The sequence below is a fragment of the Jannaschia rubra genome (assembly GCF_001403735.1).
GTDB classification, from domain to species: Bacteria; Pseudomonadota; Alphaproteobacteria; order Rhodobacterales; family Rhodobacteraceae; genus Jannaschia; species Jannaschia rubra.
Genome location: NZ_CXPG01000023.1, coordinates 1 through 55,603, shown reverse-complemented (window position 1 = coordinate 55,603; position 55,603 = coordinate 1). Strand labels below are relative to the sequence as shown.

The following is a 55,603-nucleotide window of genomic DNA, read 5'->3' as shown; positions in this document are numbered from 1 at the left end:
CCAGGCGAGGTTGCCGCCCCAGAGCCGCGCCGAACAGGTCCGCTGCACCACATAGAGCGACGTCGCGATCAGGGCGTTGCCCCCGAAGGCGAAGATCACCGCGCTGGTGTGCAGGGGCCGCAGGCGGCCGAAGTTGCCGTAGGGCTGCGCCCAATCGAAGTTGAGCGACGGAAAGGCAAGCTGGAACGCGATGAAGGTTCCCACGAGGAACCCCACGACGCCCCAGAAGGCCGTCGCCACCACGCCGTAGCGGATTGGCCCGTCCATGTAGCCCGTCTCGACCGCCACGCGGCGGGGGCCGCCCATCGGGTCGGTCTGCCGCAGCGTCCACAGCAGCATCACCGTCGCCGCCACCATGATGATGAGAGCGTTCGCCAGGTATGCGGCATCTCTTGCAAAGTTCGCGGCGATGGCCGCGAGCAATGCGACGATGCCGAACGCCGCGATCTTCAGATAGTCCATCCGTCGTCCTCCGAATCGAAAGGCGGGGCCTTCCTTTTGGAGGCTGGACCTAGGGGCCGGGCGAGGGCCGCGCCTTGACATGAATCAAGGTGCCGCGACCCACGCGTGCGGATGTGTCAGGAAATCACGTCGCCGTCGGCGTCGTCGCCCGCTTCGGCCATCAGCGCGGCCAGGTCGTCGCAGAGCACCGTGCGCGCACCCGCCATCGAGATCACCCCGTCCTTGCGCAGCAAGGTCATCTGGCGGCTGACCGTCTCGATCGTGAGGCCCAGGTAGGAGGCCATGGCCTCGCGCGTGATGGGAAGCTCGGCCCGGAGCGGCGTCTTCCCCGTGGCCGCGCGCCGCAGGATGATCGACAGGAGCGTCGCCACCTTTTCCCGCGCGGTCTTGCGCCCCAGAAGCAGCATCCATTCCCGCGCCGCGTCGATCTCGTCGAGCGACATCTCCAGCAGGCGGGTGGACAGATGCGGCGTCTCGGCCAGCAGACGCTCGAAGCCGAGGCGGTCGAACATGCACAGGGTCACGTCGGTGGCCGCGACCACCTCGTAAGGGGCCTGGGCGCGGCCCGGACGTCCGATGAAGTCCGAGGGCATCAGGAGGCCCACCATCTGCACGCGCCCGTCCTCCATCGACCGGGTGAGCGTGGCGCAGCCGGTCACGATCGAGGCCGCGAAGTCGAGTTCCGCCCCCTCCATCACGATGGTCTGGCCGGCGGACCAGCTGCGGTAGCTCTTCATCCCTTCCAGACGCGACAGCTCCGACGGCTCGCAGGTGGCGCAGACGGCACGGTGGCGTATGGGGCAGCCGCGACAGGCCGGCGTCGCAAGGGTGAGGTCGATTGCGGTCATGGCGCCTATCTGTCACTTCGGTTGACATGCATCAAGGCGGACACGCCTGCGCCGACGCAAACCCGTCATCATGACACAGCATGCCTTCCTCGCGGCCCACGGCCTGTTCGATGCCCGCGCCCCGCGATACACGAGCTATCCGCCCGCGCCGCATTTCACCGATGCCGTCGGCCCGCAGCGGATGGAGGACTGGCTGCGCGCCACGCCCGCAGGCACACGCCTGTCGGTCTATGCCCACGTCCCCTTCTGCCGCAGGCTCTGCTGGTTCTGCGCCAGCCGCACGCAGGGCCTGAAGACGGACACGCCGCTCGCCCCCTATGTCGCGGCTCTTCTGTCGGAGGCGCGGATGGTGGCGGACCTTTTGCCGCAGGGCACCCGCGCGGGCCAGGTGACGCTTGGCGGAGGCACCCCCACCATCCTGCCGCCGGACCTGCTGCGCGAGCTTCTTACCGGCCTGCGCGACGGATTTGCGGCGGCCGAGGAGGCCATCGTCTCGGTCGAGGTGGACCCGACGATGCTCGACGACGGGCGGCTCGACGCCATGGCGGAGGCGGGGCTGACCCGCGCGACGCTGGGGCTTCAGGACTTCGACCCGACGGTGCAGGCCGCCATCGGCCGCGTCCAGACCGAAGCCGAGACCCGGACCGCGGTGGAGGGCCTGCGCGCGCGGGGCGTCCGGCGCATCAAGATGGACCTTCTCTACGGCCTGCCGCACCAGTCGCGCGACAGCATGACGCGCACGGTTGATGCCGCGCTCTCCATGGGGCCGGACCGGATCGCGCTCTATGGCTATGCCCATGTGCCCTGGGCGTCGCGGCGGCAGTTGATGATCGACAAGGCGGCGCTGCCCGACGGGCCGACGCGGCTGCGGCTGTTCGACCTGGCGGCGGCGCGGATCGTCGATGCAGGATACATCCGCGTGGGCGTGGACCATTTCGCCCGCCCCGACGATCCGCTGGTGGACGCCGCCGCGCGCGGGGCGCTGCGCCGCACCTTCCAGGGCTATACCGAGGATGCGGCCCCCGTGCTGATCGGGCTCGGCGCCTCGGCCGTGTCGCGTCTGCCGCAGGGGCATGCGCAGAACGCGGCGCGCACCGCAGATTGGGCGGCGCGGATCGCGGCCGGGCGGCTCGCCACCGTCAGGGGCCACGCGATGACCGCCGACGACGACCTGCGGGGCGACCTGATCCAGCAGCTTCTGTGCCATTTCGCGGCCCATCCGCGTGACTTCGGCGACCGGGCGGGGGCGGCGCGCGACCTGCTGACGCGGCTCGCCGCCCGCTGGCCCGCGGCGGTCGAGACGGATGCGGAGGGCGGCGTGACCCTGCGGCCCGAAGCCTGGCCCCTGGTGCGGCTCGTCGCCATGGACCTCGACGCCTATGCCAAGCCCGTCCGGCGGGCCTGCATCGTCGCCTGACCTGCGCGATTGCCGGACGGGGCGGCACCCGCGTAACCTCGGCGCGACATCCCCGCACCGGAGACCGCCCATGACCCGCCCGAACCGCCCGCGCTATGCCGCCCGCCTCAACGCCTTCCGGCAACCGGGCGAGGGGATCGCGGGCATGATCGCCGCGGCGGGGCGCGTGGGCGGGCTCGATGCGGCGGACCTGAACTATCCCGATCATTTCGACGGCCAGACGCCCGAGGCGCTGTCGGGGATGCTGGGGCGGGCGGGGATGGCGCTGAACGGGCTGGCGATGCGGTATTACACCGAACCCGCCTTCTCCATCGGCGCCTTCACCAACCCCGACCGCACCGTGCGGCAGAAGGCCATCGACCTGACCCGGCAGGGCATCGACGCCTGCCGCGCCATGGGGGGCGGGGTGATGACGCTCTGGATGGGGCAGGACGGCTTCGACTATGCCTTCCAGGGCGACTATGCCCGGATGTGGGACGACACCGTCGCGGCGTTGCAGGCGGTGGCCGACCACGATCCGCAGATGGACGTGGCCGTCGAATACAAACCGAACGAGCCGCGCGCCCATGCGCTCATGCCCGATGTGGGCACGACCCTTCTGGGCGTGCGGGAGGCAGACCGGCCGAACCTGGGCGTGACGCTCGACTTCGCGCATGTGCTCTATGCCGACGAGATGCCGGCCCACACGGCGCATCTGATCGCCCGGCACTCGCGCCTGCTGGGCGTGCATCTCAACGACGGCTACGGCAAGCGCGACGACGGGCTGATGGCAGGGACGGTGCATCCCGTGGCCACGGTGGAGCTTTTCGTGGAACTCGGCCGCATCGGATATGATGGCGTGATCTATTTCGACACCTTCCCCGACCACGGCGGCCTCGACCCGGTGGAGGAGGCGCGGACGAACATCGCGCTGGTCGAACGGCTGCGGACGCTGGCGGGGCGGATCGGCGACCTGCCCGACCTTCGTGCCGCCATCGACCGGCAGGACGCGGCCGCGTCGCAGCGCATCGTCGCGCGAGAGGTCTTCGGCGCGTGATCCTCGTCTTCGGCTCGCTCAACTGGGACACGATGGTCCGTGCCCCGCGCCTGCCCGCGCTGGACGAGACGCTGCCGGGGCGGGGGGCCGCCTGGCGGTTCGGCGGCAAGGGCGGCAATCAGGCGGTGGCCGCGGCCCGATGTGGTGCGCGGGTGGCGATGGCGGGCGCCGTGGGCCGCGACGACGCGGGACGGCAGCTTCTGGCGGCGTTGGACCGGGCGGGGGTCGACCGGGTCGGGGTGGCGTGCGTCGCGGGGGCCTCGGGCATGTCGGTCGCCATCGACACCGACGCGGGCTATGGCGCCGTGGTCGTCGCGGGCGCCAACCTGCACGCGCGCGCCACGGACGCGCCCCCCGGCATCCGCGTAGCCCTGATCCAGAACGAGGTGCCGGAAGCGGCGAACCGGGCGTTGGCCCGCATGTTGCCGCGCGACGTCACGCTGATCTGGAACGCGGCCCCCGCGCGAAAGGTGGACGCCGCGCTTCTGGCCCGCGTGGACATCCTGGTCGTCAACCGGGTGGAGGCGGCGCAGATGGGCGAGGCCGCCCGCGCCGTGCCCCTGCTGATCGAGACGCTGGGCGAAGGCGGCTGCCGGATGCGCGACGCGACCGGCAGCCGCCATTTCCCCGCGCCCGCCGTCGCCGTCGCCTCGACCCACGGGGCGGGCGACGCCTTCTGCGGCGCGCTGGCGGCCGCGCTCGATGCGGGGGCGGCGCCGGAGGAGGCGGTGGCGCGGGCGCAGGACCATGCCGCCCGCACCGTCGCCACCCCCCACGACGCCCGCTGAGGGAGGCGCTACTGCGGCAGTTGGGCCGCGATCTCCTCGGTCATGCCGGCGGCCGCTTCCTCCGCGCTCTGCTGGTCGTTGGCGATGGCAGCCATGCGGTCGAGCACGATCTGGCTGATCCGCGCGCCGTTCTGGCCGGGCCAGCCGAACCAGGGATAGGCGCGGTCGGTCTGCTGCGCGCTTGTCTCGAACTGCGGATGATCCTGGTAGAAGTCGCCCAGAACCTCCAGCGCGCCGGTGTTGACGGGCATGTAGCCGGTGTTCTCGACCACCAGCGCCTGTGCCTCCGGGCCGGTGCCGAACAGGAGGTAATCCCAGGCCGCCGCCCGCTTTTCGGGATCGTCGGTCAGGATCACGGCCGCCATCCCGCCCGAGGCCACGCCGCCCTCGTCCACCAGCTTCGGCATCTGCGCCGTGCCCCAGGCGAAGCGGTCTCCGATCTCGCGCTCGAAGCTGCGGACGGCGGCGGTGGAGTTGAAATAGAGGCCCAGCTTGCCCGCATACATCTGCTGGCGCGCGTCGTTGTTGGAGATGGCGGTCTGTCCGCCCTCGTCGTGGAGCCGCTCGAACAGGGCGATGGCCTCGCGGCCCCGGTCCGTGTCGAAGGCGATGGTGCCGTCCTCGGCGATGGGCGCCAGACCGGCGGAAGCGAGCAGGTTCTGCGTCATCCAGTCGTCGTCGCCGGGGGTGTAGTACATCCCCATGATGTCATCGCCCAGGGCGTCGATGTCGGCGGCGAGCGCGATGGTCTCCTCCCAGGTGTCGGGCAGGTCGTCCGGGTCGCCGCCCGCCTGTTCCACCAGTTCGGCATTGTAGAACATCACCGGGGTCGAGGACGTCCAGGGCAGGCCGTATTGCGTGCCGTTCACCTGCGTGAAGGCCAGCACCGCGTCGGTGTATCCTTCGGCGTTCAGGTCGGTGTCGCCGATCATGTCGTCGAGCGGCTGCACCATGTCCCGGGCAACCAGATCGCCCAGAAGGTGCGAGCCGGCCATGAAGACGTCGGGCGGATCGCCGGCGAGGTTCTGGCGGATCACCGACACCAGCCCTTCGTCGTAGTCGGGCGCGGGGGCCTGGAAGTCGATGCTGACGTCCGGGTTCGCGGCGATGAAGCGGTCCGCGATCTCCTGCTGCCATTCGGCGTGGTGGGGCCAGGCGTGATAGACCGTGAGTTCGGTCTGGGCCGTCGCGGGCAGTGCGGCGGCGAGCGCCAGCCCCGTCAGGGGGAACAACGTCTTCATGGGCATATCCTTTCGAGGTTGAAAAATCATGTCGCGCCGATCCCCAGGCCGCGGATCAGGTGGCGCTGGAAGAACGCGAAGCCGATCACCAGCGGCGCCGTCACCATCACCCCCCCGGCCATCAGCGCGCCGGGGTTGCCGGTGCTTTCCCCCGACGACCGGAACGCGGCGAGGCCCAGAGGCGGCGTCATCATGTCGGTGTCGGTGATGACCACCAGCGGCCAGTAGAGGTCGTTCCAATGGGCGATGACGCTGATCGTGGCGAAGGCCGCGACGGCGGGCCAGGCGGCGGGCAGCATCAGCCGCCAGACGATCGCCAGCTCCGAGAAGCCGTCGAGGCGGGCGGCGTCCAGCACCTCGTCGGGGTAGGAGGCGAAGAACTGGCGGAACAGGAAGATGGCGAAGGCCGAGATGACGAAGGGCAGGATCAGCGCCGTATAGGTATTGAGAAGCCCCGCGTAGGCGAGGCCTACGTAAAGCGGGATCGCCGGCACCTGGATCGGGATCATCAGCGCGAGGATCACCGCCCCGAACAGCACGCCCCGCCCCCGGAACGGCAGCTTGGCCAGCGCGTATCCGGCGGGCGCGGCGATCAACACCTGCAAAAGCAGGATCATCCCGCAGACGAAGGCCCCGTTCGCCATGTAGCGCAGAAGGGGCACCTGCGTCAGCGCGAAGGCGTAGTTGTCGCGTGCCGCCGCAAGGCCGGGCCGGGGCAGGAGCGACCCGGACCAGAGCGCGCCCGCGGGCGCGAGGCTGACCGCGATCATGTAGACGAAGGGCAAAAGCACCAGCACCGCCGCCAGCAGCAGGACCGCCGTGCCGAGCGCCCTAGACATAATGCACCCGCCGGTCGAACAACCGCACCTTGAGGATCGACAGTGCCGCCACGAACCCCAGGAACGCCACCGCGATGGCCGCGGCGAGCCCGATGTCGAAATAACGGAAGGCTTCCTCGTAGAGGGTGAACAGCATCATGTCGGTGGCCCCGTTCGGCCCGCCGTTCGTCAGCACCGCGACCGTCTCGAACTCGGAAAACGCGCGGATGAGCGTGATCGTCGTCACGAAGAGCGTGACCGGCCCCAGCAGCGGCCACGTCACCAGCGTGAACCGCCGCCAGCCGCCGTCGGCCCCGTCGATGGCCGCCGCCTCGTAGAGGTCGCGGGGGATCTGGCTCATGCCCGCGATGAAGAGGAGCACGTTGTAGCCCATGAGCTTCCACACTCCGATGGCCGCCAGCGACCAGAGCGCGATGTCGGGATCGGTCAGGAACCGCTGCTTGTCGAAGCCGAGCGCCGCGAGCGCCGTGTTCACCAGCCCGAAACTGGGGTGCAGCATCACCTCCCACGCCGTCGCCATCGCCACCAGCGTCGCCGTCACCGGCAGGAAGAACACCCCGCGCAGAAGGCCCCGCAGGCGGCCCTGCGCCTCGATCAGGACGGCGAGGATCAGGCCCAGCACGATCGACAGCGGCGTGACCACGCCCACATAGAGGAACGTGTTGCCGAGCGCGTTCACGACCCGCGCATCGCCCAGCATCGCGCGGTAGTTGGCAAGGCCCGCGAAGCCGAAATCCGGCATCCCGAAGCGGTAGTCCGTGAGCGAGAGCAGAAGCACCCCGCTCGACGGCAGGAACAAGAGCGCCGCCAGAAGGAACGCCGCCGGCCCCGCCAGCAGGGCTCCCGCCCGGCCGGTGTCGCCGCGGTCGGGGGCCGTCGCCGCGGGGGCGGCCGTGTCGGGGACGGCGGTCACGTCAGGCGACCTGCGCGGCCGGGCCGGCGGACGCCGCCGCATCGGGGTCGGGGTCGGGGTGGGGAAAGACCCAGGCCGCATCCATGTCGAACCGCATCAGCGCGGGCCGCCCCGGCGGCCAGTCGTCGATCCCCTCCGACGCGATCCGCACGACGCAGGGCGTGCCGTCGTCGCGCAGGCGCACGAAAAGGTTGGCGTCGGAGCCCGCATGTTCGGCCCGCTCCACCTCCACCCGCAGGCCGGGGGTGGCGCGGTCCTCCTCGGGGTGAACGGTGGCGTGTTCGGGGCGGAAGGCCACCACGCCGGTCGCGTCGCGCAGCGCCTCGCCCCTGATCCGCGCGACGGGTCGGGCGGGGCCGCGTTCCAGCCGCCGCGCCACGGTGGCGGCGTCGATCCGGTTGAGCCACGGCTGCGACAGGAACCGCGCCACATCCAGATCGACGGGGTTGCGGTAAAGCTCGTCCGGGGTGCCCACCTGCCGCACGCGACCCGCGAACATCACCGCGATGCGGTCGGAAATCGCCATCGCCTCGGCCTGGTCATGGGTGACGAACAGGGTGGTCGCGCCGACCCTCCGTTGCAGCGCATGGAGTTCGGCCCGTGTCGTGTTGCGCAGCGCGGCGTCGAGGTTGGCCAAGGGCTCGTCCAGCAGAAAGAGCTTCGGCTCCCGGATCAGCGCGCGGCCGAGGGCGACCCGCTGCCGCTGCCCGCCCGAGAGTTGCAGCGGCCGCCGGTCGAGCAGCGTCTCGATCTGCAACTGAGCGGCGATGCGGTCGACGCGGCGGGCGATGTCGGCGCGCCGCCGTCGCGCGCGGGGCGACAGGCGGTGCAGGCCGGGCGCGCGGCCCAGGGCCGACAGCTCCTGCATCATCAGCGGCGCGGCGAGGTTCTGGCGGCAGGTCATGTGCGGATAGAGCGCGTAGGACTGGAAGACGAAGGCCACCTCCCGCTCGCTCGGGCGCAGGCCGCGCACGTCGCGGTCGCCGATCAGGATGTGGCCCGCGTCGATCTCCTCCAGCCCCGCGATGCTGCGCAGAAGGGTCGATTTGCCGCAGCCGGACGGGCCGATGATCGACATGAATTCGCCCGGTTCCAGGTCGATGGACACGTCGTCGAGCGCGGCCACATCCCCGAACCTCCGCGTCACGCCCCGGATCGACAGGGCGGCGGCCCGGTCGGCCACGGCATCGCCCGCTCTGACTGTCTCCACCCGAACCCTCCCGCTCGACACCGGCCCCCGGCCGTGATCCTGCTGATCTGCGCCGATTTCGCATCGCGTCAACGGTTCGGCTCACGGGCCGGGGCGGCTGGTTTCGGCAGGAAATGCCCGGCGCATGAAACCCTCCGCCGACCGGGGGGTTTGATGCTGACCGAAAAGGAGAAGGATGCAGAATGACGACCAGACCGAGCGGCGTCAGGCCGAAGACCGTCCTTTCGGCGCTGTTCATCGCCTGGCTCGTGCTCTGGTCGGCGAGCGTGCTGCAGGATCTGTTCCTCGCCCTCACCGGGTTCGACCGGAAGATCTGGCTTCTGGACGTGGATTTCGAGGGGAGCATCTACACCTGGTTCTCGACCCTCCTTCTCGCCTTCGCCGGCGTCCTCGCCTTCGTCCTCGCGTCCTGGCGGGGGGAGGGAAGCCGGGGGTTCGCGCGGCAATGGGCGACGATCGGGGCGATCCTGCTTCTGCTGTCGATGGACGAATCCCTGTCGTTCCACGAACGCCTTTCGGGCATTCTGGGCGGGGTCGTCACCACGACGGGCATCTTCAAGTTCGCCTGGGTCATCCCGGCGCTGGCCCTCGTGGCGATCGTCGCGATCCTGTTCCTGCCGTTCCTGCGTCAGCTGCCCCGGCGGGTCGCCGGCACCATGGTCGCCGCGGGCGCGGTCTTCGTCGCGGGCGCCGTGGGGATGGAGATGGTGGCGGGACAATACGTGACCGGCGAGGAGTCCGAGGAGATCTTCGTCTCGCTTTCCTATCGCCTCATGGCCAACATCGAGGAGGGGCTGGAGGTTCTGGGCGTCCTCCTCGTCATCAAGGCGTTCCTGATGCAGGCGCGGATGCTCTATCCCGATTTCTTCAGGGATTGAGGCGCCTCGGCCGGGCAGCCGCCGGAGCCAGCGGAACGCGCGACGCAATTCCCCCATCGCGCCGGCCTCGTAGCAGCGGCCCTGCGCCACGGTGGTCCGCTCGGGCCGCCAGCCCATCACCATCGCCAGCGACCGCCGCGCGGCATCGTGGCGCCCCAGACAGGCCAGCCGCATGTCCAGCGGCGCCTTTCCGCCGGGGCGACGCCCAGACGCGCGCGCAGGCCGGCGTCAGTTCGACGGTGACCAGGCCCATAGCCCGCCGCAGGGCAGCCGCACGAGCACCATCCGCGTGGAAAAGGCAGTGAGCCGCCGGGATGGTGCCCCCGCACGATGCCGCCATCGGCGGCCCAGAGAGCGTCGTCGAAGGGCTTGAGGGTATGACGGGGGTCATGGGTCTCCATTGCGGGCCCCGCCCGGAAGGGCCGGGGCGCGTGTTGCCCCGGCCCCGCGATCACATCCCCAGAGACGCCTTGTAGAGCGCGATCTGGCTGTCGCGGCCGATCTGGTCGGTGATCTTCTCCCAGGCGGCGGCGATGGCGTCCGCCGTCTCCTGCGCGGAGGCGTATTGCCCGGCGTATCCCTTGGCCAGCTCGTCCTCGGCCACGGAATAATACTGGAAGATGCCGGGGATGCGCGGCTCGATCGCGCCGTTGGGGTGGTTGTAGCTGTCGAGGTTGGCGCCGAGGTAATCCTCGACATAGGCCCGGTCGTATCCCGCCGCGTCCCATTCGTCGTACTGGAAGTGCGAGTTGCGATAGGGCTGGAACCCCGACGGATAGGCCGACGTCCAGAGCGACAGGTCCTTGCCCCCCAGATGCGCGGCGGCCGACCAGGCGGCCTTCTTGCGCTTCTCGTCCGAATCGACCGTGGCCATGACGTAGACGCCCCAGCCGATATAGGCGAGGTTCGGCGCCTCGTTGGCCTGTTCGTCCCACTGGCCCGTGGTCGCGTTCCACACCCGGTCCGACCCCGGCAGGGTGGAGAACGCCGCGACGTCCCCCACGACCGAGGTGTCCGAGGTCCGCGCCCCCGCGCCCACGTCGCCCCACCACGTCAGCGCGCCGCCGGTGCCGGCGAGGAACTGCTGGAAGGCGGTCGTGCCGGGGTCGGCGTTGATCTGGTCGGCGGGATAGGCGCCGGGCGTGGCGATCAGGTCCATCACGTCCTGGATCGCCTTGACGAAGGCGGGGTTGTTCACGCGCGGCTTCATCGTGTCGGGGTCGAACAGCCAGGCGGGGTCGTCGGGATGCTTGGCATAGGCCGTGGCCCGATCCTCCAGGAAATAGAACCCGAAGCCGCCCCATCCCTTGAGCGGATCGAGGAAGCCATGCGCCGGCAGCCCGGTCAGCGGATCGGTCTTGCCGGCGAGGAACTTGGAATGCGCGTTCACCTGGTCCCAGGTGGTCGGCGGCGCCCAGTCGCCTTCGCCGCCCGACGCGGCCCAGGCTTCGGCGAACTCGGGGTTCTCGTAGTAGTCCTTGCGATAGGCGAAGGTATGGCAGTCGCCGTCGATCGACACGCGATAGGTCTTGCCGTCCCATGTGCCCACGGGGGCCTTCAGGTAATCGACATAGTCGTCCATGTCGATGATGTCGGCGACCCACTGGGGCATCTCGGACGCCATGCCCCGGCCAAGCACGTCGCCCTCGAACGGGGCGCCCATCTCGATCATGTCGAAATCGACGGTGCCGGTGGCGATGCTCTGTTGCAGGCGCGCGTTGTAATCGGCCTGCGCGAGGTCGATCCAGCTGATGCGCGCGCCCGTGTAATCCTCCCACGACTTCAGGAAACCGCGGAACAGGAAGTTGTGGGTGTTCTGGTTGTTGAGGCCCATGAACGTGAGCTCCACGCCCGCGAACTCGCCTTCCTCGACGGTGTCGCGCGTGGATTGCAGGCACATCTCGCCCACCTTCTGCCAGTCGGCGTCGGTGGGGCTGCCGGTGCCCACACCGGGGATCTGCAGGATCTGCGCGCGCAGGTCCGACTGGGCAAAGGCCGGGCGCGGCAGAAGCCCGGCTCCGGTCAGCGCGGCCAGACCGCCGGTGGCGGCGGCGCCGCGCAGCATGGACCGGCGGCTGATCTTACCGGCGCGCAGCATATGGGCGAAGATATCGTGTCTCATGGGTCTCGCGTCCCTCCCGTGACGGGGCCCGCTCCGGGGCCTGACCTGATCGGATGCCGCGCCCCGCGTCCTCCCCGCGCGGCCGGCCCTGAGACAGTCACTGGCCCGCCCCCCGCCTGTCAAGGAGGGCGTGACAGGACCGGCAGGCCCCGCTAGCGTCGCCCGTGGGGAAACCGGGGGGACGGATGGCCGAAGTCACGATCAGGGACCTGCGCAAGGCATACGGCGCGGTCGAGGTCATTCACGGGCTGGACATCGACATCGCCGACGGGGAGTTCGTCGTGCTGGTCGGCCCCTCCGGCTGCGGCAAATCCACCCTTCTGCGCATGATCGCGGGGCTGGAGGACGTGACCGGCGGCACCATCGCCATCGGCGACCGCGTGGTGAACCACCTGCCGCCCGCGAAACGCGACATCGCCATGGTGTTCCAGAACTACGCGCTCTACCCCCACAAGACGGTGGCGGCGAACATGGCGTTTTCCCTGCGGATGCGGAACATGCCGCGCGACGAGATCGACGCCCGCGTCGCCCGCGCGGCCGAGGTGCTGGGCCTCACGCCCTATCTCTCTCGCCATCCCCGCGCCCTGTCGGGGGGTCAGCGGCAGCGGGTAGCCATGGGCCGCGCCATCGTGCGCGACCCGCAGGTGTTCTTGTTCGACGAGCCCCTGTCCAACCTCGACGCCAAGCTGCGCGTGCAGATGCGCGCCGAGATCCGCGAATTGCACCAGCGGCTGTCCACGACCACCGTCTACGTCACCCACGACCAGATCGAGGCGATGACCATGGCCGACAAGATCGTCGTCCTGCAGGGCGGGCATATCGAGCAGATCGGCGCGCCGCTGGACCTCTACGACCGGCCGGCGAACACCTTCGTCGCGGGCTTCATCGGCTCGCCCTCGATGAACCTGATGCCGGGGCGGGGGGAGGAGGGCGGCGTCGCCACCGGGGGCGCCGTCCTGCCCGTGCCGGGCGTGGCGCCGGGCCGGCAGGTGACGCTGGGGATGCGTCCGGAACATCTGGTGCTGTCGGACAGCGGCATGGCCGCCACGGTCTCGGTGGTCGAACCCACAGGGTCCGAGACCCACGTCATCGCCCGTCTGGGCGACCGCGACGTCACCGCCGTCACCCGCGACCGCCCCGCCGTCCGGCCCGGCGAAACCATCCACCTGAGCCCGGTTCCCGGCAGCGTCCACATCTTCGACGAGGCCAGCGGCGCGCGGCTCGACATCTGAAAGGGACAGGCCATGCTCAAGGGGATCGACCCCATCCTGAACGCCGAGGTTCTGGGCGCGCTGCGCGCCATGGGCCACGGCGACATGCTGATCCTGGCGGATACCAACTTTCCCTCCGACGCCATCGCGCAGGACACGGTGCTGGGCCATCTGCTGCGGATCGACCGCCCCATGGGCGAGGTGGCGCGCGCGGTCCTGTCGGTCCTGCCGCTCGATACCTTCGTCGAGGATTTCGCGGGCCGGATGCAGGTGGTGGATGCGCCCGACGACGTGCCCGGCGTGCAGGCCGAGGTCCAGCAGGAGATCGCCGCCACGGGCGAGACGCGCGCGATGGTCGGCATCGAACGCTTCGCCTTCTACGACCTCGCCCGCCGGGCCTATGCCGTGATCCAGACGGGCGAGCGGCGGTTCTACGGATGCATCATGCTGCGCAAGGGGGTCATCGGGCCGGATGAGTGACATCGTGATCCTGGGCGTCTTCGTCGCCGACACCGCCTATCGCGCCGACCGCCAGCCGCGCATGGGCGAGACGATCCTGGGGCGGTCGTTCGCCCTCGGCCCCGGCGGGAAGGGCTCGAACCAGGCCGTCGCCGCCGCGCGCGCGGGCGGGCGCGTGACCTTCCTGTCGAAGCTGGGCCGCGACACCTTCGGCGACATGGCGATGGACACCTGGGCCGCCGCGGGCGTCGTCCCCGCCGTCGAACGGGGCGAGACGCCCACCGGCGCCGCCTACATCTTCATCGAGGAGGGGTCGGGCGACAACGCCATCATCATCGCCCCCGGCGCCGCCGCCGAGATCGACGCGGCCTTTATCGACCAGCACGCGGGGCTGATCGGATCGGCACGCGTCTTCGTCACCCAGCTGGAACAACCGATGCAGGCCGCCCTGCGCGCGCTGACCGTCGCGCGGAAGGGGCGCGCGATCACCGTGCTGAACCCCGCGCCGGCGGCCGAACTGCCGGACGGCATGCTGGCGCTCTGCGACTACGTCACCCCCAACGAGACCGAGGCGGAGGCGCTGACCGGCCTGGCCGTGACCGACCTCGACACCGCGCGCCGGGCGGGCCGCGCGCTGCTGGCCCAGGGCGTGCGCCGCGCCGCGATCCTGACGCTCGGCGCGCAGGGGGCGCTGTTCCATTCGGCCGACCGCAGCATCCACGTCCCCGCCTTCGACGCGGGCCCCGTGGTCGAGACGACGGGCGCGGGCGACGCCTTCAACGGCGGGTTCGCCGCCGCCGTGGCGGAGGGGATGGACCCGGAGGAGGCGACCCGTTTCGGCTGCGCCACCGCCGCGATCAGCGTGACGCGGCCCGGCACCGCGCCCTCCATGCCCGACCGGGCCGAGGTGCTGGCCCTGCTCGGCCGGTAGGGTATTCCCTACCTTCGGGCAATTCGGCACATTTTTACTCCGCACGACTCGGCGTTTGTGATAATCTGTAATCAATCGACAGGATACGTGGCGTTTTGCGGATGCGAAACGGACGCCGCGCAGGGGCCGGACTCGAAGACCCGAAACACTGTCGGGAAGAGTCATCAAACTGGAATTGAGGCATTCGGCAGGAACTGTAACCAAGCGATTGGAGTGTTTCGCCATGGCCGACAAGAGAGAAATGACGACGGCGCGGATGGTCCGCGTCCGCAAGAGCGGTCTGCAGATCGACGCGTTGAACGAGGACCTGCAGAACCAGATCTCGCTGCTCGACGACGATGAGCTTGCGGTGCTTGAGTCCGTGAAGGCCAAGCTCAACAAGAACCTACCCGACAACCTGAAGGCCGCGGCCGACGTGGTGGGTGGATTCGTCTGGTAGGACGACCGGCGCACGCCCCTTCCGCGCCCGATTGCGACGGGGCGTGCGCGCGAATGACCGCATGAATTGAAAACGCGAAGGGGCCTGACTCCGGCGGCATTGTCCGCCGGCAATGGGAAGGCTCGTGCCAATTCGGAACGCCGCGAAAGGACGCGCAATGCATCTTGCCGAGATACTGGATATGCGGAACGATATCGGCGGCGGCGTTTCGATCGGATTGACGCGGCGCTGCCCACTCAGTTGCGCCCATTGCTCGACCCGCTCGACGATGGAAAGCGAGGAGGCCCCAGCCGAGATCTTCACCCGCTTCGTCGGCACCTTCCGCCGCGACGACCGACCGGAGATCCTGGCCCTGTCGGGGGGCGAGGCGCTGCTGCGCCCGGACCTCGTGCAAGCGCTTGCATCCACGGCGCGCAAGGTCGGCACGCGCACCAGCGTCCTGTCGGGTCTGTTCTTCGCGCGGGCCGACCGCATCCCGCCGCCGATCCTGCGGGCCGTCGACGCGGTCGACCACTTCTCGACCAGCTTCGACGTCTTCCACGAACCCGAGGTGCCGCGCGACCGTCTGTTCCGCACCCTGGGCGCGATCATGGACCGGGGCGTCGACGTCAGCCTGCACCTGGTGGGGCAGGGGGCCGACGACCCTTGGCTCGGCACCTTCATCGGCGACGTGCGGCGGCGTTTCGGCGACGCCGTGCCCATGGTGGTCAACGCGCTCGCGCCCTTCGGCCGAGCGCGCGACTGGCTGGCGCCCCTCGAAGGCGAGGGCGCCGACACCGCCGCCGCGAACCCCTGCGCCATGGCCGCCTGGCCGGTGGTGGGCTTCGACGGCACCGTGTCGGCCTGCGGCAACGACGACGTCTTCGACCGCAGGCCCCCGCATCTGCTGCTGGGCCACGCCGCGACCGACGGCTGGCCCACGATCCGCGCGCGAACGGAACGCTCCGCCCTCCTGCGGGCGATCCGCCTGTTCGGCCCGCGCGCCACGGCACGTCGGCTGGGGCAGGGGTGCGACGGCTATTGCGCGGCGTGCATGGCGCTCGACGCGAATGCAGCGACGGACCTGTCCGCCCTGATGGACCGCCCGGCCACCCGCGTGCTGGAGCGGGGGGTGCAGGCCCTGCTGCGCGGCGGCGGCGGCGAGGCGTTCCTGCGCCGCCACGGCATCCCGCGCTTTGCGGGGCTGTCGCAACTGGGGCGTCCGGCATGACCCGCGCGGCGTCCCCCAGGCTCGACCACGCGGCGATCGAGCGTGTGCGCGCCCGCCGGGGTCGGTCGATCCTGCTGTTCCTGACGGACCGCTGCCCGGTGGGCTGCGCGCATTGCTCGGTCGACTCGCGCGGGGACAGCCCGACCATCGCCGATTTCGACCTGTTCGGCCGCATCCTCGACTGGATCGCGCGGGAAGATGCCTTCGACGTGGTCGCATTCTCGGGCGGGGAGCCCTTCGTCGAGCGGCGCGGCCTGACGCTGGCGTGCGACCGGCTCGCGGCGGCGGGCAAGCGCATCGTCCTTTTCACCAGCGGCGTCTGGGCCCGGCAGGCCCGCACCCCCGCCTGGACCCGCCGCGTGCTGGAGCAGAGCACGACCGTCTATCTCAGCACCGATGCCTTCCACATGAGCCACGTCACCGGCGACGATTTCGTCCGTGCGGCCCGGCAGGTGGCGACCTCGGGCGCGTGGCTCGTGGTGCAGGGGCTCGACGACGCGACCACGCGGCGGCGCATCGAGGATCTGCTGGCCCGCGCGTTCGGCCCGGAGTGGCCGGCGCGGGCGGAGGTGAACCTGAACGCGCCATTGGCCAACGGGCGGGGTGCGGCGCTGTTCTTTCCGACCGCGCACACGCCGGGCGCCGACTTCGGGCCGTGCACCCTCGTCCGCAATCCGATGGTCCGCTACGACGGCACGGTCGTCGGCTGCTGCAACGAGGACGTGCTGATGGGGCGGGGGCCGGCCCGCCTGCGCCGCCGGGCCGAAACCGCGCAGGGCTTCGCCGAGGCGGCCCGCGCGTTCCACGACGACCCCCTTCTGCGGGTGATCGGCGACAGCGGCTTCGGCGCGCTGACGCGGCATCCCCGCCTGAACGATCTGGGCGACGCATGTTTCGCCAACAACTGCGACCTGTGCTGGAAGGCGCTCGACCGGATGGAGGGCCGAGGCCCGCCGGACCGCCTGATGTCGGCCATGGCCGCCTTGGGACAGGAGACCCCGCAATGACCCGTCGAACCCCGAGCGAACGCCTGATCGCGCGTCTGGATCTGGTGCACCGGGCCTTTTCCGCGCAGGCGCGCAAGCTGTGGACCGGACCGGAGGCGCGGCTGGTCTATCCCGTCTACCTGTCGATGATGCACGGGGTCGTGCGCTCCGCCGTGCCGCTGATGCAGGCGGCGCAGCGGGCGGCGCGGGCCTTGGGGCCGGACGACCCGCTGGGGGTCGAACTCGACGCCTATTTCGCGCACCACATCCCGGAGGAGACGGGCCACGACGTCTGGCTGCTGGAGGATCTGGCCGCCACCGGACACGACCCCGCGGCCGCGCTTGCGCAGGTTCCCCCGCCCGCCGTGGCCGAGATGGTGGGCGCGCAATACTACTGGATCGCGCATGTGCATCCCGTCGCGCTCCTGGGCCACATCGCCGCGATCGAGGCCTATCACCCGCCCGAAGGCTTTGCCCGGCGGCTGGAGGAGCTGACCGGCTGGCCCCGCTCCGCCTTCCGCGCCATCGCCCGGCACGAGGTTCTCGACGTCCACCACCGCCGCGACCTGATCGACCTGATCGACCGCCTGCCGCTGCGGCCGGAGCACGAGAAGGTCATGGCGCTGAGCGGGCTGCACACCGTCGATGCAGGCATGACCATTCTCGAAACCATCCACGCCCGCGCCGTCGGACCCATGGCGGCCGAATGACCCGCCTGACCCGGAGACAGACCCATGACCCAGACTCTCGACGCCCCCCGCACGCGGCCCATCGGCCCCATCGTCACCGCCCTGGCCGATCGCGGCGCCGACCGCGCGGCCCACGGGCGCGGCAGCGTGCTGCGCCACCTGGTGAACACCCATGCCATCCTGAGCGGCTGGAACCAGCCCGAGCGCCTGTGCCTGGCAGGGCTGGCGCATAACGTCTATTCCACCGACGGGCACGAGGCCGCGCTGTTCGACCCCGGCGACCGCGCCCCGCTGCGCGCGCTGCTGGGCGAGCGGGCGGAGCGTCTGGTCCACCTGTTCGGCGGGCTGTCGCGCGTGGCGCTGTTCGAGGCGGTGTCCGAACGACCCGCGCCGACCGCCGTCCTGCGCCTGCCCGACCGGCGCGGGGGGCCGATGCTGCGCCTCGGGCCGCGCGACATCGGGGACCTGCTGGTGCTCTACCTCGCCAACGTGGCCGACCAGGCCTGCCTGCGCGACGGCGGCCCGACGCATTGGCTGGCCCGCGCGTCGGAGCTGCTGGCGCTGGCGGTGCCGCGGGCGGAGGTCGTGCCCCCCGTGCTGGACCGCGGCCGCACCCGCGTGACCGTCCGCGCCGAGGAGGAAGGGCTGGAGGCCTATGACACAGCGCTGCGCGTGATCGCGCGGGACAGGGCCGGCGCGGCCGCCCGGCTCGACACGGCGATGCGTCTGCTGCCCTGCGTGGGGGAGCCTGCGATCCTGCGCGGCCTCCTGCACCTCGCCACGGGCGATCGTTCGGCCGGGCGCGCCGCGATGGCACGGGGGGCGGCGGCACTGCGGGCCTGGGGCACGCCCTGGGACAAGCGTCTGGGCCTGTCGGAATGGCTGCGGCTGGCGGGGTCGGATCACTGGCCGGAGGCGGGGTTCGACGGGGTGACGGCCTCGCCGCGCGACCTGCTGGCCGCCCCCTTGCCCGAGGGCGGCGACATCAGGGTGCCGCCCCGGTTCCGCACCTATGTCGCGCGGCGCAAGGCCGACCCCGGACCGCACGGCCCCGGCGTCGGCATCTACCCGGGGCTGTCCGCCCGGCCCTGGCACGATGCCCCCGCCGTTCCCGTGGCCCGCGCGCTGGAGGAGGCCGCCGGGGCCATCGCCGAGGAGTTCGCCGCCCTGCACCCCGCCGATTTCGCCGACGAGTCCGAGGACATCGCCCGCACCGGCCGCTGGACCGTCCTGTTCCTGCACGGAGAGGACGGCCCGCGCGACGACGTGCGCGCCGCCTGTCCGGTGACGGCCGGCATCCTCGACGCGCATGGGGCCGCGGTGGAGGGGGCGGGCGTGGCCTATTTCTCGCGTCTCGCGCCCGGCACCCGCATCGCGTCGCACCGCGGCGCGACCAACACCCGGCTGCGCCTGCACCTCGGCATCGACATCCCGGCCGAGGGCTGCACGATGACCGTGGCCGGCGAGGCCGGCACCTGGCGGACCGGCCGCTGCACGGTCTTCGACGACAGCTTCTTTCACGACGTCCGCAACGACTCCCCCGACCCGCGCGTCGTCCTGATCGTCGACCTCTGGCACCCCGACCTTTCGCCGCAGGAGGTGGCGCTGCTGCGGTGGCTGGCGGAATAGGGGGCGGGTGTCAGAACGCCACGCCGTCCGCGCCCTTCAGGTGCAGGATCTCGCGCGCCTCGTCCGGGGTCGCCACCGACAGGCCCAGCCCCTCGATGATCTGGCGCGCGGCGCGGACCTGTTCGGAACTGCTTTCGGCCAGACGCCCCGGCCCGGCCCAGAGCGAATCCTCCAGCCCCACGCGGACGTGCCCGCCCATGGCGGCCGACATCGCGGCGATGTTGAGCTGGTTGCGCCCCGCGCCGAGGACGGACCAGCGATACTGGTCCCCGAACAGCCGGTCCGCCGTGCGCTTCATGTGCCACACATCGTCCGGGTGCGCGCCGATCCCGCCCATGAGGCCGAAGACCGTCTGGATGAACAGGGGCGCCTTCACCAGCCCCGCGTCGAGGAAATACTTGAGGTTGTACAGATGCGAAGTGTCGTAGCACTCGAACTCGAACCTCGTGCCGTTCGCGCCCAGGGTCGTCACGATATGCTCGATGTCGCCGAAGGTGTTGCGGAACACGATGTCGCGGTTCGACAGATAGGTCTTTTCCCAGTCGTGCTTCAGATCGTCCGCGAAGCGCCCCAGCATCGGGAACAGGCCGAAGTTCATCGTCCCCATGTTGAGCGACGCAAGCTCCGGCTTCCAGGTGGCGGCGGGGCGGATCCGCTCCTCGATCGACATGGTAGGCGCGCCGCCGGTGGTGATGTTGACGATGCAGGCCGCCTGTTCCTTGATCGTCCGCAGGAACGGCTCGAACGCCTCGGCCGTCTGGTCGGGGCGGCCGTCTTCGGGATCGCGGGCGTGCAGGTGGACGATGGCGGCCCCGGCCTCATGCGCGTCGATGGCGGCGCGGGCGATTTCATCGGGGGTGACGGGCAGATGGGGCGACATCGACGGGGTGTGGATGGCGCCCGTGATCGCGCAGGTGATGATCGTCTTCCGTTGGCTGGCCATGGTCAGTCTCCCGTTGATCTGGTTCGCAGATGGGTGTCGAGCGCCGCCAGCTCGCCGTCCCGCCAAGCCTGTCGCGCGCGGATGGCGGGGGGGTCGGCCAGCGCGGGGAAGGCGGCGGCCACGAGTGCTGCGGCGGCGTCGCTGAAGGCCTCCGCGCCCGCGGCGTCGGCGGCCAGCTTCCCCATGGGCGGGCCATAGCGCAGCATGTAGTCGGCGGCCCCGCCCGGCGCGTTCAGCACGATGGTTTCCATCGGGCCCATGAAGGCCCACCGGCGCCCGAGGCCGTGGCGCACCGTGTCGTCCAGTCCCTCGACGCTGACCACGCCCTCTGACACCAGCCGCAACGCCTCGGCCAGCAGCGCGGCCTGCAGGCGGTTGAGGACGAAGCCGTCGATCTCGCGCGACAGGCGGACGGGCACCTGCCCCGCGTCGCGGTAGATCGCTTCGGCACGGTCCATCGTTTCCGAAGACGTCACGGGCGAGGGGCAGAGTTCGACGACCGGGACGAGGTGCGGGGGGTTCACCGGATGGGCCACGAGGCAGCGCGCGGCCCCGGCGAGGCCGTCGGAGAACAGCGACGGCACCAGCGCTGAGCTGGACGAGGCGAGGATCGTCTCCGGCGCCGCGGCGGCGTCGAGGCGGGCGAACAGGTCCCGCTTCAGGTCGATGCGTTCCGGCCCGCTCTCCTGCACGAGGTCGGCACCGTCGAGCGCCGCTTCCATCGTGGTGGCCGGCGTCACGCGGGCTGCGATGGCGTCGGCGTCGGGGGTTCCGGCTTCGCGCAGCATGGCCGCGATCTCGCCCTCCAGCGCGGCCAATACGGTGGCCTCGGCGTCCCAGGCGGCGACGTCCATGCCGGCACGCGCGAAGACCACGGCCCAGGAGCGTCCGATCAGGCCGGCGCCGACGATTGCGATCCGCGTCATCCCGTTCCCCTCATAGCCAAAGCACCTTGCGGCGCAGGTCGATGTCTTCGGCCAGGTCGCGCGACGGACCCTCGTGGAACACCCGCCCGGTTTCCAGCGCCACCGTCCGGTCCGACAGGCCGAGCGCCAGGTCGAGATTGTGGTCCACGATCACGATGGAGAGCCGTTCGCGCAAGCGGTCGAAGCTGACGAACAACTGCTCGACGATGGCCGGGGCCAGCCCCTCGAACGGCTCGTCCAGCAGGAGAAGGCGCGTGTCGCCGGACAGCGCGCGCGCCACGGCCGCCATCTGCTGCTCGCCCCCCGAAAGCCTGTCGGCGTCGGTGTCCATGCGTTCGGCGAGGCGGGGGAAATAGTCGAGGATCTCCTCCTCCGACCAATGCGTCCCCGCGCCGGTGCGCCGCCGGATGCGCCCGAGTTCGAGGTTCTGGCGCACGGTCATGCCGGCGAACAGGCCGCGCCCCTGGGGGACGTAGCCCACGCCGGCGCGCGCCACCTCGGCGGCCTCCAGCCCGACCAACTCGCGACCGGCCAGGGTGATCGACCCGCCGGTGACGGGCGCGATGCCCAGGATCGCCTTGAGCAGCGTCGACTTTCCGGCGCCGTTGCGGCCCAGAAGGGCCAGGATCTCGCCTTCGCGGATGTCGAAGCTCACGTCCTGCAGGATGTGGCTCTTGCCGTAGTGGACGTTGACGTCCGTCAACTTTGCCAGCACCCCCTCGCGCACCCCGTGGTGGGCCATCGCGGCCACCTCGGTCGTGCCCGAACCGATGTAGATCTCGCGCACCTTGTCGTCGCCGCGCACCGTCTCCACCGGCCCGTCGAGAAGGACGCGGCCTTCGTTCATCACCGTGACATGGTCGGACAGGCGGAACACCCGGTCGATGTCATGCTCCACCAGCAGGACTGGCAGCACGCCCGACACCTGCTTGAGAAGGTTGCCCACCCGTTCACGCTCCGCCGCCGAAAGACCCGCCAGCGGCTCGTCCGCCAGAAGGATGCTCGGCCGCGAGGCCAGCGCCAGCGCGAGGTCGAGGAGCCGCTGCCCGCCGTAGGAAAGCGACGACGCCGGCGCGTCCTCCATCCCCGAAAGGCCCGCCCAGCGGAGCATCTCGCCCGTCTCGTGCCCGATGTCGTCGAACCCGGTCGCCGGACGCCAGGCGTTCATGCGGGCGGCATGGCTCGCCTGAACGGCGAGGCGGACGTTCTCGTGCACGGTCAGGTCGGGGAACAGGCTGGTGATCTGGAACGACCTGCCGATGCCCAGTTGCGCGGCGCGGTGCGGGGCCGCGCCCGCGATGTCCGTCCCGCCCAGCGTCACGGTGCCGTCGTCGGGCGGGATCATTCCGGTCAGCAGGTTGAACGTCGTCGTCTTGCCCGCCCCGTTCGGCCCGATCAGCGCGTGCAAGGTTCGGTCCGCGACCCTGAGGTCGACGCCGTCGACCGCGCGGAAGGCGCCGAAGGACTTGGCGATGCCCCGCGCCTCCAGAACGGCGCCGCCCTGCCCGGCGCCTTCGATCATCGCGGGCAGGGGCAGGGCCTCGGCCTTGCGGTCGGCCATGGCGGCGCCGGTTTCGGGGCCGGGGTTGAAACGCTCCGCCACCTGCTGCCCGATGCCCACCAGCCCCTCGCGCGCGAAGAAGACGAAGGCCATGAAGATAAGGCCGAACCACAAAAGCCAGTTCTCGGTGTAGATCGACAGGTATTCGCGGAACAGGATATAGAACAGCGCGCCCAGCGACGGCCCGAGGAACCCGCGCATCCCCCCGATGACCACCATCGCCAGAAGCTCGCCCGAGAAGGCCACCGACATGGGTTCGGCCGACGTCAGGCGGTTCTTGAACACCAGAAGCGACCCTGCCAGCCCCGTGACCATGGCCGAGGCGACGAAGGCGGCGAGCTTGTAGCGGGTGACGTCGTAGCCGAGGGCAAGGGCCCGGGTCTCGTTCTCGCGGATGGCGACCAGCACCTTGCCCAGCGGCGCGTCGAGGAACCGCCAGAGGACGAAGGCGACGGCCAGCGCGACGAGCGCGACGAGCCAGTAGAAGGTCCAGCCGTCGTTGAGATCGACCGCCCCCCAATCCGGCCGGCGGATGCCGCCCAACCCGTTCTCGCCGCCGGTGAGCGCGGTCCAGCGGAAGGCGACGGAGAACGCCAGCGCCGAAAGCGCCAGCGTCATGAGCGAGAAGTAGACGCCGCTGCGCCGGAGCATCAGGACGCCGAAGCCCGCCGCGACGACGGCCGTGACGGCGAGCGCGGCCAGGATCGGCAGCACGAAGGCCGTGCCCGGCAGCGCCAGCGCCAGCAGCCCCGCCGTATAGGCGCCCAGCCCGAACCAGGCGCCGTGCCCGAAGGAGACGAGGCCCGTGCGCCCGACCAGCAGGTTCAGCCCCGTCGCCGCCAGCGCATAGATCACCACTTCGGCGGCGGACGTGGTCGTCAGCCCGATCAGCGTGAGGGCGAAGGGCAGGAGGGCCAGCGCGACGGTGGCGATGAGAAGGGGATGGATGCGCGTCATGGACCTATTCGAACCGGGTGATGCGTTCGCCCATCAATCCGCGGGGGCGGACCAGAAGGACGACGAACATGAGCAGGTAGATCGAGGCGAGCGACCAGGACGACAGGTCGATGGCCACCATGAAGCCCTTGACCACGCCCACGAGCATCGCGGCGAGGACCACGCCCCAGAAGGACCCCAGCCCGCCGATGACGACCACGACGAAGGCCGCGACCAGAACCTCGATCCCCATGGCGGGATGGACGGGATGGATCGGCGCCATCAGCACGCCCGCCAGCCCCGCGAGCCCGATGCCGATAGCCGCGACCGCAGACAGGTAGGGGCGCAGCGAGATGCCGAGCGTGGCGAGGATGTCGGGGTTCTGGATGCCCGCGCGCACGATGCGCCCGAAGGCGGTGCGGTTCAGGAGCCACCAGAGCGCCGCCACGACGACCACGGCCACCACGATGGTGAAGATGCGGTAGCGCGAATAGATGAACTCCCCCATGAAGACCTGCCCCCGCAGCACGTCGGGGATGTTGAAGGCCAGCGGGGCCGATCCGAAGATCAGGCGCAGCGTCTGCTCCAGCACCATGGCGAGGCCGAAGGTCAAAAGCAGCGAATAGAGCGGATCGATCCGGTAGAAACGCTTGAACAGCAGCCGCTCGACCACGATGCCGAGCGCGCCCACCAGGATCGGCCCGACGATCACGGCGCCGAAGAAGCCGACATGGGGCGCCAGCACGATCGCCATGTAGGCCCCGACCGCGAAGAAGGCGCCGTGGGCCAGGTTGATGATCCCGCCCAGCGAGAAGATCAGCGACAGGCCGAGCGCGATCAGGAGGTAATAGAACCCGTCGAGCAGACCGTTGAGCAGCTGCGACAGGAAAAGTGCCGTTTCCATGCGGGGTCTCGACTATCGGAGGGGCCCGCCGCGGCCGGGCGCGGCGGGCGGTGTCGGGTCAGGCGGCGAAGGTGCAGGTGCCGCCGACGGCGTCCTCGATCAGCACCTCGAGCGGCTGGTCGGCGCCGAGGACGGGGCCGGAGGTGGTGAAGATGTCCCACTCGTTCTCGACCTCCGCCTCGGGCAGCGCGGTGATCGCGTAGATGTCCTGCAAAAGCTGATGAGAGTCGGGGTTGAAGTATCCCGGCCGGCTTTTCATCAGATCGAAGGTCGCGCCGCTCTCAAGGTATTCGATCAGGGCATCCGCATCCGTTCCGCCGATTTCGGTCATGGCTTTCGCCATGATCCTGAGTGCCGTGTAATCCGACCAGGCCTGGTTCTCGGGCGGCTTGCCGTATTTGTCGGCGAAGGCCTTGGCGAAGGCCTGGCTCTCCTCGGTGTCGATGAGGTGGTTCCAGACGCTGGGCCAGGTGCCCGAGAAGTTCTGCGGACCCGCCGCCCAGGCCGATTGCGTGTCGAAGCCGAAGCCGCCGATGGGATAGTCGAGGCCGAACTCGCCGTACTGCTTGAGGAACCCCGTGATCTGCGTGCCGGCGAGGTTCAGCGCGACCACGTCGGGCTGCGCGCTGCGGATCTTGAGCATGATGGCCGAGAAGTCGGTCGCATCCGTCGCCACGAGGTCGTCGCCCACGATTTCGCCGCCGTTGCGGTCAAGGAAGGCGCGCGCGCCGTTCAGCAGGTCGTGGCCGAAGGCATAGTCGGCGGTGGGCAGATACCACTTCTTTCCCTCGACCAGATCGGCGTTGAGGAAGTGCAGCCCCTCGCCGTTCAGATACATCGCGTTCTGCGTCTCGACGTGGAACATGTGCCGCTTGCAGTCCGATCCGCGCAGCGTGTCCGAGTTGCCGCCGGTGTTGACGAAGACCGTGCCCGTCCGCTCCGCGACCTGTCCGATGGCCAGCGTCGAGGCGGACGAGATCTCGCCCGTGATCGCCGCCACGCCGTCGCGCTCGATCATCCGTTCGGCCTTGGTGGAGGCGGTCTGGGGATTGACCGAATCCTCCTTGAGGACCTGAAGGTCGCGGCCCATGATCCCGCCCTCGGCGTTGATGTGCTCGACCGCCAGATCGACCCCCATCACCGCATAATCCCCCAGGGGGCCCAGAAATCCCGTTCGCGGCGTCAGGTGGCCCAGCACGATCGGCCCCTCCTGCGCCCGCAGGATCGTGGGCGCGGCCAGCGTGCCCAGGGCCATGGCGCCCCCGGTCCGCAGTACGGCACGCCGGTTCATGTTCCGGATAAAGGTCATCGTCGTCTCCTCCCGAGTGACGTCCGATCGCTTCGGATCGGTCTGATAACTGCGATCACAGTTGCGGGGGGATTCGACTTCTGTCAAGACTTCACGCACGCAGCATGGTCTCGACGGCACCTGCGATGGCTGGAACTTCATGGGATCACAGATGACCGATGCGGCCTTCGAAACCGCCGGAACACCGGGCGCGCCCACCGACGGGGCGTCGCTTTCCGCGCATGTCTACGATGTCGTCGCGGAGATGCTGCTGTCGGGTGCGCTGCGGCCGGGCGACCGGATTCCGCTGCGCCGGCTCGCCGACCAGCTGGGCGTTTCGGTCATGCCGATCCGCGCGGCCATCGGCCGGCTGGCCGCACGCGGCGCGCTTCGCGTGGAGCCCAAGCGCGCGATCTCGGTCCCGATCCTCAGCCGCGCCGAATTCGCCGACCTCACGCGCAACCGCCTGCATCTCGAACGTTGGGCGGTGTCGCTGGCGGCGCAGGGCGGCATGGCGTCGGCCCCCCTGCGAACGGCCGAGCAGGCGTTCCGCAGCGCCCTCGGTCGCGACGACGCGCAGGAGGCGGTGCGGGCCAACAAGGCGCTGCATTTCGACATCTATGCGGCGGCGGGGTCGCCGGTCCTCATGGAGCTCATCACCATCATGTGGCTGAAGGCCGGCCCGATCATCAACCTCGACCTGGGCGAGCAATCGCGCCGCAGCCGCCATTCCGCCTCGCTCGAGACGCACGGCCGCATGGTCGCGGCCATCCTGCGCGGGGATTCAGATGCCGCCGCGGACGCCCTGGGCGACGACATCCAATCCGCGGCCGAGTTCATCCTGTCGCGCGACATTCTGGCCAGCTAGGAGGGCAGGGACATGGATCTGAAACTTCACGACACCAGGGTCATCGTCACGGGCGGCGGCGCCGGGATCGGGCGGGCCATCGTCGACGGCTTCCTCGCCGAAGGGGCCGCGGTGGCGGTCTGCGACATCGACGCCGATGCGCTCGGCCGGCTGCCCGACGGCGTGTTCCACCGGCGCGTGGACGTGGGCATCGCGGAGGATCTGGCGGCGTTCATCGAGGACGCCATCGCGCATCTGGGCGGGCTCGACTGCCTTGTGAACAACGCGGGCATCGCGGGGCCTTCCGCCGGGATCGAGGCCATCGACCTTGCCGACTGGAACCGCACGCTCGCCATCTGCCTGACCAGCCAGTTCGTCTGCGCGTCGCGCGCCGTGGAGGCCCTGCGGCGCAGCGCCAACGCCTCCATCGTGAACCTGTCGTCGGTGGCCGGGCGCGTCGGGTTTCCGCAGCGCACCCCCTATGCGGCGGCGAAATGGGGCGTCGTCGGCCTGACGAAATCCCTGTCCATCGAACTGGGGCCGGATCGCATCCGGGTCAACGCCATCATGCCCGGCCTCGTCGCGGGCGACCGGCAGCGCCGCGTGCTGGAAGCGCGCGCCCAGAACCGCGGCCGAAGCTTCGCGGAGGTCGAGGCGGAGGCGTTCTCGCTCACCTCCATCGCCGAATACGTGACGCCCGAGCAGATCGCGGACCAGGTGCTGTTCCTTGCCAGCGAACGCGGGCGCACGATTTCGGGACAGGCCATCTCGGTCTGCGGCGACACCCGCGCGCTGGCGTGACGGATTTCCGACACGGGCCGGACGCCCGGTTAACAAATACATAACGGCCATTACCGCCGTCCTGCCGGGAACGGCGCTCTTGCTGAAAGGACGCGCCTCATTTCGCCGTATCCGGGGCTGCGGTCCGCCAGTCGCCCATCGAAGCCTGCCGCTTCCTGGGACATGCCCTACGGCACGCCCCACCACCGCAGGGTCTGCTCGAAATGGACGCGGATCGCCTCGGCGGCGGCACCGGCGTCGCGGCGGTCGAGGGCGTCGATGACGACTAGGTGTTCCTCCATCGCAGAGACGATGCGGTCCTGAAGGAACGGACGGGAGTTCTGGATGATGGCGATCCGCATCCGGTTGGCGGCATAGGCCCCCGTCAGCAGCGAATTGCCCAGGCCCTCGGACAGGTAGTCGTGCAGCGACAGGTCGACCGTGATGGCCTGGGGCGGCAGGTCGCCCGCCCCGCCTGTCCGGGCCGCGTCGCGTATCGCGGCGTGTCGTTGGCGCAGGTCGGCCAGCCCCTCGACCGCGCCCTCCGCGATGCGGCGGCGGGCCCCCTCCTGATCCAGCGCCATGCGGAAGTCGAGGCATTCGCGGATGGTCTCGGGGCGCGCTTCCATCACCTGCACGCCGCGCTTGGGCAAGGTCGTGAGCAGGCCCCAGGCGCTACCCTGCTTCACCGCGTCGCGAATGGCGGCGATCGGACAGTCGAGAAGCTCGACCAGTTGCGACATGGACAGGAACTGCCCCTCGCGCAGCTGTCCCGACCTGAGCGCAGTCCAGAGCGCGTGCTGCGCCTTGTCGCCGAGCAGGCGGATATCATGGGTTGCATTCATGGTTCACCCAGGCGGCAGAGACCTTCAACATTTCCAGACAGGTGTTGAAGGATATTCTTCATAGTCGAATTTCTAGAATATCCTGTAAAATGTCAGTTGCAATAGCAGACGGGCGCGGGCAGCGCCGGAAACGACGGGCCGCGATCTCATGCGGCAAGGGAGGGAACCATGACGGCAACGGATCACGGTCACGTGGCCCCCGGCGGGACGATGGACGCCGAGGGACACAACACGCTGAACCCCGTGGGGGCGGACGAAAAGACCTGGGGCTGGTTCGCCATCTTCAACATCTGGGCCAACGACGTGCAGTCGCTGTTCGGCTATTCGCTGGTGGCCTCGCTGTTCATCTCCTACGGGGTGGGCGGCTGGACGGCCTTCGCCGCGCTGATCGCGGCGGGCCTGTTCGTCATGTGGATGGTGAACCTGTCGGGTGCCGCGGGCGAGAAATACGGCATCCCCTACCCCGTCTTCGCCCGCGCCAGCCTGGGAACCCAGGGTGCCAAGCTGCCGGCCATCCTGCGGGCCATCGTCGCGGTCTTCTGGTACGGCGTGCAGGTCTATTTCGCCTCGACCGCCGTGGCGCTCCTGATCCGGTCGGTCACGGGGCTGTCGGGCGGGGCCGAGATCATGGGCCTGACCGGCGTCGACTGGACGGCCTTCCTCATCGTCTGGGCCTTCCACATCGTCATCTTCTGGCGCGGCATGGACTGGGTCGAGACCTTCCTCAACATCGCCGGCCCCTTCGTCTATGTCGTGATGATCGGCCTCGTGATCGTCCTGTGGCAGCGCGCCGACGGGCAGCTCCTGTCGGCCACGGCCACGATCTTCGCCAACCCCGAAGGCACATTCGCCACCGAGTTCAGCGGCTTCATCGCCATCGTCGGCACCATGGTGGCCTATTTCGCGGCGGTGATGATCAACTTCAGCGATTTCTCGCGCTATGCTCGCGACAAGAAGGCGATGAAGCTCGGCAACCTCGCAGGGCTGCCGTTCAACATGATCCTGTTCTCGGCGCTGGCGCTTCTGACCACGGCGGGCGCGGCGGTCGTCTTCGGCGAGGAGATCATCAACCCGACCGAGATCGTGGAGCGCACCGACAGCGTCCTGCTGGGCGTCATCGCGGCGATCACCTTCTTCGCGGCGACCGTGGGCATCAACCTGGTGGCCAACTTCATCCCCGCGGTGAACGGCATCGCCAACCTCAGCCCGACGCGCATCAGCTTCCGCACTGCGGGCCTCATCACCTCGGGCTTCGCGCTGGTGATCGGCGGCTTCTGGAACAGCTTCATCAGCGAGTTCGGCATCAGCGGCTTCGTCAACACGCTGGGCGCGACGCTGGCCCCGATCTTCGGCATCATGATCGTGGACTACTACTGGCACCGCAAGCAGGAGCTGCGGCTGGATGACCTCTACGACACCGAAGGCGGCGTCTACCGCTACGGCAACGGCTGGAACGGCACGGCGGTGCAGGCCTTCGGGGTGGCGGCCATCTTCTCGGTGGCGACGGTCTGGGTGCCGTGGTTCGCCTTCCTGTCGGGCTACAACTGGGTCATCGGCGCCCTTCTGGGCGGCGCGATCTATCACGTCCTCGCGCGCGGCAACGTCCGCGTCTGACGCCCGGTCGGGCCGGCGGGGTGCACCCCCTGCCGGCCCTACTTCTGCAAGACATAGGTCCCCGGCGCATCCGCCAGCGGCGCGAAGCCCGCATCGGGGGCGCCCATGGCGGGCGGCGCGACCGGGGCGCCCGACCGCTCCTTGAGCCAGTCGTCCCATTCCAGCCACCAGGACCCGTCCTGCTCCGGCGTCTGCGCCTGCCATGTTTCGGGATCGACATAGGTATCGTCGTGCCGCGCCGTGGCGATCCGGTAGGTCCGGCGGGGGTGCCCCGGCTCCGACACGATGCCCGCGTTGTGGCCACCGCTGGTCAGCACGAAGGTCACGTCGGTGTCGAGAAACAGGTGCATCTTGTAGACCGACTGCCAGGGCGCGACGTGGTCCGTCACCGTGCCCACGGCAAAGACCGGCGGGCGGATGTCGACCACCGACACGGGCCGGCCGTCCACGGTGTAGTTCCCTTCGGTCAGGTCGTTGTCGAGATAGAGCGAGCGCAGGTATTCCGAATGCATCCGATAGGGCATCCGAGTCCCGTCGGCGTTCCAGGCCATCAGATCGAACATCGGCGGCTCCTCTCCCATGAGGTAGCTCCGCATGACCCGCGACCAGATCAGGTCGACGCTGCCCATGATCTGGAACGCCCCGGTCATCTGGCGCGCGTCCAGATAGCCCTGGTCCCACATCATGTCCTCCAGATAGGTGACCTGGCTCTCGCTCGTGAACAGCTGCAGCTCCCCGGCTTCGGTGAAGTCGATCTGCGAGGCGAGGAACGTCAGCGTGGCGAACGGGTCCTCCCCGTCGCGCCCCATGGCCGCCGCCGCGATCGACAGGAGCGTCCCGCCGAGGCAGTAGCCGACGCCGTGGATCTTGCGCCCCGGCACGACGGCCTGCACCGCCTCGACGGCGTCGAGCACGCCCATCCGGCGGTAGTCGTCCATCCCCAGGTCGCGGTCCTCCGCATCGGGGTTGCGCCAGGAGACCATGAAGACGGTATGCCCCCGGTCGACCAGGAACTTCACCATGGAGTTCCGCTCCGACAGGTCGAGGATGTAGTACTTCATGATCCACGCCGGGACGATCAGGACCGGCTCGGGGTTCACCTTGCCCGTGGTCGGCGAATACTGGATCAGCTCCATCAGGCGGTTGCGATGGATGACCTTGCCCGGCGTCGCCGCGACCTCATGGCCCGGACGGAATGCCTCCGCCCCTGCCGGAGGCTTGTCGCGCAACTGCCGGTCCAGGTCGTCGAGGAAGATGCCGAAGCCGCGGGCAAGGTTCCGGCCGCCCTCCTTCCGCGTCCGCTCCAGCACCTCGGGATTGGTCGCGGGAAAGTTGGAGGGCGAGAAGGCGTCGAGCATCTGGCGGGCGACGAATTCCATCACCCGTTCGTGCCTGTCGGTCACGCCGCGCACCCCGGTCGTGACGTCGTTCCACCACCGCTGATTGAGAAGGAACTGCTGGTGATAGAGGTTGTAGGGCCATTTCTGCCACCCTTCATGCCGGAACCTGCGGTCGGTCGCCGGCGGCGTGACGCAGGGGCGCGCGCGATACCGGGTTCCCGCGCAGGTCGCCGCATAGCGCGACAGCTGCACCCAGTTCTGCCAAGCCTTGTGCCCGAGCTGCATCTGCTTGCCCGGCTCCGTCGCCAGATGCGCGAACCAGTCGAGATAGGCCCCGGCCAGCGCCGCGGGTGAGACGCCGGCGGTCATCCTGGCCATGTTGGCGCGGGTCAGCCGGTCGATCATCGTCGTCATGGTGTCGAAGGGGACGATCCCGGTGCCCGATCCGCCGGCAGGCGGGGTCGCGGCAGGGCGGGGCCGTTTTGCCCGGACCTCCGGCGCGGCGCCTGGTGCGCGGCCGCGATTCGCGGGCCGTTTCGTCCCAGTCTGTCCGCTCTTAGGTGATGAAGCCGTCATTGCGCATCCTCCCCTTGAACCGCCGAGGATACGCCGCGAAGAACGGCCCCGCATTGACCCCGATCAACCTTTCGCGGGGCGCGCGGCATCTTGCTGGCCCGGTCCATCGCCCCAGATAGACGAAATGAACCGACGGTGCGGCAAGCCTTTCCGATCCGTCCCGAACCTGCCCAGCGGAGCCCGCCTTGCCCGACGTCCCTGCCCGAACGGCCGAACATCCCGACCGCCTCTCCGCCCGTAGGGGGACGCGGGATGCGGCGGCGGTCGGTGGGACCGGGTTCGCGGCCCCGCGGCCGACCCCCGCAAGGGGCGCGCCGCGATGACCCATCCCTCCGCCTCGCCTCTCGGCACCCCCCGCCCCGCGGCCAGGCCCGTCCTGCGCGCCCTGCCCTGGGCGGCGGTCGCCTTGGCCTCGGGCGCGGGCGCGGTGCTGGGCGACTGGCAGTTCGCTTGGGTCGCGGCCGCCTGCGCGGGTCTGGCGCTGCTGCCCAAGGCCTTCACCGCCGTCTCGGGGATCGTGTTTCCCGCGGGCTTCACCACCGGCATCCTGATCTTCTGCGCCGCGGCCCTTCTGGCGGGCGAATGGGGCGGGCTCTACGTCACCCTGTGGTGGTGGGATCTGGCCCTGCACCTCGTGGCGTCCTCCGTCCTCGCCGTGGTCGGCATGGCGCTGGCGATGACGGCGACAGGGGGCGCGCGGCCGCGGGTGGCCGTCTGGGTGCTCGCCGTCCTGGCCTTCGCCTTCTCGATGATGGTCGGCGCCATGTGGGAGCTGATGGAGTTCTCGATCGACGCGATCTTCGGCACCAACGCGCAACGTTCCGGCCTGCCCGACACGATGGGGGACCAGGCGGTCAACCTGCTGGGCGCGACGCTGGGCGCGGTGGCGGGCCACGCGCGGGTGGACCGGGGCGCCCGCTGGCCGCTGGCCCGCCTGCTCGGCCGGTTCATGGCGGACAACCCGGTCCTCTATCCCGACCTGTCAGACCGCGCGCGCCGCCGCCAGCCCTGACTGCACCGCCCCCTCCAGCGTCGCGGGCAGGCCCGTGTCGACGTGATCGCCGGCGAGGATCAGGTTCCGCCACCGCGTCCGCGTGGCCGGCCGCCGCGCCACGCCGGCGGGCGACTGGTCGAAGGTCGCCGCCCTTTCCCGCAGAAAGCGCGCGGGCGGCAGGGCGTCTGGTACCCGGCCCCCATGGGCGCGGACGGCCGCCGCGACCTCGGACCACAAAAGCCGCAGCGAGGCATCCCGGCCCAGTCCCTGCAACGGCGAATGTTCCGCCGCCGAGACCGTGACCGACACCACGTCGCCGCGCCGGAACAGCCACTGCGCCGCCCCGCCCAGAAGGGCCAGGATCGGGGGCAGGCCGCTGTCGGGCAGCAGGAAGTGTGCGTTGGCGATGGACGGCCCCGGACCGGGCAGCGTGAGGTCGGGCAACATCGGCGCCACCTCCTGCGGCGGCAGGGCGAGGATCACGGCATCCCGCGGCCCGATCTCCAGCGGCCCCTCGCGCAGGTGCAGCGTGGTGACGCGCCGATCCGCGATCTCCACCTCGCGGACCGGCGCGCGATAGCGGATCGGGACACCCCTGCCCGCCAGCACCTCCACCGCCGGGTCGATCAGCGCGGGCCCCAGCCCCTCGGGCGCCAGCACCGGCCGGCACGCCCCCGCGCCCCGTGCGAAGCTGCGCAGAAGGACGGCGCGCAGGAGGCCCGCGTCCGCCTCCTCCGGCGGCGCGTTGAGGATGGCGCGGGTCATCGGATCCCAGAACCCGCGCCACATGGGGCCACGGTCGGTCACGGCCTTGGCGACGGTGCGCCCCCTGCCCGCCCGCAGCAGCCCGAACGCCTGCGACGCCGCACGGCCAAGGGTCACCCCCGGCGGCCGCGCCACGCCGCTGAGCATGCCCAGAGGTCCGGGCGGCAGGCGAAGGCTCCACCGCGCGCCGGAGGCGAGGTCGAGGAACGGAAAGGCCGCCTCCGGCATCACGCTCAGCGCATCGCGCCCGCCGATCCGGTCGGCCCAGTCCAGCACGCCCCGGTTGGCCGACAGGATCAGGTGGTTGCCGTTGTCGATCCGCCGCCCCAGCCGGTCGTCGGCAAAGCTGCGGCACCGGCCGCCCGCCTTGGGCGACGCCTCCAGCATCAGGACGTCCCGGCCGCGCCGCGACAGCGCCTCCGCCGCCACGAGGCCCGCAAGGCCCGCGCCCACGATCACAACCCTGCCGGTCAGGTCAGCCCCCCCGCGCGAGGACGCGCCGCGTACCGTCGATCAGCTTGCCCACGCCGGACCGCCGGGGCGGCACGACCGTCCAGTCGTCCTCCATCCGGCCGAGCAGCCGCTCGTAGGGCCCCATCATCATCAGCGCGGGCAGCAGCCGCGCGCGGCTGTGCGACGGGATCTCCAGCGCGGCCTCCGCATAGGCGGCGCGCGCCTCGCGGCCGAGGATCGCACGGGCGCGCGGCAGGGCCGGATGGTCCACGGCCGCCTTCGGATCGTCGGGCAGACCCGCCCCCCGCAGGACATGCGCGGGCAGGTAGAGACGCCCGCGGCGCGCGTCCTCGGCCACGTCGCGCAGGATGTTGGTCAGTTGCAGGCCCCGCGCCAGCGACAGGGCGAACCGCTCCGACGAATGGCCGCGCCAGGCGCCGAAGCAATGCATCGACAGGACGCCGACCGATCCCGCGACCCGGCGGATATAGGCGGTCAGCATCTCCCCGCTCGGGGCGACGATGCAGGCCGCGTCCATCCGCATCCCGTCGAGCAGCAGCAGGAACTCCGCCTGCGGCAGGTCGTGGCGGTCGATGGCGCGCGCAAGCTCGGCGCCGACGGCGGTGCGCGGGATGCCGCCGTGGGCGCGCACGATCTCCTCCTCCCAGGCGTCGAGCGCGGCCGCGCAGGCGGCCGGGTCCGTGCCCATGGGGGAATCGCCGTCCGCGATGTCGTCGACGATGCGGCAGAAGGCATAGACCGCGCGGATCGCGTCGCGCCGGACGGGGGGAAGGATGCTCATTCCCAAGGCGAAGGACGATCCGGAGGCGGCGACGATGGAGCGGACCACCGCCCGGTCCGCCCGGCGATCGCTGGCCCGGTCCGCCGACGACAGACCCGTCACCGGGGCCTCCGCGCCGCATGGGTCAGGCCCACGGCGCCCGCGCGCAGGACATCCGCCCGCGACAGCGCCACGCGACGGGCCAACGGATCGCCCCGCCGCAACCGCTGGCAAAGCCGCCGGGCGAGCCACAGCGTCGCTGCCGCCTGCCCGCGCAGCCCCCGCGATCGGATCGCCCCCGGCAGGGGCGCGGCGCGGTTCAGGAGCGTGGCGCAGGTGTCGAGCGTCCGGGTCACGACGCGGGAAAGTTCGGGGGTGAGGCGCGGCTCCGACAGATCTTCGGGCCGCGCGCCGGCTTCCTCCAGCCAGTCGGCGGGCAGATAGACCCGGCCCAACCGGGCACGGTCCTCGGCCAGGTCCTGAAGGTGGTTGAGAACCTGCAATGCGGTGCACAGCGGGTCCGACAGCGCCGCCACGCGCCTGTCCTCGCCGTGGAGCGCCAGGAGGAACCGCCCCACCGGGTCGGCGGACATCGCGCAATAGGCCCGCAGGTCGTCCCACGTGGCATAGCAGGCACCCCGCGCGTCCTGCCGGAAGGCTCCCAGCAGACGGCGCGCTTCGGCCAGGGCCTCCGGTCGGTCGGCCAGCGCCGAGCGCAGCGCCAGCGCCTCCGGCCGACCGTCCGGGTCGCCGTCCAGCCCCGCCTCGAAGGCGTCGAGCTCGGAAAGCTTCACGGCGGCCGCCAGATCGGCATCGTCCGCCACGTTGTCGGCGGCGCGGGCGTAGCGATAGAAGGCCATGACCGCCCCGCGCTTGCGCCCCGTCAGCAGGCGCGATGCGACCGGAAAGTTCTCGGTCCCGGCATCGCGGATGCGATCGGCAACGGTCTCTCCCATGACGCCCTCCCCTCCGCGGCGCAATTCCGCGCGATCACCCGCCGTCTTCGCGTGATTCCTCAAACCGTTGTTCTAGGTCTGCCGTAAGATGAGGAAAGGGCCAAGCCGATGCACACCATTCTGACCCTGTCGCTGCTCACCGTCGCCGTTCCGGCCGTCGCGGCGGACCTGCGCGTCGAGATCGCGAACCTGCGCTCCACCGAAGGCCAGATCCTCGTCGCGGCCTGCGACGAGGCACGGTTCACCACCGCCGACTGCCCGTTCACCGCCCGCGCGCCCGCGTCCGAGGGGGCCGCGACGATCCGCGGGCTGCCCCCCGGCATCTATGCGGTGCAGGCGATCCACGACGAGAACGCGAACGACAAGCTCGACCGCCGCCTGCGGCTGCTGCCGCTCGAAGGGCTCGGCTTCTCGCGCGATGCGCCGATGCGCCGCGGCCCACCCCGTTTCGGCGACGCGGCGCTTGCCGTGGAAGGCGACGGCACCATAACCGTCAACATGAGGTATTTTCAGTGAACATGATGAACGATCCGGTGGGACGTCGCGCCGTGGTGATCGGGGCCGGTCCGGGTGGGCTCGCCTCCGCCATGCTGTTGCGCGCGGCGGGGGCCGATGTGACCGTGCTGGAGCGGTCGGACCGCGTGGGCGGGCGCACCGCCGGGTTCACGCAGGACGGCTTCACCTTCGACTACGGTCCGACCTTCTATCTCTATCCCCAGGTCCTGCGCGAGATCTTCGCCGCCTGCGGGCGCGACCTCGACGCAGAGGTCGACCTGCGCCGTCTCGACCCGATGTACCGGTTGCAGTTCGACGACGGCCGCACCTTCGACGCGACCGCCGACATCGACCGCCTGACGGCCGAGGCCGCGCGCCTGTCGCCCGAAGACGCGCCGAACGTGCGCCGCTATCTTGAAACCAACGCGACCAAGTTCGACAGCTTCATCCCGATCCTGCAACGCCCCTTTCTGGGTCTGGGCGACCTGATGCGGCGCGACATGCTGGCCGCCCTGCCGAACCTGCGCCCCTGGTCCAGCGTGGACACCGACCTGAAGCGCTGGTTCCGCGACCCCGACCTGCGGCTCGCCTTCAGCTTCCAGTCGAAATATCTCGGCATGTCGCCGTTCAAGTGCCCGTCGCTGTTCACCATCATCGCCCATGTCGAATACGGCCACGGCGTGTTTCATCCCATCGGCGGCTGCAACGCCATTCCGCAGGCGATGGCCCGGATCGCGACCGAGATGGGCGTCGACATCCGCCTGTCGGAGCCGGCGGAGGAGATCGGCTTCGACGGCCGGCGCGCGACCTCGGTGCGCACGAAAACGGGCACGATCCCGGCGGATGCCGTGGTCGTGAACGGCGACTTCGCCGGCACGATCCCCAGCCTCATCCCCGATGCCCGGCGCAAGCGCTGGACCGATGCCAGGATCGCCGCCAAGAAGTACTCCTGCTCGACCTTCATGCTGTATCTCGGCATCGAGGGGCGGCTTGACGATCTGGCCCATCACACGATCTTCATGTCCGACGACTATCAGGAGAACATCCGCGAGATCGACGCGGGCCTCGCTCCCGAGGAACCCACGATCTACGTCCAGAACGCGGGCGTGACCGACCCGACGCTGGCGCCGGAGGGGCATTCGACGCTCTACATCCTCGTGCCCACCGGCAACCTCTCGGGCAAGGTGGACTGGCCCGCCATCGCCCCCGCCTACCGCGAGAAGGTGCTCGACCGCGTGTCGCGCCTGTCGGGCCACGACATCCGGCCGCGCATCCGGACGGAGCGGATGCTGACCCCCGCCGACTGGCAGGCGCAGATGGGCATCCACCGCGGCGCGACCTTCAACCTGGCGCACAACCTGGGGCAGATGCTCCACTTCCGCCCGCGCAACCGGTTCGAGGACGTGGACGGCGTCTATCTGACGGGGGGCGGCACGCATCCGGGGTCGGGCCTGCCCACGATCTTCGAAAGCGCCAAGATCGCCGCGCGGCTGGCGGGCGACGACATGGGGCTCGACCCCGCTGACTATGCGATACCCGACAGGGAAAGGGAGGCTGCGGAATGAGCGACGTCGGCATCATCGGCGCGGGGCTGGGCGGTCTGGCCGCCGCCTGCACGCTGGCCGCGCGGGGCCACAAGGTCACGCTTCTGGAGCGGAACGACTGGCTGGGCGGCAAGGCCGCGCTGCACGAGGATCGGGGCTTCCGCTTCGACATGGGCCCCACCATCCTGACCATGCCCCGCGTGCTGGAGCGCGTGTTCGCCGAGGCCGGGCGCGACATGGCCGACTATCTCGACCTGCGGCGCCTCGACCCGCAGTGGCGCTGCTTCTACGACGACGGCACCGTCCTCGACCTGCGCGACGACATGGCCGCCTCCCGTGCAGAGATCGCGAAGCTGGCCCCCGACGCGGCCGAAGGCTTCGACCGCTTCATGGCCGTGGCCTCGCGCCTGTCGGACGTCTCCGACAGGTTCTTCTTCTGGAAGTCGGTGGAAGACCTGCGCGACACGATGGACCTCAAGCAGAACATGACGCTCGACACGCTGCGCGACGTCATGGCGCTCCGGATGCACCGCACCGTCGCGGGCCAGATCAAGCGCGACATCTCCGACAAACGCGTGGCGCAGATGCTGGAGCACTTCATCCAGTATGTCGGCTCCTCCCCCCTCGCCTCGCCCGCCGTCCTCTGCGGCATCGCGCAGATGCAATTGGGCGAGGGCGTCTGGTATCCCATGGGCGGCACCCGCGCCGTCCCCCTCGCGCTGACGCGGCTGGCGGAGGAGCTGGGCGTGGACATCCGCACCGGCGCGGACGTCACCGCGATCGAGACCGAGGGCCGCCGCGCCACCGCGGTGGTCGCGGGGGGCGAGCGGATGGCCTTCGACCGTGTCGTCAGCAACATGGATTCGGTCCGCACCTACCGCGACCTGATCGGCGGCGACGTCTGGCGCGATTTCGCGAGGGGCCGCAAGCGGGAGCCCGCGTGCTCCGGCGTCGTGCTCTACCTCGGGCTCGACCGCGCCTACGACCACCTCGCGCATCACAACTTCGTCTTCTCGCGCGACCCGGAGGAGGAGTTCGGCGCCATCTACGACGAGGGGCGCCCGGCCCCCGACCCGACCGCCTATGTCGCCGCCCCCGCCCGCACCGAGCCGGATGTGGCGCCCGAGGGGGGCGAGGCGCTCTATGTCCTCGTCCACACCCCCTACCTGCATCCGGGGCAGGACTGGTCCAAGATGCTGCCCGACTACCGCCGCACCATCCTCGACAAGCTGGGGCGCAGCGCGGGGATGGAGGATATCGAGAGCCGCATCGTCACCGAGCGCGTCCTGACGCCGCAGGACATCCACGACCGCTACAACGTCCTCGACGGCGCGATCTACGGGCTGGCGAGCCACGGCAAGGTGCTGGGCGCCTTCAAGCCGGGCAACCGCTCGCGGCAGGTGCGCGGCCTCTACCTGGCCGGCGGGTCGGCGCATCCGGGGCCGGGGATGCCCATGGCCCTCATGTCCGGGTGGATCGCCGCCGACAGCCTCGACGGCGACGCGCGGGGGAACGCCCGCGTGGCGGCGGAGTGACCGGGCCCGCGGGCGATCCGGTCGCGCTGCGCTCGCCCGCGATGGTGCGGTTCTTCGACGGCGTGATGCAGCGTCAGATGCGCCGCGCCTTCCGCGCCGTCCGCGTGGCAGAGCCGGGGCTTCCCGCGCTGCCGGACGACCGCCCGGTCGTCTTCTTCTCCAACCACCCCTCCTGGTGGGATCCGGCGTTCTACATCGTCCTCTCCGCCGCCCTTTTGCCGGGCCGGTGCAGCTTCGGCCCGATGGAGGCGCGGGCGCTGGAGCGGTACCGCTTCATGCGCCGCATCGGCATCTTCGGGATCGAGCCGGGCACCACCTCGGGCGCCGCGCGCCTGCTGCGCGTGGGCGGCCACATCCTGTCGGACCCGGCGCATGTCCTCTGGCTGACCGCGCAGGGCCATTTCGCCGACCCGCGCACGCCGGTCGAACTGCAACGCGGCCTGTCCCGCCTGCTGTCGCGCGCGCCGCAGGCGCTGGCCGTTCCCGTGGCCCTCGAATACCCCTTCTGGTCCGAGAAACGCCCCGAGGCACTCGCGGCCTTCGGCGACGCCATACCGGCGGCCGAGGCGACGCACGAACGCCTCGAACAGGCGCTTCAGGACACCGCAAATGCGCTGGCCGCGCGCGCGAAGGCCCGGTCCCCCGCCGCCTTCGATACCATCCTCGGCGGGCGCGTCGGGGTGGGGGGCATCTACGGCGGCTGGTCGCGCCTTCGCGCGCGCATCCGGGGTCGCTCCTACCGCCCCGAACACCTGCCGGAGTCGGGCGAATGACCGCCGTCGTCCTGACCGTCCTGGCGTTCGTCGCCTTCGGGCTGGCCGTGCTCTACGCAGCGGTGACGCTGGCGAACCTGTCGATCTTCCGCGCGCCCGAAGGGTCCCCCGACGGCACCCCCCGCATCTCCATCCTCATCCCCGCGCGCGACGAGGCCGCGAACATGCCCGCGGCCATCGACGCGGCGCTCGCGCAGACCGGCGTGACGGTGGAACTCGTCGTCCTCGACGACGGCTCCACCGACGCGACCGCCGCCATCGTGGCCGACCGTGCCGCCCGCGACCCCCGCGTCCGGCTGGCGCAGGGCGCGCCCCTGCCGGACGGCTGGAACGGCAAGCAGCACGCCTGCCACCAGCTTTCCCAGCACGCGCGCCACGAGACGTTCCTCTTCGTCGATGCCGACGTCCGCCTGGCCCCGGACGCCGCCGCGCGCCTTTGCGCCCATCTCGACCGCCGGGGCCTCGACCTCGTGTCGGGCTTCCCGCACCAGATCACCCGCACCCTGATCGAAAAGGTCGCGATCCCCCAGATCCTCGTCGTCCTCCTGGGCTACCTGCCGCTCTGGATGGCGCGACGCTCCGACGCGCCCGCCTTCGCCGCCGGTTGCGGCCAGCTCCTGATGGTGCGCGCCGGGGCTTACGGGCGCGCCGGCGGCCATGCCCGCTTCGCGCACCTCATGCACGACGGGCTGAACATGCCGCGCAACGTCCGCCGCGCGGGCGGCTCCACCGACATCGTCGATGCGACGCCGCTCGCCTCCTGCCGGATGTACGACAACTGGGCCGACATCCGCTCCGGCTTCACCAAGAACGCGACCGAAGGCATGGCCAAACCCGTGGCCCTGCCCGTCTGGACCGTGCTGCTCGGGGGGGGGCACATCCTGCCCTGGCTCCTGCTGCCCGCCGCGGGGGCCGCGGGGGCCGGATGGGCCGCCGCGCTCTCGGCCCTCGCCATCGCGCTGGTCCTGTCGGCCCGCGCGGTGCTGGCCCTGCGGGTGCGGCAATCCTGGCTGTCGGTCCTGTTGCATCCGGCGGGCGTCGCCCTCACCCTCGCGATCCAGTGGTCCGCCCTCATCGGCGCGCGGCGCGGGCGGCAGGCGGTCTGGCGCGGACGGAGGTACGATTTCCAATGACGGATCCCGCAATCCCCTTCGCCACCCTGCGCGCGGCCTTCTCGCTCGACGCGGTGCCGCCGGTGTCCGCCCGGATCGACCGCCTGCGCGCGCTCTCCACCGCCCTTTCGGACCGCCACGACGAAGTGGCCCGCACCGTGTCGCAGGACTTCGGCCACCGCTCCGCCATGGAAACGGGCGTGGCCGAGATCGCCTTCACGCGTGAGGCCATCCGCCACCTGACCCGCCGCCTGCCCGGTTGGGCCAAGCCACACCGCTCCCGCGTCCTGCGCCCCCTGCCCGCCCGGACCGAGGTCTGGCGCGAACCAAAGGGCGTCGCGGGCATCCTCTCGCCCTGGAACTACCCGGTGCAACTGGCGCTCGTGCCGCTCGCCACCGCCATCGCCGCAGGCAACCGCGCCTTGCTCAAGCCGTCGGAGCGGACGCCCGCCACCTCCGACCTGCTGGCGCGGATCGTGGCCGAGGTCTTCCCCCCGGACGAGGCGACGGTCGTCACCGGCGGCCCCGACGTCGCCCGCGCCGTCTCCGCCCTGCCCTTCGATCACCTGTTCTTCACCGGCTCCACCGCGACGGGGCGGCTGGTGGCGCAGGCGGCGGCGGAAAACCTCACGCCCGTGACGCTCGAACTCGGCGGCAAGAGCCCCTGCATCATGATGCCCGACGCCGACCCCGACACCCACGCCCCCCTCGCGGGCTGGGGCAAGTGGTTCAGCGCCGGGCAGACCTGCGTGGCGCCCGACTACCTCCTCGTGCCGCGCGGCACGGCAGACCGCTGGGCCCGGGCGATGCTCGACGTCGCGCGGGGCTTTCTCGAGAACCCCGACGACTACACCGCGCTCATCGACGCGGACCACGGCGACCGCCTGCGCGACATGCTGGCCGAGGGGGGCGAGGTGCGCGCCCTCGACACCGACCTGCCCGGCCGGATGGCGCCCGCCGTCGTCCTGAACCCGCCCGAGGGCGGCCGCCTGATGACCGAGGAGATCTTCGGCCCCGTCCTGCCGATCCTCGAATACGACAGCCCCGACGACGCGGTGGCGCAGGTGAACGCCGGCCAACCGCCCCTCGCCCTCTATGCCTTCGGTCGGGATGCCGGGCAGGCCCGCGCGCTCGTCGCCCGCATCCGGTCGGGCGGGGCCACGATCAACGGCACGATCCTGCATCTCGCCGCGCACGACCTGCCCTTCGGCGGGATCGGCACCTCCGGCATGGGCGCCTATCACGGCGACCGGGGGCTGGCGGAGTTCAGCCACGAACGCGGGGTGATGACCGTGGCCTCCGGCCGCTGGACGCGCCTCCTCGTCCCGCCCTATTCCACCCTCGCCCGCCGCGCCATCGAACGCCTGGCCCGCTGAGGCCGCAGGCGCGATTCGCGCGCCGCGACCGCCCGAAGTTTCCCTTGGGTCAACGGCTTGCCGGAAGCCGGCCGGAAAAGGCGCGTTTCGTGGTATGATGGCCCGGCACCACGCAGGAATCCGCCATGCTCCGCATCCTCCGCCACCTCGGGTTCGGCGCGCTTGCCGCGCTGTGTCCGACCGCGCCCGCCGCCGCCGATGTCTACGACGTCGATGCCCTCAACTGCGGCCAGCTCGCCTGCGCCGCCGTCTATCAGGGCGAGGGCGTCGACCACCGGCAACTGGTGGTCGAGATCACCTCCGCCACCGGCGGCCTCGCCACGCCGAAGTTCCGCTGGATCTACGACTCCCCGCCCGGTGCCTTCGGGTCGGTCACGCTCTGGATCGACGCGCACCTGGCCCAGCGGGTCGGCGGGTCGGCCGGCGTGACCCTGTCGGAGACAGATTTCGCCACCCTGATGTACTGGGGCCCGGTGCTGGTCGACGGGATGGAACAGGCGTTCAACTCGCCCGACACGCACCACCTGGGGTTCTATCCGACACAGGCCGAATGGCTCGCCACCGTGGCCGAGGCCGAGGCCGCCATCCCCCAGTCCATCCACGACTGGGACGCGGCGAACGACCCCGACGACGACGGCGGGACCGGCACCGGCGGCGCGCAGGAACATGCCGTGGGCGGCCTCGTCCCCGTCCTGAACTGCGTCTCCCACCCCTCGGCGCCCAACTGCCCCGGCATCGACATCGACGCGACCCCGGTGCCCGGCCGGGCCGCCGCGGCGCCCCTTCTGGCGCAGGTGAACCGCGACCGGCGCATCGCCGTCCTGAGCCTGACCGCGCGCCCCGACGCCGTGGCCTCCGGCCCCTCGTGCAGCGAGACGGCGCTGATGAACCGCCCCACGCTGGAGGCCTGCAAGGAACGCTGCGACGACTGCGAGGAGATGCTGGAGTCGTTCAACAACTTCAACGCCACCTATCTCTGCGGCGCGGGCCTGCTGACCGCGGGCCTCACCCTCGGGCCGGAGACCTTCGGCGTCTCGTCCCTCGGAGCGCTGCTGCTGGAGGCCGCGGGCGCGGGCGGCATCTGCGGGCAGGCCGCGGTCTTCGCCACCGCGGCGCAGCGCGACATGCTCAACGAGCGGTGCAAGGAACGCTGCGAGCTGTTCTGGGACGCGGATGCCGAAGGCGGGGGCACCGGCGGGGCGGACTGACGCTCCAAACCGGCTAGGCAGACCGGCACCCGCCCGCTAACGTCGCGCCATGGCGCTGCACATCGTGACCGAAGACCGCATCACTCCCGCCCGCCTGCTCGCCGGGCGGGCGATGGTCTGGGGCGGGCTCGCGCTCCTCCTCGGCGTCGCGGCGCTGCAGTGGCTCGACCAGGCGGGGCGCATCGACGCGGGGTTCCGCGACTGGCGGCCGACGCTCTATGCCTTCGCGGCCTTCGCCACGCTTCTGTGCTGGTCGCAGGTGGTGCGGCGGGGCGAGATGGGGAAACGCGCGCTTTTCGTCCTTCCCGCCGCGATCTTCGTGGGCGCGATGGTCGTCTTCCCCCTGATCTTCGGCATCGGCATCGCGCTCAGCGACTGGAACCTGGCCTCCCCCACGGGGCGGCAATTCAACGGGCTCGACAACCTGCGGCAGGCCTGGAACGACCCGTTCTACCTCAACGCGCTCCTCAACATGGTCTGGTACATCGCCGCCATCGCGGTCGAATACGTCATCGCCTTCGGCCTCGCCCTCCTCCTCAACGCGCAGATCAGGGGGCGCAAGTTCTTCCGCGTGGCCTTCCTGCTGCCGCTGATGCTGTCGCCCGTGGCCGTCTCCTGGATGGTCGGCAAGTCCATGTTCGAGCCGCGCTTCGGTCCCATGGCCCGCCTCGCGCGCAGCCTCGGCTGGGACACGCCCAGCTTCTTCGGCTCGCCCGAGATCGCACGCGCGATGATCATGGTCATGGACGCCTGGACCTACATCCCCTTCATGATGATCATGCTTCTGGCCGGCCTCCAGGCCGTCCCGCGGGAGTTGTCGGAGGCCGCCCGCGTCGATGGCGCCACCCCCTGGCGCCGCTTCTGGGAAGTCACCTTTCCCCTGATGCTGCCGGTCTCGATCACCGCCATCCTCATCCGCATCATCTTCAAGCTGAAGCTCGCGGATATCGTCATCAACATCACCGCGGGCGGGCCGGGGGGCGCCACCGACACCGTGACCAGCTTCATCTTCCGCGAATACCGCGACCGCAGCAACGTGGGCTACGGCACGATGCTGGCCTTCATCTACCTCGTGCTGATCGTCGTCGCCATGACCGGGGCGATGAAGCTCACCGATCGCTGGACCCGGCCGCACGGATGACCGACGGGCCGCAGATCTTCCGCGACCACGCCGTCGACCGCGCCTTCCGGCCGGGGTTCGTCCTGGGGCGCGCGGGCATCTACGCGCTCCTCATCCTCTGGGCCGTGGTCTGCCTGTTCCCGATCTACTGGACCGTCACCACCAGCTTCAAGGCCGCGCCCGACGTGATGCAGGGCAACATGATCCCCTGGGTCGATTTCGAACCCAAGCGCCTCGGCTGGCGCGCGCTCGGCCTCTCGCCCGACACCATCGGGCAGGTCAGCACGGTGCGCGACGAATTCCTCAAGCGCTTCTGGAACTCGGTCATCGTCTCGGTCTCGGCATCGGTGCTCGCGACCGCGCTCGGGGCGATGGCGGCCTACGGCCTGTCGCGCTTCGACTACCGCTTCGGGCCGATGCGGAACGGCGACATCGGGTTCTTCTTCCTGTCGCAGCTCATCCTGCCGCCCGTCGTCCTCGCCCTGCCCTTCCTCGTCCTCTACAAATCGCTTAACCTGCTCGACAGCCGGATCGGCCTCATCCTCCTCTATACCCTCACCGTCCTGCCCATCGTCATCTGGATCATGCGCGACCAGTTCGGCGCCATTCCGACCGAGCTGGAGGAGGCGGCGATGGTCGACGGCCTCGGCATCTGGGGCGCCTTCCTGACCATCGTGCTGCCCATCGCGGCGCCGGGCATGGTCGCGGCCTTCATCCTGTCGCTGGTGCTGACGTGGAACGAATATTTCTTCGCGGCCCTCCTGACCTCGACCCACGCCAACACCCTGCCCGTCATGGTGGCCAGCCAGACCGGGTCGCAGGGGATCAGTTGGTGGTCCATGGCCGCGTTGTCGTTCGCCGCGATCCTGCCGCTCATCCTGATCGGGATCGTGCTGGAACGCTACATCATCAAGGGAATGGCCGCGGGCGCGGTGAAGTAGGGGGGCGGGCGATGGCACTGGCGACGCGACACTGGGACAGGCTGGGGAACGGCGGGCTGACCTTCACCGAACTGGGCTTCGGCACGGCACCCCTGGGCAACCTCTACCGCGCGATTTCGGACGACGACGCCGACGCCATCCTCGACCGGGCGTGGCAGGCGGGGGTGCGGTATTACGACACCGCGCCGCTCTACGGCATGGGGCTTTCGGAAACACGCCTCAACCGCTTCCTGCGGGACAAGCCGCGGGGTGACTATGTTCTCTCGACCAAGGTCGGCCGCATCCTGCGCCCCGCCACCGCCGACACCCGCGACGGGATCGGCAAATGGTTCGACGTTCCCAACCGGCGCGAAATCTACGACTACAGCCACGACGGCATCCTGCGCTCCCTCGATGCCAGTTTCGAGCGTCTGGGCGTCGACCGCATCGACGTTCTGTTCGTCCACGACATCGACGTCCCCAATCAGGGCAGCCGCGCCAACGTCGATGCCAAGGTCGATCAACTCATGGCCGGCGGCTATCACGCGCTGGAACGGCTGCGCGGCGAAGGCGCCATCGCGGCCTTCGGCGCGGGCGTCAACGAATGGCAGGTCTGCGAACAACTCGCCCGGCGCGGCGACTTCGACCTGTTCCTCCTCGCCGGCCGCTACACCCTGCTGGAGCAGGAGGCGCTGACCTCCTTCCTGCCGCTGGCCGAGGCGCGCGGCATCGGCATCGTCACCGGCGGGCCCTACAACTCCGGCATCCTCGCCACCGGCGCACGGCCCGGCGCCTTCTACGACTACGACACCGCGCCGCAGCCCATCCTCGACCGCGTGGCCGCGATCGAACGTGTCTGCGACAGCCACGGCGTTCGCCTCGTCGATGCCGCCTTCCGCTTTCCGCTCCTGCACCCCTGCACCGTCTCGGTCATCCCCGGCGGGCAGGGCGTGGCCGAGATGGAAAGCAACCTCCGCGCCGCCACCGCCGACATTCCCGCCGCCCTCTGGTCCGACCTCAAGGCCGAGGGGCTGATGCGCGAGGATGCCCCCACATGAAGCCCCTGACATGAAGATCGACGCCCACCACCACCTCTGGCAGCCCCTCCGCGGCGACTACGACTGGATGCCGGAGGAGGAGCCGCTGTTGAACCGCCCCTATGCCCCCGCCGACCTCGCGCCCCATCTGGCCGCGCACGGCATCGACCGCACGGTCCTCGTGCAGGCCGCGCCCACGGTGGCGGAAACCGACTACATGCTGGGGCTGGCCGATGCGACGCCCTGGGTCGCGGGCGTCGTGGGCTGGGTCGATTTCGACGACGCGGGCGACCGCGCGACCCTCGACCGGCTGGCCCGGCATCCGGCGTTTCGCGGCGTCCGCCCGATGATCCAGGACATCCCCGACCCCGACTGGATGCTGGGCGCGTCGGTGCAATGGGGCTTCGCCGCCATCGCGGACATGGACCTGACCTTCGACGCGCTCGGCTTTCCCCGCCACCTCGACAACTTCCGCCGCCTGCTCGACCGCCACCCGATGCGGACCGTCATCGACCACGCGATGAAGCCCGGCATCCGGGGCGGCGACCTGACCGACTGGGCCGCCAACATGACCCGCCTCGCGCGTGAGACCGACGCGCGGGTCAAGCTCTCGGGCCTCGTGACCGAGGCGGGGCCGGACTGGACGGTCGACGACCTGCGCCCGGTGGCGGAGCATCTCCTGGCCGAGTTCGGGCCCTCGCGCATCATGTGGGGATCGGACTGGCCCGTCTGCCGCCTGCGCGCGTCCTATGACGACTGGCTGGCCGCGGCGGAAACGCTGACCGCCGACCTCGTCCCGGCCGAACGCGCGATGGTCTTCGGCGGCACGGCGGCGGAATTCTACCGCCTTTGACCCCGATCAATGCGGGCCCGCCCCGGCGCGCCAGTCTGGACCCCGAACCGAATCGACGGCCGGAGGCACCATGTCCCGAAGAACGCTCATCATCGGCGGCATCGTCCTGCTCCTCGCGCTCGGCGGCGGCGCCTGGTGGTGGCTCACCCGCCCGGAGGTCGGCCCCGCCGCCTTCGCCACCGGCAACGGCAGGGTCGAGGCCGACCTGATCGACGTCGCATCGCAGATCGCGGGCCGCATCGCGGAGATCTCGGCGGACGAAGGCGACCTCGTGGCGGCGGGCGACGTCCTCGCGCGCATCGACACCGACACGCTGGAGGCGCAGCTCGCCCGTGCCGAGGCCGACGTCGCCCGCGCCGAGAGCGAGATCCAGCAGGCCCGCGCCATGATCGACCAGCGCGACGCCGCCCGCGACCTGGCCCAGACCGAATACGACCGGGCCGAGACCCTGCGCACCCGCAACGTCGGCACCGAGGAAGCCGTCGACCGCGCCCGGTCGGAGCTGTCCTCCGCCGCCGCCGGGGCCGATGCCGCCCGCGCCAGCCTCACCGCCGCGCAGCGCGCCGCCGACGCCGCCCGCGCCCAGGCGCGTGAGATCCAGAGCCGGATCGACGACGCCACCCTGACCGCGCCGGTGCAGGGCCGCGTCCTCTACCGCCTGGCCCAGCCGGGCGAGGTCATCGCCGCCGGCGGCCGCGTCGTGACGCTGGTGGACCTGTCGCGCGTCTACATGGAGGTGTTTTTGCCCACCGAACAGACCGCTCGCCTGGCCTTGGGCGCGGAGGCGCGCATAAGGCTCGACGGGCTGGGCCTCGTGCTTCCCGCCACCGTCAGCTTCGTCTCGCCCGAGGCGCAGTTCACCCCCGAACACGTCGAGACGCAGGACGTGCGCGCCGACCTCATGTTCCGCGTCCGCCTGCGCGTGCCCCAGCAACTGATCGAGGACAACATCGCCTACGTGAAGACGGGGATGCGCGGCACCGCCACCGTGCGGCTCGCCGGGTCCGACGCGCCCTGGCCCGCCGACCTCGCCCCGACGCCCCCGCCCGTTCGGGCCGACTGACCCCGTGGCCGCCCCCGTCGTCCAGGTCCGCGACGTGATCCACCGCTACGGCGACACGCTGGCTGTGGACGGCGTCACGCTCGACGTGCCGCCGGGGCGCATCGTCGGGCTGGTGGGGCCTGACGGGGCCGGGAAATCCACGCTCATGGGCCTCGTCGCGGGTGCCCGCCGGATGCAGGAGGGCGAGATCGAGGTTCTCGGCGGCTCGCTCCGCGACGCGCGGCACCGCTCCGCGGTCTTCCCCCGCATCGCCTACATGCCGCAGGGGCTGGGCCAGAACCTCTACATGACGCTGTCGGTGATGGAGAACCTGCGCTTCTTCGGCCGCCTCTTCGGCCTGCGCGACGCCGACAGCCGCGCGCGCATCGACGCGCTGCTGCGCGCCACCCGGCTCGACCCTTTCGCCGACCGCCCGGCGGGCAAGCTCTCGGGGGGCATGAAGCAGAAGCTGGGCCTCTGCTGCGCGCTGATCCACGACCCCGACCTCCTGATCCTGGATGAGCCCACCACCGGCGTCGATCCCCTGTCGCGGCGGCAGTTCTGGACCCTGATCGACGCCATCCGCGACAGCCGCCCCGACATGGGCGTCCTCGTCTCGACCGCCTACATGGACGAGGCGGGGCGCTTCGACACCCTCCATGCCATGTGGCACGGCCGCGTCCTGGGCCGGGGCAGCGCCGAGGAGCTTCGCAAGCGGACGGGCGAGGAGACGCTGGAGCGTGCCTTCACCGCCCTCCTGCCCGACGGGGCGCGCGACGACCGCCCGCCCCTGACCATGCCGCCCCGGCCCGACCACGGCGGCGAGACCGCCATCGCCGCCCGCGACCTGACCCGCCGCTTCGGCGATTTCACCGCCGTCGATACGGTCAGCTTCGACATTCCCCGGGGCGAGATCTACGGCTTCATCGGCTCGAACGGCTCGGGCAAGACCACGACGATGAAGATGCTGACCGGCCTTATGCCCGCGACCGAAGGCGACGTGTCGCTCTTCGGGCAGCCGGTCGACGCCACCGACATCGGCGGCCGCGCGCGCGTGGGCTACATGTCGCAGGCCTTCTCGCTCTACGGCGACATGACCGTGCGCGAGAACCTCGCCCTCCACGCCCGGCTGTTCCGCCTCGACGCGCGGCAGACGCGCGACCGCATCGCCGACCTGCTCGACCGGTTCGACCTGTCCGATCATGCCGACGCGGGGGCGGGCGACCTGCCGCTCGGGCTGCGCCAGCGGCTGTCGCTCGCCGTGGCCGTCATCCACCGACCCGAGGTCCTGATCCTGGACGAACCCACCTCGGGCGTGGACCCGATGGCGCGCGACGCCTTCTGGCGCATCCTCGCCGGGCTGTCGCGCGACGACGGGGTGACGATCTTCGTCTCGACCCACTTCATGTCCGAGGCCGCGCTCTGCGACCGCATGGCGCTGATGCACGCGGGAAAGGTCCTCGACGAAGGCCCCCCGGCCGAAATCGCCGCCCGTCACGGCGACGGCGACCTGGAGGCGGCCTTCATCGCCCTCATCGAACAGGCCGACGGCGGCGGGGCCGAGGCGGCGGCCCGCGCCGCGCGCGGCATCGAGATGGGCCCCGCCGGGCAGGATACCCGCAGCGGCGCCTCCGCCGCGCTGACCCGCGCGCTGGCCTACGCCGGGCGCGAGACGGTCGAGATCCTGCGCGACCCCATCCGCCTCGTCTTCGCCTTCGGCGGCACGGTCATCCTCATGCTGATCTTCGCCTTCGGCATCTCGATGGACGTGGAGGACATGAAGTTCGCCGTCCTCGACCAGGACCGCAGCCCCGAAAGCCGCGCCTACCTCCAGACCTTCGAGGCCTCGCCCTACTTCCTGCCCATGCCCCCCGTGGCCGATACCGACGCGCTGGTCCGGCGGCTCCGGGCGGGCGACACGACCATGGTTCTCGACATCCCGCCCGACTTCGGCCGCGCCATCCGCCAGGGCCGCCCGGTCGAGGCGCAGGCCTGGATCGACGGCGCCAACACGCAGCGCGCGGGCATCGTCGAAGGCTACGTCCGGGGCGGGCATCAAAGCTACCTCGCCGAAGGCGCGCGCCCCGGCGCGGGCGGCGTCGACGTGCAGACCCGCTGGCGCTACAACCCCACGGTGGACAGCATCTATGCCATCGCGCCCTCGGTCCCCGCGATGCTCCTGATGATGTTTCCCGCGATCCTCATGGCCATCTCCGTCGCGCGCGAGCGCGAGATCGGCACCATCACCAACTTCCACGTCACCCCCACCCGCCGGGTCGAGTTCATGGGCGGCAAGCAGCTTCCCTACCTCGGGATCGGCCTCGTGAACTTCGCGCTGATGACGGCGATGGCGGTCTTCCTCTTCGGCGTCCCCCTCACCGGCAGCCTGTCGGTGCTGACGCTGGCAGCGGTTCTCTACCTGCTGGCGTCCACCGGCTTCGGGCTCCTCGTGTCGGTCTTCACGACCACGCAGGTCGCGGCGGTCTTCGCCACCATGGTCATCTCGATGATGCCCACGGTCATCTTCTCGGGCATGATGCAGCCGGTCGAGACGCTCGAAGGCGGCGCCCGCCTCATCGGCTCGGCCTGGCCCACGCGCTACTACATGCAGACCAGCGTCGGCGCCTTCACCAAGGGGCTGGGCTGGGACGGGCTGGCGCACAATCTTCTCTGGATCGCGGTCTTCATCCCCGTCTTCATCGCCCCCGCGCTGCTCCTGCTGAAAAAGCAGGAGGCATGATGCGACGCGCGCTCGGCAATATCTGGTGGCTCGCCCGCAAGGAGATCCTGGGCATCCTCCGCGACGTCCTGCTGCTGGGCCTCGTGGTCTATGCCTTCGGGCCGGGCATCTACCTGCAATCGAACGCCGCGGGCGAATCGGTGAACAACGCCGCCGTGGCCTTCGTCGACAACGACCGCTCCGCCCTGTCGCGCGCCATGCAGGACGCGCTGCACGGCCCCTGGTTCCAGCGCCCCGACCTGATCGAGGGCAGCGAGATCGACGCGGCGATGGACGCCGACCTCTATACCTTCGTCGTCGTGGTGCCGCGCGGGCTCGAATCCGACTTGCGGCGGGGCCGCGCGGCGGTGGTGCAGCTCAACGTCGACGCCACCGACGTGTCGCAGGCCTCCGTGGGGGCGGGCTACGTCGAATCGATCCTGCTGCGCGCCGTGCGCGACACGCTGGGCGGCACCCTGCCCGCGCCGCAGGTTGACCTCGTGGTGCACCGCGCCTTCAACCCCAACGGCAACAACACCTGGTTCGAGGCCGTGTCGGGCCTCCTCAACTGGCTCACCATCCTCACCATCATCCTGACCGGCGCGGCGCTGATCCGCGAACGCGAACACGGCACCATCGGCCACCTGCTCGTGATGCCCATCACCCCCTTCGACATCGCCATGGCCAAGGTGCTGTCGAACGCGGCGGTGGTCTTCGCGGCCTTCATCCTGTCGCTGGTGCTGGTGGTGCAGATGGCGCTCGGCGTGCCGGTCGCGGGGTCGGTGCCGCTCCTGCTGTCGGGCACCTTCGTCTATCTGTTCGCCGCCGCCGCCGTGGGGGTGCTTCTGGCCACGGTGGCGCGCACCATGTCGCAGTTCGCGCTTCTGGTCATCATCACCGTCCTGCCCATGATGATCCTCTCGGGCGGCATGAGCCCCGTGGAAAGCCAGCCCCAGTGGCTGCAATACCTGACCTGGTTCCTGCCCTCGCGGCACTACATGGCCTTCGCCGAAGGGGTGGTCTACCGCGGCGCGGGCCTGTCCATCGTCTGGCCGGAGTTCCTGCTCGTCGCCGTCCTCGGCGCGGCCTTCCTCGGCGTCGCGCTCGCGCTGTTCCGCCGGTCCGTGGCCTCCGCCTGACCTGTCCCGCAAGGGGTCCGCGGCGCACCGGGCGGCACACCGCCCGTAATCGCCCCCTCCGCCCCATGCCGCAGCGCGGAAAGACGCCCGTTTCGCCCCCCGGCGGCGCCCCGCCTTCGACCGGCGCCCGGCCGCGCGCCGCGCACCCCCCGCCCCGCGATCCGGCGCCGGAAACCCCCCGCTCCGGCCACGCCCGTTCCGCCCCCCTGCGCCCCGGCGCAGGGTCCGCCCCACGATGCGCCTTCCCGGTGCGCCGGCCCACCCTGCCCCCGTCAGGCGACAGCATGACACCGATCCTTTCCCCTCACCCTCCTCACGCTGCGTAGTGCCATGCCCCGACACGGACCTGACCGAAGACATGATGGACCGCTTCGCCTGGAGGCCCGTCGCCTGTCTCGATCGACTCGAAAAGGAATGATCCCATGCCCGATACCCACAACCATGCCGGCGACGACCGGCTCTCCGCCCCCGGCGGTCCGCTCGGCCTCGACGGCATCGCCGACTACCTCCGCACCGGCACCGACCCGGCGCGGCAGTTCGACACCGGCCCCGACGACGCGATCGGCGTCGACCTCACCGCGCTGACCGGCGACGGCCATCGCCTCGCGCGGGAGGCGCTGGAAAGCTGGACCGACGTGACCGGCATCGACTTCGTCGAAACCCGCGGCGACGCGCAGATCGCCTTCGACGACGACGAGGACGGCGCCTTCGCCTCCTGGTCCACCCGGGGGGGTGAGATCACCGGCGCGGAGGTCAACGTCGGCACCGACACGCTCGCCCGCTACGGCACCGACGTCGACAGCCAAGGCTACCGACTCTACGTCCACGAAATCGGCCATGCCCTGGGGCTGGGCCACGGCGGACCCTACGACGGCGCGGCCGACTATCCCCGCGATGCCGCCTATGCGAACGACAGCTGGCAGGCCTCGGTCATGTCCTACTTCTCGCAGACCGCAAACACCTTCGTCGACGCGAGCTTCGGCTACACCACCACGCCCATGCCCGCCGACGTGATCGCGGTGCAGGACATGTACGGCGCGGCCACCGACACGCGCACGGGCGACACCACCTACGGCTTCGGCGACACCACGGGCGAGGCGCGGCTCGACTTCACGCGGTTCGACAACCCCGTCGCCCTGACGCTGGTGGATTCGGGGGGCCGCGACAGCCTGAACCTCACGGGCTATTCCGACGATCAGGTGATCGACCTCAACCCGCTGACCTATTCCGACGTGGGCGGCGGCCGGGGCAACCTCTCGATCGCGCGCGGCACCGCCATCGAGGACGCCCTGGGCGGCAGCGGCGACGACGTGTTGGTCGGCAACGGTGGCGACAACACCCTGACCGGCGGCGCGGGCGACGATACCTTCGTCTTCGCCCGGGGCGGCTTCGGCGACGACGTCGTCACGGATTTCGAGACCGGCGCCGACAGGCTGGCCTTCGACGGCGGCGTGGCGCTCGACGACCTGGCGGCCGAGGATACCGAGGGTGGCGCGCTGCTGACCGCAAACGACGACGGCGCCTCGATCCTGCTCGCCGGCCTCAGCGTGGCGGACCTGACCGCCGCGGCGAACGACGGCCTGTTCGCCTGACGATCCCGGGGGGCGCCGTGCCGCGCCCCCCTGCCTGCCCCATGGGACGTGCCCGCATGAAGTGGATCGACATCCTCCTGCTCGCGCTCCTCGCGCCCAGCCTCGGCCACGTCGCCTGCAAGGACCGGCTCGCCGTCCTCGCTCCGCCCGCGGTGGTCGCGGGCGACGCCCTGCCCGTCCAGCCTCATCCCGCGAAAAGGGCCACGTCATAGCGGGCGATCTGGGCGTCGGCGCTCATCAGCACCATCCCCTCCACCCGCGCCTGCGCGATCAGCATCCGGTCGAAAGGGTCGGCGTGCAGCCGCGGCAACCCCTCCACCGCCCGCGCATGGGCCCAGGTGATCGGCAGGGGCGACACCCCGGCGCCGCGCACCGCTTCCCACAACTCCGGCGGCACGCGCAGCTTGCCCAGCCCGGTCTTGATCGCCACCTCCCAGACCGACACCGCGCTGACGTGCAGCGCATGGGCCCCGTCCGACAGCGCGTCGCGGCAGGCGGGCGTCAGGCGCGGGTCGTCCAGCACGCTCCAGAGCACGATCTGCGTGTCGAGAAGCAGCCTCATGCGCCGAAGGCGGCGGCGATCTCGGCATCCATCTCGGCATCCTCGGCGTCGCTCGGCAGGGTGAACCGCCCCTTCAGACACCCCACCAGCGCCCCCTGCCCCACCGGTGCGGGCGCCACCAGCCGCGCCACGGGCCGGCCATAGCGCGTCAGCTCGATCTCCTCGCCCGCCTCGGCGCGGCGGATCAGGTCGGCGAAATGGGCCTTGGCGTCGGCCACGTTGATCTGCATGGGGCGGCCCTCCGAAGTGTTGGTCAACAACATAGGTCAGGACGCCCCGCCGTTCAAGCGCCGCGGCAGGTTCTCGACCCGCACGCCGGGCAGCGCGGCGCGCGCCATGTCGACCAGATGCCGGTGGTGCGTGAACAGGATCGCCTGCCCCCGTCCGCCCAACTCGCCCAGCATGTCCAGCGTCGCCCGCGCCCGCGTGTCGTCGAAGGTCTCGGCCACGTCGTCCAGAATGAAGGGCAGCGGCCCGGCCTGTGCCACGAACCCCGCGTGCCCGGCCAGCCGCAGCGCCAGGTAGATCTGCCCCCGCGTCCCCGTGGACAGCCCGTCGATCCGGACCCGCCGCCCGTCGCCGATGGCCCAAAGCTCCTCGCCGCCCCGCTCGCCCGGTTCGGTCTCCAGCCGCGTCCAGGCGCCGCCGGTCAGCCGGGCGAAGGCCGTCTCGGCCGCCGCGATCATCTCGCCCCGCCGCTCCTCCTGCATCCGGCGCAGCGCGCGGCGCGCGGCCATCCCGCCCAGCATCAGCGCCGCC

At 70.7% G+C, this 55,603-nt stretch carries 52 protein-coding genes and 1 pseudogene (1 of these 53 cut by a window edge); 33 read left to right on the top strand and 20 right to left on the bottom strand.

Going from position 1 to position 55,603, the window contains the following annotated elements:
- On the bottom strand, positions 1-462 hold the 5' end (the start) of the coding sequence (gene ccoN, locus JAN5088_RS16735; protein ID WP_055683984.1) for a cytochrome-c oxidase, cbb3-type subunit I. 1,137 nt of this gene lie to the left of the window's left edge; the window shows 462 of its 1,599 coding nt (coding positions 1-462); its start codon is at positions 460-462; the stop codon falls past the left edge of the window.
- Positions 463-578: 116 nt separating this feature from the next.
- Positions 579-1,310, bottom strand: a complete 732-nt coding sequence (gene fnrL / locus JAN5088_RS16730; RefSeq protein ID WP_055683983.1) for a transcriptional regulator FnrL — start codon at positions 1,308-1,310, stop codon at positions 579-581.
- Positions 1,311-1,380: 70 nt separating this feature from the next.
- Here fnrL and JAN5088_RS16725 point away from each other — a divergent pair, with 70 nt between their 5' ends.
- The 3 genes from JAN5088_RS16725 (at position 1,381) to JAN5088_RS16715 (ending at position 4,551) form a co-directional block, all read left to right on the top strand.
- On the top strand, positions 1,381-2,727 hold the full coding sequence (locus tag JAN5088_RS16725) for a radical SAM protein (RefSeq protein ID WP_055683982.1): 1,347 nt from the start codon (positions 1,381-1,383) through the stop codon (positions 2,725-2,727).
- A 70-nt stretch (positions 2,728-2,797) separates the two neighbouring features.
- On the top strand, positions 2,798-3,763 hold the full coding sequence (locus JAN5088_RS16720; protein ID WP_055683981.1) for a sugar phosphate isomerase/epimerase family protein: 966 nt from the start codon (positions 2,798-2,800) through the stop codon (positions 3,761-3,763).
- Complete coding sequence (locus JAN5088_RS16715) at positions 3,760-4,551, top strand: PfkB family carbohydrate kinase (RefSeq protein WP_055683980.1); 792 nt, start codon at positions 3,760-3,762, stop codon at positions 4,549-4,551. Before JAN5088_RS16720 ends, JAN5088_RS16715 begins: the two co-directional genes overlap by 4 nt.
- A gap of 8 nt (positions 4,552-4,559) precedes the next feature.
- Here the strand turns inward: JAN5088_RS16715 and JAN5088_RS16710 are convergent, their stop codons facing one another.
- Genes JAN5088_RS16710 through JAN5088_RS16695 form a run of 4 tightly spaced genes read right to left on the bottom strand, consistent with a single transcriptional unit; the run spans position 4,560 to position 8,754 of the window.
- The gene (locus JAN5088_RS16710; protein WP_055683979.1) at positions 4,560-5,792 is read right to left on the bottom strand and encodes an ABC transporter substrate-binding protein; all 1,233 of its coding nucleotides are present in this window, start codon (positions 5,790-5,792) and stop codon (positions 4,560-4,562) included.
- Positions 5,793-5,818: 26 nt separating this feature from the next.
- Positions 5,819-6,631 carry a carbohydrate ABC transporter permease gene (locus tag JAN5088_RS16705; RefSeq protein WP_055683978.1) on the bottom strand — a complete coding sequence of 271 codons (813 nt, stop codon included), beginning with the start codon at positions 6,629-6,631 and terminating at the stop codon, positions 5,819-5,821.
- Positions 6,624-7,544 carry a carbohydrate ABC transporter permease gene (locus JAN5088_RS16700; protein WP_199502178.1) on the bottom strand — a complete coding sequence of 307 codons (921 nt, stop codon included), beginning with the start codon at positions 7,542-7,544 and terminating at the stop codon, positions 6,624-6,626. The genes JAN5088_RS16705 and JAN5088_RS16700 overlap by 8 nt, the downstream gene beginning before the upstream one ends.
- Position 7,545: 1 nt before the next feature.
- The gene (locus JAN5088_RS16695; RefSeq protein ID WP_055683976.1) at positions 7,546-8,754 is read right to left on the bottom strand and encodes an ABC transporter ATP-binding protein; all 1,209 of its coding nucleotides are present in this window, start codon (positions 8,752-8,754) and stop codon (positions 7,546-7,548) included.
- A gap of 182 nt (positions 8,755-8,936) precedes the next feature.
- Here JAN5088_RS16695 and JAN5088_RS16690 point away from each other — a divergent pair, with 182 nt between their 5' ends.
- Positions 8,937-9,632, top strand: coding sequence for a DUF8692 domain-containing protein (locus JAN5088_RS16690; RefSeq protein ID WP_055683975.1), 696 nt, complete (start codon positions 8,937-8,939; stop codon positions 9,630-9,632).
- A gap of 451 nt (positions 9,633-10,083) precedes the next feature.
- Here JAN5088_RS16690 and JAN5088_RS16685 read toward each other — a convergent pair whose 3' ends face one another.
- Entirely contained in the window at positions 10,084-11,754 is a 1,671-nt protein-coding gene (locus JAN5088_RS16685; protein WP_055683974.1) for a type 2 periplasmic-binding domain-containing protein, read from the bottom strand.
- Between the two features lie 185 nt (positions 11,755-11,939).
- On the opposite strand from JAN5088_RS16685, the gene JAN5088_RS16680 reads away from it, so the two are divergent.
- The 9 genes and pseudogenes from JAN5088_RS16680 (at position 11,940) to JAN5088_RS16645 (ending at position 19,308) form a co-directional block, all read left to right on the top strand.
- Positions 11,940-12,986 (top strand): ABC transporter ATP-binding protein, encoded by a 1,047-nt coding sequence (locus JAN5088_RS16680; protein WP_055683973.1) that lies wholly within the window; start codon positions 11,940-11,942, stop codon positions 12,984-12,986.
- A 12-nt stretch (positions 12,987-12,998) separates the two neighbouring features.
- Positions 12,999-13,445, top strand: coding sequence for an RbsD/FucU family protein (locus tag JAN5088_RS16675; protein WP_055683972.1), 447 nt, complete (start codon positions 12,999-13,001; stop codon positions 13,443-13,445).
- Positions 13,438-14,355: a ribokinase gene (locus JAN5088_RS16670; RefSeq protein WP_055683971.1), complete on the top strand. Its 918-nt coding sequence runs from the start codon at positions 13,438-13,440 to the stop codon at positions 14,353-14,355. The genes JAN5088_RS16675 and JAN5088_RS16670 overlap by 8 nt, the downstream gene beginning before the upstream one ends.
- Positions 14,356-14,578: 223 nt before the next feature.
- Positions 14,579-14,794 (top strand): aroma-sacti cluster domain-containing protein, encoded by a 216-nt coding sequence (locus JAN5088_RS16665; RefSeq protein WP_074962752.1) that lies wholly within the window; start codon positions 14,579-14,581, stop codon positions 14,792-14,794.
- Between the two features lie 181 nt (positions 14,795-14,975).
- Positions 14,976-16,004: a radical SAM protein gene (locus JAN5088_RS16660; protein ID WP_199502177.1), complete on the top strand. Its 1,029-nt coding sequence runs from the start codon at positions 14,976-14,978 to the stop codon at positions 16,002-16,004.
- Entirely contained in the window at positions 16,001-17,011 is a 1,011-nt protein-coding gene (locus JAN5088_RS16655) for a radical SAM protein (RefSeq protein ID WP_055683968.1), read from the top strand. The genes JAN5088_RS16660 and JAN5088_RS16655 overlap by 4 nt, the downstream gene beginning before the upstream one ends.
- Entirely contained in the window at positions 17,008-17,700 is a 693-nt protein-coding gene (locus JAN5088_RS16650; protein WP_055683967.1) for an iron-containing redox enzyme family protein, read from the top strand. Before JAN5088_RS16655 ends, JAN5088_RS16650 begins: the two co-directional genes overlap by 4 nt.
- A gap of 24 nt (positions 17,701-17,724) precedes the next feature.
- Positions 17,725-18,069: pseudogene (locus tag JAN5088_RS19705) on the top strand (DUF6817 domain-containing protein); the annotation flags it as partial.
- A 42-nt stretch (positions 18,070-18,111) separates the two neighbouring features.
- Positions 18,112-19,308 (top strand): aspartyl/asparaginyl beta-hydroxylase domain-containing protein, encoded by a 1,197-nt coding sequence (locus tag JAN5088_RS16645; RefSeq protein ID WP_370736424.1) that lies wholly within the window; start codon positions 18,112-18,114, stop codon positions 19,306-19,308.
- 10 nt (positions 19,309-19,318) lie between these two features.
- Here JAN5088_RS16645 and kce read toward each other — a convergent pair whose 3' ends face one another.
- From kce to JAN5088_RS16620, 5 genes are read right to left on the bottom strand one after another with little or no spacing between them, the layout of a single operon-like run.
- Positions 19,319-20,251, bottom strand: a complete 933-nt coding sequence (kce, locus tag JAN5088_RS16640) for a 3,5-dioxohexanoate:acetyl-CoA acetone transferase (RefSeq protein ID WP_055683965.1) — start codon at positions 20,249-20,251, stop codon at positions 19,319-19,321.
- A 2-nt stretch (positions 20,252-20,253) separates the two neighbouring features.
- Positions 20,254-21,177 (bottom strand): 3-hydroxyacyl-CoA dehydrogenase, encoded by a 924-nt coding sequence (locus JAN5088_RS16635; RefSeq protein WP_055683964.1) that lies wholly within the window; start codon positions 21,175-21,177, stop codon positions 20,254-20,256.
- Between the two features lie 10 nt (positions 21,178-21,187).
- Positions 21,188-23,695 (bottom strand): branched-chain amino acid ABC transporter ATP-binding protein/permease, encoded by a 2,508-nt coding sequence (locus JAN5088_RS16630; protein ID WP_055683963.1) that lies wholly within the window; start codon positions 23,693-23,695, stop codon positions 21,188-21,190.
- Positions 23,696-23,699: 4 nt separating this feature from the next.
- Positions 23,700-24,578 (bottom strand): branched-chain amino acid ABC transporter permease, encoded by an 879-nt coding sequence (locus tag JAN5088_RS16625; RefSeq protein ID WP_055683962.1) that lies wholly within the window; start codon positions 24,576-24,578, stop codon positions 23,700-23,702.
- Between the two features lie 58 nt (positions 24,579-24,636).
- On the bottom strand, positions 24,637-25,887 hold the full coding sequence (locus JAN5088_RS16620) for an ABC transporter substrate-binding protein (protein WP_055683961.1): 1,251 nt from the start codon (positions 25,885-25,887) through the stop codon (positions 24,637-24,639).
- Positions 25,888-26,038: 151 nt separating this feature from the next.
- On the opposite strand from JAN5088_RS16620, the gene JAN5088_RS16615 reads away from it, so the two are divergent.
- Positions 26,039-26,734 (top strand): GntR family transcriptional regulator, encoded by a 696-nt coding sequence (locus JAN5088_RS16615; RefSeq protein ID WP_055684003.1) that lies wholly within the window; start codon positions 26,039-26,041, stop codon positions 26,732-26,734.
- A 12-nt stretch (positions 26,735-26,746) separates the two neighbouring features.
- Complete coding sequence (locus JAN5088_RS16610) at positions 26,747-27,514, top strand: SDR family oxidoreductase (RefSeq protein ID WP_055683960.1); 768 nt, start codon at positions 26,747-26,749, stop codon at positions 27,512-27,514.
- Between the two features lie 167 nt (positions 27,515-27,681).
- Here the strand turns inward: JAN5088_RS16610 and JAN5088_RS16605 are convergent, their stop codons facing one another.
- Positions 27,682-28,338, bottom strand: coding sequence for a GntR family transcriptional regulator (locus tag JAN5088_RS16605; protein WP_055683959.1), 657 nt, complete (start codon positions 28,336-28,338; stop codon positions 27,682-27,684).
- A gap of 168 nt (positions 28,339-28,506) precedes the next feature.
- On the opposite strand from JAN5088_RS16605, the gene JAN5088_RS16600 reads away from it, so the two are divergent.
- Positions 28,507-29,952, top strand: a complete 1,446-nt coding sequence (locus JAN5088_RS16600; protein WP_055683958.1) for an NCS1 family nucleobase:cation symporter-1 — start codon at positions 28,507-28,509, stop codon at positions 29,950-29,952.
- A 38-nt stretch (positions 29,953-29,990) separates the two neighbouring features.
- On the opposite strand, the gene JAN5088_RS16595 is transcribed toward JAN5088_RS16600, so the two are convergent.
- Positions 29,991-31,706: a PHA/PHB synthase family protein gene (locus tag JAN5088_RS16595; RefSeq protein ID WP_055683957.1), complete on the bottom strand. Its 1,716-nt coding sequence runs from the start codon at positions 31,704-31,706 to the stop codon at positions 29,991-29,993.
- 481 nt (positions 31,707-32,187) lie between these two features.
- Here JAN5088_RS16595 and JAN5088_RS16590 point away from each other — a divergent pair, with 481 nt between their 5' ends.
- Positions 32,188-32,880 carry a DUF2238 domain-containing protein gene (locus JAN5088_RS16590; protein ID WP_055683956.1) on the top strand — a complete coding sequence of 231 codons (693 nt, stop codon included), beginning with the start codon at positions 32,188-32,190 and terminating at the stop codon, positions 32,878-32,880.
- Here the strand turns inward: JAN5088_RS16590 and hpnE are convergent.
- The 3 genes from hpnE to JAN5088_RS16575 are packed head-to-tail and all read right to left on the bottom strand — an operon-like array spanning position 32,851 to position 35,817.
- Positions 32,851-34,080, bottom strand: a complete 1,230-nt coding sequence (gene hpnE, locus JAN5088_RS16585; protein ID WP_233489834.1) for a hydroxysqualene dehydroxylase HpnE — start codon at positions 34,078-34,080, stop codon at positions 32,851-32,853. The two genes, JAN5088_RS16590 and hpnE, sit on opposite strands and share 30 nt — an antisense overlap.
- A 22-nt stretch (positions 34,081-34,102) precedes the next feature.
- The gene (locus JAN5088_RS16580; RefSeq protein ID WP_233489833.1) at positions 34,103-34,984 is read right to left on the bottom strand and encodes a squalene/phytoene synthase family protein; all 882 of its coding nucleotides are present in this window, start codon (positions 34,982-34,984) and stop codon (positions 34,103-34,105) included.
- On the bottom strand, positions 34,981-35,817 hold the full coding sequence (locus tag JAN5088_RS16575; RefSeq protein ID WP_055683954.1) for a squalene/phytoene synthase family protein: 837 nt from the start codon (positions 35,815-35,817) through the stop codon (positions 34,981-34,983). The genes JAN5088_RS16580 and JAN5088_RS16575 overlap by 4 nt, the downstream gene beginning before the upstream one ends.
- Positions 35,818-35,925: 108 nt before the next feature.
- On the opposite strand from JAN5088_RS16575, the gene JAN5088_RS16570 reads away from it, so the two are divergent.
- From JAN5088_RS16570 to JAN5088_RS18980, 16 genes are all read left to right on the top strand, one after another.
- Positions 35,926-36,333, top strand: a complete 408-nt coding sequence (locus tag JAN5088_RS16570; protein ID WP_055683953.1) for a DUF2141 domain-containing protein — start codon at positions 35,926-35,928, stop codon at positions 36,331-36,333.
- Between the two features lie 2 nt (positions 36,334-36,335).
- Entirely contained in the window at positions 36,336-37,877 is a 1,542-nt protein-coding gene (crtI, locus tag JAN5088_RS16565; protein ID WP_055683952.1) for a phytoene desaturase family protein, read from the top strand.
- Entirely contained in the window at positions 37,874-39,391 is a 1,518-nt protein-coding gene (locus JAN5088_RS16560) for a phytoene desaturase family protein (RefSeq protein WP_055683951.1), read from the top strand. Before crtI ends, JAN5088_RS16560 begins: the two co-directional genes overlap by 4 nt.
- Positions 39,388-40,164 carry a lysophospholipid acyltransferase family protein gene (locus JAN5088_RS16555; RefSeq protein ID WP_233489832.1) on the top strand — a complete coding sequence of 259 codons (777 nt, stop codon included), beginning with the start codon at positions 39,388-39,390 and terminating at the stop codon, positions 40,162-40,164. The genes JAN5088_RS16560 and JAN5088_RS16555 overlap by 4 nt, the downstream gene beginning before the upstream one ends.
- Positions 40,161-41,297: a glycosyltransferase family A protein gene (locus JAN5088_RS16550; RefSeq protein ID WP_082430079.1), complete on the top strand. Its 1,137-nt coding sequence runs from the start codon at positions 40,161-40,163 to the stop codon at positions 41,295-41,297. The genes JAN5088_RS16555 and JAN5088_RS16550 overlap by 4 nt, the downstream gene beginning before the upstream one ends.
- Positions 41,294-42,652 (top strand): aldehyde dehydrogenase family protein, encoded by a 1,359-nt coding sequence (locus JAN5088_RS16545; protein ID WP_055683950.1) that lies wholly within the window; start codon positions 41,294-41,296, stop codon positions 42,650-42,652. Before JAN5088_RS16550 ends, JAN5088_RS16545 begins: the two co-directional genes overlap by 4 nt.
- 125 nt (positions 42,653-42,777) lie before the next feature.
- The gene (locus tag JAN5088_RS16540; protein ID WP_055683949.1) at positions 42,778-43,860 is read left to right on the top strand and encodes a hypothetical protein; all 1,083 of its coding nucleotides are present in this window, start codon (positions 42,778-42,780) and stop codon (positions 43,858-43,860) included.
- A gap of 49 nt (positions 43,861-43,909) precedes the next feature.
- Positions 43,910-45,001: a carbohydrate ABC transporter permease gene (locus tag JAN5088_RS16535; protein ID WP_055683948.1), complete on the top strand. Its 1,092-nt coding sequence runs from the start codon at positions 43,910-43,912 to the stop codon at positions 44,999-45,001.
- On the top strand, positions 44,998-45,921 hold the full coding sequence (locus JAN5088_RS16530; RefSeq protein ID WP_055683947.1) for a carbohydrate ABC transporter permease: 924 nt from the start codon (positions 44,998-45,000) through the stop codon (positions 45,919-45,921). Before JAN5088_RS16535 ends, JAN5088_RS16530 begins: the two co-directional genes overlap by 4 nt.
- 11 nt (positions 45,922-45,932) lie before the next feature.
- Positions 45,933-46,958 (top strand): aldo/keto reductase, encoded by a 1,026-nt coding sequence (locus JAN5088_RS16525; protein WP_143114935.1) that lies wholly within the window; start codon positions 45,933-45,935, stop codon positions 46,956-46,958.
- 10 nt (positions 46,959-46,968) lie between these two features.
- Positions 46,969-47,790, top strand: coding sequence for an amidohydrolase family protein (locus tag JAN5088_RS16520; protein ID WP_055683946.1), 822 nt, complete (start codon positions 46,969-46,971; stop codon positions 47,788-47,790).
- Between the two features lie 70 nt (positions 47,791-47,860).
- The gene (locus tag JAN5088_RS16515) at positions 47,861-48,853 is read left to right on the top strand and encodes an HlyD family secretion protein (protein WP_055683945.1); all 993 of its coding nucleotides are present in this window, start codon (positions 47,861-47,863) and stop codon (positions 48,851-48,853) included.
- Between the two features lie 4 nt (positions 48,854-48,857).
- Positions 48,858-51,572: a ribosome-associated ATPase/putative transporter RbbA gene (gene rbbA, locus JAN5088_RS16510; protein WP_055683944.1), complete on the top strand. Its 2,715-nt coding sequence runs from the start codon at positions 48,858-48,860 to the stop codon at positions 51,570-51,572.
- Positions 51,572-52,690, top strand: a complete 1,119-nt coding sequence (locus JAN5088_RS16505) for an ABC transporter permease (RefSeq protein ID WP_055683943.1) — start codon at positions 51,572-51,574, stop codon at positions 52,688-52,690. Before rbbA ends, JAN5088_RS16505 begins: the two co-directional genes overlap by 1 nt.
- A 422-nt stretch (positions 52,691-53,112) precedes the next feature.
- Positions 53,113-54,282 carry a M10 family metallopeptidase C-terminal domain-containing protein gene (locus JAN5088_RS16500; RefSeq protein WP_055683942.1) on the top strand — a complete coding sequence of 390 codons (1,170 nt, stop codon included), beginning with the start codon at positions 53,113-53,115 and terminating at the stop codon, positions 54,280-54,282.
- Positions 54,283-54,338: 56 nt separating this feature from the next.
- Positions 54,339-54,494, top strand: coding sequence for a hypothetical protein (locus tag JAN5088_RS18980; RefSeq protein WP_158448506.1), 156 nt, complete (start codon positions 54,339-54,341; stop codon positions 54,492-54,494).
- Here JAN5088_RS18980 and JAN5088_RS16495 read toward each other — a convergent pair.
- From JAN5088_RS16495 to JAN5088_RS18975, 3 genes are all read right to left on the bottom strand, one after another.
- A complete protein-coding gene (locus tag JAN5088_RS16495; RefSeq protein ID WP_055683941.1) occupies positions 54,467-54,844 on the bottom strand; it encodes a type II toxin-antitoxin system VapC family toxin in 378 nt (125 codons plus the stop codon). The two genes, JAN5088_RS18980 and JAN5088_RS16495, sit on opposite strands and share 28 nt — an antisense overlap.
- Positions 54,841-55,074, bottom strand: a complete 234-nt coding sequence (locus JAN5088_RS16490; protein WP_055683940.1) for a type II toxin-antitoxin system Phd/YefM family antitoxin — start codon at positions 55,072-55,074, stop codon at positions 54,841-54,843. The genes JAN5088_RS16495 and JAN5088_RS16490 overlap by 4 nt, the downstream gene beginning before the upstream one ends.
- Before the next feature lie 36 nt (positions 55,075-55,110).
- Positions 55,111-55,603, bottom strand: a 493-nt coding sequence (locus JAN5088_RS18975; protein ID WP_055683939.1) for an ATP-binding protein, incomplete at its 5' end; no start/stop codon positions are given.

What these genes read in the sequence shown, in the direction of transcription:
- JAN5088_RS16705 (WP_055683978.1), bottom strand. Translation starts at nt 6,631, where the DNA reads ATGTCTAGGGCGCTCGGCACGGCGGTCCTGCTGCTGGCGGCGGTGCTG.
- JAN5088_RS16690 (WP_055683975.1), top strand. Translation starts at nt 8,937, where the DNA reads ATGACGACCAGACCGAGCGGCGTCAGGCCGAAGACCGTCCTTTCGGCG.
- JAN5088_RS16575 (WP_055683954.1), bottom strand. Translation starts at nt 35,817, where the DNA reads ATGGGAGAGACCGTTGCCGATCGCATCCGCGATGCCGGGACCGAGAAC.
- JAN5088_RS16595 (WP_055683957.1), bottom strand. Translation starts at nt 31,706, where the DNA reads ATGACGACGATGATCGACCGGCTGACCCGCGCCAACATGGCCAGGATG.
- JAN5088_RS16570 (WP_055683953.1), top strand. Translation starts at nt 35,926, where the DNA reads ATGCACACCATTCTGACCCTGTCGCTGCTCACCGTCGCCGTTCCGGCC.
- JAN5088_RS16610 (WP_055683960.1), top strand. Translation starts at nt 26,747, where the DNA reads ATGGATCTGAAACTTCACGACACCAGGGTCATCGTCACGGGCGGCGGC.
- JAN5088_RS16620 (WP_055683961.1), bottom strand. Translation starts at nt 25,887, where the DNA reads ATGACCTTTATCCGGAACATGAACCGGCGTGCCGTACTGCGGACCGGG.
- JAN5088_RS16630 (WP_055683963.1), bottom strand. Translation starts at nt 23,695, where the DNA reads ATGACGCGCATCCATCCCCTTCTCATCGCCACCGTCGCGCTGGCCCTC.
- JAN5088_RS16720 (WP_055683981.1), top strand. Translation starts at nt 2,798, where the DNA reads ATGACCCGCCCGAACCGCCCGCGCTATGCCGCCCGCCTCAACGCCTTC.
- JAN5088_RS16535 (WP_055683948.1), top strand. Translation starts at nt 43,910, where the DNA reads ATGGCGCTGCACATCGTGACCGAAGACCGCATCACTCCCGCCCGCCTG.
- JAN5088_RS16645 (WP_370736424.1), top strand. Translation starts at nt 18,112, where the DNA reads ATGCTGCGCCTCGGGCCGCGCGACATCGGGGACCTGCTGGTGCTCTAC.
- JAN5088_RS16550 (WP_082430079.1), top strand. Translation starts at nt 40,161, where the DNA reads ATGACCGCCGTCGTCCTGACCGTCCTGGCGTTCGTCGCCTTCGGGCTG.
- JAN5088_RS16600 (WP_055683958.1), top strand. Translation starts at nt 28,507, where the DNA reads ATGACGGCAACGGATCACGGTCACGTGGCCCCCGGCGGGACGATGGAC.
- JAN5088_RS16530 (WP_055683947.1), top strand. Translation starts at nt 44,998, where the DNA reads ATGACCGACGGGCCGCAGATCTTCCGCGACCACGCCGTCGACCGCGCC.
- JAN5088_RS16655 (WP_055683968.1), top strand. Translation starts at nt 16,001, where the DNA reads ATGACCCGCGCGGCGTCCCCCAGGCTCGACCACGCGGCGATCGAGCGT.
- JAN5088_RS16680 (WP_055683973.1), top strand. Translation starts at nt 11,940, where the DNA reads ATGGCCGAAGTCACGATCAGGGACCTGCGCAAGGCATACGGCGCGGTC.
- JAN5088_RS16505 (WP_055683943.1), top strand. Translation starts at nt 51,572, where the DNA reads ATGCGACGCGCGCTCGGCAATATCTGGTGGCTCGCCCGCAAGGAGATC.
- JAN5088_RS16650 (WP_055683967.1), top strand. Translation starts at nt 17,008, where the DNA reads ATGACCCGTCGAACCCCGAGCGAACGCCTGATCGCGCGTCTGGATCTG.
- JAN5088_RS16615 (WP_055684003.1), top strand. Translation starts at nt 26,039, where the DNA reads ATGACCGATGCGGCCTTCGAAACCGCCGGAACACCGGGCGCGCCCACC.
- JAN5088_RS16495 (WP_055683941.1), bottom strand. Translation starts at nt 54,844, where the DNA reads ATGAGGCTGCTTCTCGACACGCAGATCGTGCTCTGGAGCGTGCTGGAC.
- JAN5088_RS16545 (WP_055683950.1), top strand. Translation starts at nt 41,294, where the DNA reads ATGACGGATCCCGCAATCCCCTTCGCCACCCTGCGCGCGGCCTTCTCG.
- crtI (WP_055683952.1), top strand. Translation starts at nt 36,336, where the DNA reads ATGATGAACGATCCGGTGGGACGTCGCGCCGTGGTGATCGGGGCCGGT.
- JAN5088_RS16515 (WP_055683945.1), top strand. Translation starts at nt 47,861, where the DNA reads ATGTCCCGAAGAACGCTCATCATCGGCGGCATCGTCCTGCTCCTCGCG.
- JAN5088_RS16500 (WP_055683942.1), top strand. Translation starts at nt 53,113, where the DNA reads ATGCCCGATACCCACAACCATGCCGGCGACGACCGGCTCTCCGCCCCC.
- JAN5088_RS16540 (WP_055683949.1), top strand. Translation starts at nt 42,778, where the DNA reads ATGCTCCGCATCCTCCGCCACCTCGGGTTCGGCGCGCTTGCCGCGCTG.
- JAN5088_RS16560 (WP_055683951.1), top strand. Translation starts at nt 37,874, where the DNA reads ATGAGCGACGTCGGCATCATCGGCGCGGGGCTGGGCGGTCTGGCCGCC.
- JAN5088_RS16725 (WP_055683982.1), top strand. Translation starts at nt 1,381, where the DNA reads ATGACACAGCATGCCTTCCTCGCGGCCCACGGCCTGTTCGATGCCCGC.
- JAN5088_RS16635 (WP_055683964.1), bottom strand. Translation starts at nt 21,177, where the DNA reads ATGACGCGGATCGCAATCGTCGGCGCCGGCCTGATCGGACGCTCCTGG.
- fnrL (WP_055683983.1), bottom strand. Translation starts at nt 1,310, where the DNA reads ATGACCGCAATCGACCTCACCCTTGCGACGCCGGCCTGTCGCGGCTGC.
- JAN5088_RS16625 (WP_055683962.1), bottom strand. Translation starts at nt 24,578, where the DNA reads ATGGAAACGGCACTTTTCCTGTCGCAGCTGCTCAACGGTCTGCTCGAC.
- JAN5088_RS16665 (WP_074962752.1), top strand. Translation starts at nt 14,579, where the DNA reads ATGGCCGACAAGAGAGAAATGACGACGGCGCGGATGGTCCGCGTCCGC.
- JAN5088_RS16520 (WP_055683946.1), top strand. Translation starts at nt 46,969, where the DNA reads ATGAAGATCGACGCCCACCACCACCTCTGGCAGCCCCTCCGCGGCGAC.
- JAN5088_RS16605 (WP_055683959.1), bottom strand. Translation starts at nt 28,338, where the DNA reads ATGAATGCAACCCATGATATCCGCCTGCTCGGCGACAAGGCGCAGCAC.
- JAN5088_RS16490 (WP_055683940.1), bottom strand. Translation starts at nt 55,074, where the DNA reads ATGCAGATCAACGTGGCCGACGCCAAGGCCCATTTCGCCGACCTGATC.
- JAN5088_RS16670 (WP_055683971.1), top strand. Translation starts at nt 13,438, where the DNA reads ATGAGTGACATCGTGATCCTGGGCGTCTTCGTCGCCGACACCGCCTAT.
- JAN5088_RS16590 (WP_055683956.1), top strand. Translation starts at nt 32,188, where the DNA reads ATGACCCATCCCTCCGCCTCGCCTCTCGGCACCCCCCGCCCCGCGGCC.
- JAN5088_RS16525 (WP_143114935.1), top strand. Translation starts at nt 45,933, where the DNA reads ATGGCACTGGCGACGCGACACTGGGACAGGCTGGGGAACGGCGGGCTG.
- JAN5088_RS18980 (WP_158448506.1), top strand. Translation starts at nt 54,339, where the DNA reads ATGAAGTGGATCGACATCCTCCTGCTCGCGCTCCTCGCGCCCAGCCTC.
- kce (WP_055683965.1), bottom strand. Translation starts at nt 20,251, where the DNA reads ATGGCCAGCCAACGGAAGACGATCATCACCTGCGCGATCACGGGCGCC.
- JAN5088_RS16660 (WP_199502177.1), top strand. Translation starts at nt 14,976, where the DNA reads ATGCGGAACGATATCGGCGGCGGCGTTTCGATCGGATTGACGCGGCGC.
- JAN5088_RS16675 (WP_055683972.1), top strand. Translation starts at nt 12,999, where the DNA reads ATGCTCAAGGGGATCGACCCCATCCTGAACGCCGAGGTTCTGGGCGCG.
- JAN5088_RS16710 (WP_055683979.1), bottom strand. Translation starts at nt 5,792, where the DNA reads ATGAAGACGTTGTTCCCCCTGACGGGGCTGGCGCTCGCCGCCGCACTG.
- JAN5088_RS16685 (WP_055683974.1), bottom strand. Translation starts at nt 11,754, where the DNA reads ATGAGACACGATATCTTCGCCCATATGCTGCGCGCCGGTAAGATCAGC.